We start from the raw sequence: 55627 nt of genomic DNA, 5'->3' as shown, positions 1-55627 counted from the left end.
GCCGGTCCCGGCCGAGCAGGCGCTGCCCGTGGCCGACGAGCCCGTGGCGGCGCAGCCGCAGTCCGTTCCGGCCGAGCCGACCGGGACGACGCCCGAGCCCGTCCCCGCCGAGGGGCGGCCCGAGCCCGCTCCGCAGCCCGAGGTCGCGGCGCCGGCCTCCGATGCCGCTCAGGCCGTCCCGTCCGTACCGCAGGAAGTCCCGTCCGTACCGCAGGAATCCGTACCGCCCCGGCCCGTCCCGCAGCCGGAACCCGTACAGCCCGCGCAGTCGATACAGGAGGAATCCGTGCTGTCCGTGCAGCCGGAGCCCACCGCCCACGCCGGGCCCGAAGCACCGCAGACCCCGCAGGCGCCCGCGCAGCCCGCGCAGGAAGCCGCACCCGCAGCCGACGTGCCCGAAGGCCCGCAGGTCATCGAGACGGCCGAGGTCCCCGAGCCCGCCGCGGCCCCGGCGACGCCCCCCGCCCCCGGTTACGACGACGCCGAGCGCGAGGCGGTCCTGCGCGTGATGCGCGAGCGCCGCGACATCCGCAACGGCTTCCGCAGCGACCCCATCCCGCACGAGGTCCTCCTCCGCGTCCTGGAGGCCGCGCACACGGCCCCGAGCGTCGGCCACTCCCAGCCCTGGGACTTCGTCGTCATCCGCTCTGCCGAGACGCGCCGCGCGATGCACGAACTGGCCTCCCGCCAGCGCGACGCCTACGCGAAGTCGCTGCCCAAGGCCCGGGCGAAGCAGTTCAAGGAACTGAAGATCGAGGCGATCCTCGACACCCCGGTCAACATCGTCGTCACCGCCGACCCGACCCGCGGCGGCCGCCACACCCTCGGCCGCCACACGCAGCCGCAGATGGCCCCGTACTCCTCGGCGCTCGCCGTCGAGAACCTCTGGCTCGCCGCGCGCGCCGAGGGCCTGGGCGTCGGCTGGGTCAGCTTCTTCGACGAGCGCGAGATGGTCCGGGCCCTCGGCCTCCCCGAGCACCTGGAGGTCGTGGCCTACCTGTGCGTCGGTTACGTCGACGAGTTCCCGGAGGAGCCCGAGCTGCTCCAGGCGGGCTGGTCCAAGCGCCGCCCGCTGTCCTGGGTCGTCCACGAGGAGACGTACGGCCGCCGGGCCCTGCCCGGTGAGGAGCCGCACGACCTGCTCCAGGAGACGGTCTCCAACATCCGCCCGCTGGACGCGAAGGCGCTCGGCGAGGCGTGGGAGCGGCAGAAGCGGATGACCAAGCCGGCCGGGGCACTCGGCATGCTGGAGATCATCTCCGCCCAGCTCAGCGGACTGGCCCGGGTCTGCCCGCCGCCCATCCCGGAACCGGCCGCCGTCGCGATCTTCGCGGGCGACCACGGGGTGCACGCCCAGGGCGTCACGGCCTGGCCGCAGGAGGTCACCTCCCAGATGGTGGCCAACTTCCTCGGCGGGGGAGCGGTCTGCAACGCGTTCGCCAACCAGGTCGGCGCGGAGGTCTGCGTGATCGACGTGGGCGTCGCGGGCGACCTCCCGGCCACCCCCGGCCTGCTGCCGCGCAAGGTCCGCGCGGGCACGGCCGACTTCACGACCGGCCCCGCGCTCTCCCGCGAGGACGTGCTGGCCGCGATCGAGGTGGGCATCGAGACGGCCCGCGACCTGGTGGCGGCGGGCAACAAGGCCCTGCTCACCGGTGAGATGGGCATCGCGAACACGACGGTCTCGGCCGCCCTGATCTGCGTCTACACCGGCCAGGACCCGGCCGAGGTCACGGGCCGGGGCACCGGCATCAACGACGAGATGCACGCCCGCAAGGTGGACGTGGTCCGCCGCGCCCTGGACCTCCACAAGCCGGAGCCCGCGGACCCCGTCGGCGTCCTCTCGGCCGTCGGCGGCCTGGAGCACGCGGCGCTGGTCGGGTTCATCCTGGGCGGCGCGTCCCTGCGCGTCCCGGTCCTGCTGGACGGCGTGAGCGCGGGCGCGGCGGCCCTGGTGGCGCGGGCGGTCGCCCCGGAGGCCCTGGCGGCGTGCATCGCGGGCCACCGCAGTGCGGAGCCGGGCCACGTGGCCGCGCTGAACAAGCTGGGCCTGCGCCCGCTGGTCGACCTGGACCTGCGCCTGGGCGAGGGCACGGGCGCGCTGCTGGCGCTGCCGGTGGTGCAGAGCGCGGCGCGGGCGATGCACGAGGTGGCGACGTTCGACTCGGCGGGGGTCACGGAGAAGTAGCCCGCGGGGGGCGTACCAGTCCGTCCGGCGTCCGAGGACGCGCGGCGGAGCCGGGCAGGGGGCGAGGGGCGCGGCCCGTCGTGAACAGCGCCCTCCACCGAGCCCCGCGGGTTCAGGTGAGGGGGCGGGGCCGCAGGCGACCGGAGTGCCGGGTGCGGGGCGCAGCACGGTCGCGCCGCGCCCCGCCCCGCCCGCCCCTCCGGGGCCCGAAGCGACCCCCCACCCCCCGCCCCGTAAAGTAAGCCCCGCACCTGCCGAACCCCTCCCCACCAGCGCCGCTCCACCGCCGCAGCGGCTCACCCGGCCCCGGCACCCCCTCCCCAGGCGGGGGCCCGCCAAGCCCCACCCTCCCGAGGAGCCGCACCCATGACCGCGCACGCCGCAGGCGACCCGCACCAGGCCGGAGCGACGCGGGGAGCCGAACCGCCCGCCTACCCCGTGGGCCTCCGCCTCTCCGGCCGCCGCACGATCGTCCTGGGCGGCGGCCAGGTGGCCCAGCGCCGCCTGCCCGCCCTCATAGCGGCCGGCGCGGACATCACCCTGATCTCGCCCTCCGCCACCCCCTCCGTCGAGGCCATGGCCGAAGCCGGCGAGATCACCTGGCAGCAGCGCCGCTACCAGGAGGGCGACCTCGCCGACGCCTGGTACGTCCTGATCTCCTCCAGCGACCCCGAGGCCAACGCCACCGCCTCCGCCGAGGCCGAACGCAACCGCACCTGGTGCGTCCGCTCCGACGACGCGGAGGCCGCCACCGCCTGGACCCCCGCCACCGGCCGCTGCGACGACGTCACCGTCGCCGTCCTCACCGGCCACGACCCGCGCCGCTCCGCCGCCCTGCGCGACGTGATCGTGGAGGGCCTGCGCGAGGGCACCCTCGCCGCCCCGCACCACCGCCCCCGCACCGCCGACGACGCCCCCCGCGTCCACCTGGTCGGCGGCGGGCCCGGCGACCCCGACCTGATCACCGTCCGGGGCCGCCGCCTCCTCGCCGAGGCCGACGTCGTCATCGCCGACCGCCTCGGCCCCCGCGACCTCCTGGACGAACTCCCGCCGCACGTCGAGGTCATCGACGCCGCGAAGATCCCGTACGGCCGCTTCATGGCCCAGGAAGCGATCAACCAGGCCCTGATCGACCACGCCAAGCAGGGCAGGACGGTGGTGCGCCTCAAGGGCGGCGACCCCTTCGTCTTCGGCCGGGGCATGGAAGAGGCGCAGGCCCTCGCCGCCGAAGGCATCCCCTGCACGGTCGTCCCCGGCATCTCCTCCACCATCAGCGTCCCCGGCGCGGCCGGCATCCCGGTCACCCACCGGGGCGTGGCCCACGAGTTCACCGTGGTCAGCGGCCACGTCGCCCCCGACGACCCGCGCTCCCTGGTCGACTGGGAGGCCCTGGCCCGCCTGCGCGGCACGCTCGTGCTCCTGATGGCCGTCGAGCGCATCGGCGCGATCGCCGACGCCCTGGTCGCGTACGGCCGCTCGCCCGAAACCCCGGTGGCGATCATCCAGGAGGGCACCATGGCGACCCAGCGCCGCGTCGACGCGACCCTGGCCACGGTCGGCACGACGGCCAAGGCCGAGAACGTCCGACCGCCCGCGGTCATCGTCATCGGCGACGTAGTCTCGGTGAACCCCCCGCAGTAACCGGGGGTAACGACCGCTTCCGCCCCCTTGGGCACCGCACCCACGACAAGGCAGTATCACCCTGTGGCCGATCTCCTCACCATCGACGACCCCGACGACCCGCGCCTGCGCGACTACACGGGCCTGACCGACGTCGAGCTGCGGCGCCGCCGCGAGCCCGCCGAGGGCCTGTTCATCGCGGAGGGCGAGAAGGTCATCCGCAGGGCCCGCCAGGCGGGTTACGAGATGCGCTCGATGCTGCTCTCCGCCAAGTGGGTCGACGTCATGCGCGACGTCATCGACGAGGTCCCGGCCCCGGTGTACGCGGTCAGCCCGGACCTCGCCGAGCAGGTCACCGGCTACCACGTGCACCGCGGCGCGCTCGCCTCCATGCAGCGCAAGCCGCTGCCCGGCGCGGCCGAACTCCTCACCACCGCCCGCCGCGTGGTCGTCATGGAGTCGGTCAACGACCACACCAACATCGGCGCGATCTTCCGCAGCGCCGCCGCCCTGGGCATGGACGCCGTACTGCTCTCCCCGGACTGCGCCGACCCGCTCTACCGGCGCTCCGTCAAGGTCTCGATGGGCGCGGTCTTCTCCGTACCGTACGCACGCCTGGAGTCCTGGCCCGGCGACCTGGAGACGGTCCGCGAGGCGGGCTTCACGCTCCTCGCCCTGACCCCCGCCGACAAGGCCCGCTCCCTGGACGACGTCGCCCCGCACACCATGGACCGGGTCGCCCTCATGCTCGGCGCGGAGGGCGACGGCCTGTCCCGCCGGGCCCTGGTCGCCGCCGACGAGTGGGTCCGCATCCCGATGGCCCACGGCGTGGACTCCCTGAACGTGGGCGCGGCCGCCGCCGTCTCCTTCTACGCGGTGACGACGGGCCGTCCCGCCTAGCCGGGCGCCGTACGACGACGGCGCTCCGCCGCACGGCGGAGCGTCGTCGTCACGCGGGCTTCGGCCCTACGCGGGGCACTCGTCCACCGTCGGCGGGCACCCGGCGCCGGCCGTGCCCGACACCACGATGCCCGCGCCCTTCGACTCCTTCGGCCCCTGACACCCCTGGGCCGCCGCGATGCCCAGCGCGACCAGCAGCGTCACCACCACGAACACGACCAGCCGCTGCCGCAGCAGCCGCGGATTCGCGGGACGCAGCTTCCCGCCCGAGGTGGGCCGGGCTCCCGGCCGCGTTCCCTTGCGGGCGGTCCCGGAGCGGGTGGTGTTCCGCGCGGCGCCCTGCTTGCCGGGCCCGGACGGCCGTCCGGTGCGACGCGGTCCTGACCCGCCCCGCGAGGGCGACTGGGCCGGGGGAGCGGAGGACCCGCGCGACGCCTGGCCGCCACCGCCCTCCGTCCGCTGCTGCGTGCTCCGCTGCGTGCGCTGGTCGGCGTACGCCTCCCGGTCGGCCCCGCGCTGTACGGGCGGACGCTTGTCGGAGCCGCCCGGGGCGGAGCCCCCCTGCGCCTCCCGGGCCGCGATCTCCTTCAGCCGCATCGAGAGCTGGAGGGTGCTGGGACGTTCCTCCTGCTCCTTCGCCAGGCAGGCCCGCACCAGCGGAGCCAGGGCGTCCGGCACGCCGTCCAGCAGGGGCTCCTCGTGCACCACCCGGTAGAGCATGACCTCGGAACTGCCCTGCCCGAACGGCGAATCGGCGGTCGCCGCGTACGCCAGCGTCGCCCCCAGCGCGAAGACGTCCGTCGCGGGTGTCACCGCGGCCCCGCGCACCTGTTCCGGGGCGAGGAACCCGGGCGAACCCACCGCCGTCCCCACATGCGTCAACGTGCTCGCGCCCGTCGCCCACGCGATGCCGAAGTCGATGATCCGGGGCCCCTTGGGCGACAGCAGGATGTTCGACGGCTTGAGGTCGCGGTGGACGACCCCGGCCTCGTGCACGGCCACCAGCCCCTCCGCGAGCGCCGCCCCGATCGCCGCGACCTCGGCGGCGACCAGCGAGCCCTCCTCGGCCACCCGGTCGTGCAGCGAGGGCCCGGGAACGTACTGGGTCGCGAACCACGGCCGGTCGGCGTCCAGATCGGCCGCCACCAGCCGGGCCGTGCAGCCGCCCCTGATCCTCCGCGCGGCGGACACCTCACGCGCGAAACGCGACCTGAATTCCTGATCCTCTGCCAGATCCGGCCGGATCACCTTCAGCGCGACCCGCTGGCCGCGCCGGTCCGAGCCCAGGTAGACCACACCCATGCCGCCCGCGCCGAGCCGCCGGTGAATCCGGAACGAGCCGACGACACGCGGGTCCTCGCGCCGGAGCCGCATCATCGCCATGTCCGTCCCCTACCTCCGGTGGGGCCTCCCCCACCCCACTTCCGACCGGTCCGTTCGACGTGGCACAGCTTACGTATCCCTGGCGCGGTGTGCTCATAGGCCACACCCGCCCGCACCGATCGATTGTCAGTGCCGGGTGCGAGACTTGAGGAGTGGTCAGGGAACGTGTGTTCCCATCTTCCTGACCCCTGCTCCTTCCCAACGGGCAACAGCAGAAGGGGGATTGGATCCATGAAGGGCGATCGAGTCGAGATAGTGGTGGACGCCGGAGACACCACCCGGACGTACGAAATGGTGGCCAGCAGGGCCGGCCGCAGGGTCGAGACGGCGGTCCGCAGGGGGGTGGTGGAAGTGAGTGAAGTCACCCGCAACGGCAGCGTCGTGCGCACGGCGCGCTTCATGGCCACCCGCGTGCTGGCCCTGGTCGAACAGCCGGTGCCGAGGGAAGACGCCTCGGAGCGGCCCGGCACGGCGGGCTGAGCCCGGGGGAGACCCCCGCGCGACCCCTCGGGGATGACCCCGAGACCTCCACCCGCCTCTCCACCCAGGGGAGTACGCCGTCACCCGGCGGCTCATCCTCCGGGAGGCCGTTCAATCGGTACGAGGGCATGACGACCCGGTGGGCGCCCGCCCCTAATCTTGAAATCAAGCGGTGGGTGCAGCACTCGTCCCCCGAGGTCAGACGCCCGCCGCTTACCAAGACGACAGGGAGAGGACCATGGCGGACACGGCATCGAGGACGATGATTCGCTCGCACGCGATCCGCGTCCGCGGACGCCGTGCCCTCGCCGCCTCCGGCGGCCGCCCCACCGGCCCGCGCCACCCTCTGGTGGCAACGGCCATGGTCCTTCCCCTGGCGGCCCTGCTCCTCTTCCTCTTCGGAGGCTGGGAAGCGGTGGCCACACAAGCGTCGTCCGTGGGCATGTTGCTGGGGCGCTGAGCGGCGCCCCCGACCCGGAAGAGCGGTCCGGGTCGGGACAACACCAAGCCCATCAGCCCCGTGGGGACGGGGGTGCGGCGGACGGCTGAGTTTGCCCGGACAGCTGGGGAGCTGTCCGGGCAAACGCGTTTCCAACGCGGGGCGCGGGACGCGGGGTGCGGGTGGGTCGAGGCGTTGGTACGTGCGGGTGCGTCGTGGCTGGTCGCGCAGTTCCCCGCGCCCCTGACGGCATGCCCTCCGGGCAGCCGTTCCCGTCCCCTTGGGGGAGGGCGGGCAAGGAGGGACGGCCCCTCCCGCTTCCGGCCCGCCCGGACGCCCCCGGCCTAGGCTCCGTAGGACCATGTCCCTACACGCCCCCGCCCCCGAACCCCTCGCCGACCGCCCCGACGGCACCGTCGTCCGCCACGGCCCCCTCGTCCTCAAGACCCACGCCCCCGACTCCGACCCCACCGCCCTCGCCACCCGCATCGGCATCGCCGCCCACCCCCTCCTCTCCGGCATCCTGCTGCCCCCGCTCCCCACCCCCGACGGAGCCGCCCCCGCCCACCCCGGCCGGCCCCTCTCCGCCTGGCCCTACGGCACCCCCGTCGCCCCGGACGACCCCGACGCCGCCCCCTGGGCGGAGACCGCAGCCCTCCTCGCCCGCCTGCACCGCACCGACCCCGCGGCCCTTCCCGCCGGCCTCCCGCCCATGCGCGGCCCCGCCAAGGCCGCCCGCGCCGTCGCCCGCATGCGTGCCGCCGCCCCCGACGCCCCCCGCGCCGTCCTCCAGGCCTGGCACGGCCTCCCCGCCTGGGCCCGCGACGAAACCGGCCCGGCCCGCCCCCGCACCGCCCTCTGCCACGGCGACCTCCACCTCGGCCAGCTCGTCCGGCACCCCGCACCCGACGGCCCCTGGCACCTCATCGACGTCGACGACCTCGGTCTCGGCGACCCCGCCTGGGACCTGGCCCGCCCCGCCGCCTGGTACGCGGCGGGCCTCCTGCACCCCGACGACTGGCAGCGCTTCCTCGCCGCCTACCGCGCCGCGGGCGGCCCCGCCGTGCGCCCCGAGGGCGACCCCTGGCCCGAACTCGACGTCGCCGCCCGCGCCCTGACGGTCCAGACGGCCGCCCTCGCCCTCGCCAAGTCCGCTGCCGAGGCCCGCCCCCTCGACGAGGTCGAGCAGCTCATGATCGACTCCTGCGCCCGGATCGCCTCGCTCCCGCCGGAGGAGGACGCGGCCCCTCCGCCATAGGGTGAATCCGGCCCCACCGGGCATGCATCCCGGCGGCGCGGGAGACCCGTACCGGACGACCGACAACCGAGGAGCGAACCCCATGCACTGTCCCAAGTGCCACGCCCCCATGCACACCTTCAACCGCAACGGCGTCCAGATCGAGCAGTGCGCCAACTGCCGCGGCATCTTCCTGGACTACGGCGAGCTGGAGTCCCTGACCCGCCTGGAGGCCCAGTGGTCCCAGCAGGCCCCGCCGCCCGCCGGCCCGCCCCCGCAGGGCTACCCCGCCGCCCCCGCCCCCGCCTGGGGAGCCCCCCAGCACGGCGCGCCCTACGGCGGCCAGCACGGTCACCACGGCCACCACCGCCAGAAGGGCTTCGGCCGGATGCTCTTCTCCTCCTGACCCGGCCAGGCACACGAAGAAGCCCCCGGCCGAGAACGGCCGGGGGCTTCAACTGCTGTGCGCGATACTGGGATTGAACCAGTGACCTCTTCCGTGTCAGGGAAGCGCTCTCCCGCTGAGCTAATCGCGCGGGACGGTCCTCGCGGACCTGATCGTGCAACGTACTGCCTGGTGCTGCGTGCGCGATACTGGGATTGAACCAGTGACCTCTTCCGTGTCAGGGAAGCGCTCTCCCGCTGAGCTAATCGCGCGGGACGGTCCGAGCGGACCGTAACTGTTCAGTTGTGCTGCGTGCGCGATACTGGGATTGAACCAGTGACCTCTTCCGTGTCAGGGAAGCGCTCTCCCGCTGAGCTAATCGCGCTTGGAGGTGGAGACGGGATTTGAACCCGTGTAGACGGCTTTGCAGGCCGTTGCCTCGCCTCTCGGCCACTCCACCAGGAGTGCTAGTAAAGGGTATCGGGATGATTCCCCCACTATAGAGCGGACGACGAGACTCGAACTCGCGACATCCACCTTGGCAAGGTGGTGCTCTACCAACTGAGCTACGTCCGCTTGTCTGCTGCCGTTCCACTGGCGTGTCCCGGCGACGTGTTGAACTCTAGCGGATTCCCGGGCCAGCACAAAAACGCGTTTGTGCAGCGTGCTGCGGGTCCTCGCCGCCAGGAGAGGCGCGCACCCCCGCCCTAGACTCGACGACGTGTCCGACCTCCCCTCTTTGGCCCGCTTCGGCGGCCTCGTCGCCACCGATCTGCGCGACGTGACCAGCGATCCGGCCGCCCTCGACTCCTCCGGCTTCTGGGCCGTCGCGGCCGGCTTCGAAGGCCGTCTCGTCTGCGCCCGCTTCGGCGACGTCCGCACCGAGCCGGTCCCCGCCCCGGTGCCCGGCGCCTGGCGCGGCCCCGCCGCCACCGCGTGGACGTCCTCCCTGGACCGCGCCGCCTACACCGCGGGCGTCCGCCGCATCCGCGAGCACATCGCGAAGGGGGAGGTCTACCAGGCCAACCTGTGCCGCGTACTGAGCGCGCCGGTGGACCCCGCGGCGGACGTCGACGCCCTCACCGCCCTCCTCGCACGGGGCAACCCCGCTCCGTACGCAGGAACGATTCGGCTGCCCGCGCACGGGGTGGAGATCGCCACCGCGTCCCCCGAGCTCTACCTGCGCCGCGAGGGCCGCACGGTGGAGTCCGGGCCGATCAAGGGCACCGGGAAGACCGAGGCGGACCTCCTGGCGAAGGACCACGCCGAGAACGTGATGATCGTCGACCTGGTCCGCAACGACCTGGGGCGCGTCGCCGTCACCGGCTCCGTCACCGTCCCGCGGCTCTGCGAGGTCGAGCCGCACCCCGGCCTCGTCCACCTCGTCTCGACCGTACGGGCCGAACTGGCCGAGGAGCAGGGCTGGGGCGGACTGCTGCGCGCCACCTTCCCGCCCGGTTCCGTCACCGGCGCGCCCAAGGCCAGCGCACTGGAGATCATCCGGGCCCTGGAGTCCTCCCCGCGCGGCCCCTACTGCGGCGGCATCGGCTGGGTCGACGCCGACCGGGGGCTCGGGGAACTGGCCGTCGGCATCCGTACGTTCTGGATCGACCGCACCGCCCCCGGCGGACCGCTGCTGCGCTTCGGCACCGGAGCCGGCATCACCTGGGGCTCCGACCCCGAGCGGGAGTGGGCGGAGACCGAGCTGAAGGCGTCCCGGCTGCTCGCGGTAGCGTCGGGTGCCTACGAGGTCACCGCCCGTACGGAATGAGCGTCCGCGCCACGGACCGCGCGGGCACGACGAACAGCGAGAGGGAAGGCCGCGTCATGCAGATCTGGGTCAACGGGGGACTGGTCGACGCCGACTCGGCCCGCGTCTCCGTCCTCGACCACGGAATGACCGTGGGCGACGGCGTCTTCGAGACCATGAAGGCGGCCGACGGCACGGCCTTCGCCCTCACCCGCCACCTGGACCGGCTCACCGCCTCCGCCCGGGGCCTGGGCCTGCCCGACCCCGACCACGACGAGGTCCGCCGCGCCTGCGCCGCCGTCCTCGAGGCCAACCCGATGCCGCTGGGCCGGCTCCGGGTCACCTTCACGGCGGGCGTCTCGCCGCTCGGCTCCGACCGGGGCGAGCACGCCCCCACGCTGGTCGTCGCGCTCGGCGAGTCCACGCGACGCCCCGACACCACTGCCGTGGTCACCGTCCCCTGGACGCGCAACGAGCGCAGCGCGCTGACCGGGCTCAAGACCACCTCGTACGCCGAGAACGTCGTCGCCCTCGCCAGGGCGCGCCGCGCCGGGGCCTCGGAGGCACTGTTCGCGAACACGGTCGGGCAGCTCTGCGAGGGGACGGGGTCGAACGTCTTCGTCGTCCTGGACGGACAGCTCCTCACCCCGCCCGTCGCCTCCGGCTGCCTGGCCGGCATCACCCGCGCCCTCACCGTCGAGTGGACCGGCGCGCAGGAGGCCGACCTGCCCCTCGACGTGCTGGCACACGCCGACGAGGTCTTCCTGACCTCCACCCTGCGCGACGTGCAGGCCGTCCACCGCGTCGACGGACGCGACCTGCCGACGGCCCCCGGTCCGGTGACCGCCAAGGCGATGCGGGTCTTCGCGGAGCGCGCCGGGGACGACCTCGACCCGTAAGTCCGCCAAGTCCCGCCGCGAAACGTGATGACGGGCGGCCCCGGCAGGGGTACAACTCCGGTGATGACGACGACCCTGCGGCCGACCGGGCCGCTTCGGACCAGCGCCGACGGCGCGCGCTCGCGCCCCTACGAGGTGTGCGTGAACAGCCGCCCCGTCGGCACCGCCCGCATCGAGACCGTGCCCGAGTTCGGCCGCGCGGTCGGCCGGATCGCCTCGCTGCACATCGAGGCGGCGGACCGCCGCCGGGGCCGCGGCACGGTCGCCGCGCTCGCCGCCGAGGAAGTCCTGCGCGGCTGGGGCTGCGACCAGGTGATGATCACCGTCCCGGCGGAGGCGACGGAGGCCGCGCGCATGGCGGCCGCGCTCGGCTATGTCGAGCGCGGCCGCACCATGCTCAAGGACCTCCCCGCCGACCCCCCGCCGCTGCCCGCCGACGTCACCTTCCGCCCGGTCACGCGGGAGGAGTACGACGCCTGGCGCGTCAAGGACGCGGCGGACTTCGCCCGGAGCTGGACCGACCGCGGCCTGAGCCCCGAACAGGCGCGCGCCAAGGCCGAGGACAGCGAGCGCCGGTTCCTCCCGCAGGGGCCGGCCACCCCGCACACCTGGATCAGCCGCCTGGTCCGCGACGGCGAGCCGATCGGACTGCTCTGGCTCGGCCGTCACGAGGTGGAGCCGGGCGAGCACAGCGCCTTCGTGTACGCGGTCGAGGTCGACGAGGACCAGCGCGGCCGGGGGTACGGGCGGGCCCTGATGGCCCTGGCCGAGCGGATCGCGCTGCGGGCGGGCGAGCGACGCATCGGACTGCACGTCTTCGCGGGAAACACCCCGGCCCTGCGCCTGTACGAGTCCCTCGGCTACCGCACGACGGCCGTGAGCAGCTCCAAGCGGCTGCTCTAGGACGGCTCAGGCCCGCTGTCCGGCGAGCAGCCCGTCCGCGATCTCCTCGATGCGCTCCCGCAGGCCGCTCTGGTCCTTGCTGCCGTCGAGGAGCTGCCCGCCGATCTCGTACGTCGGCGTGCCCTTCGCCTTGATCGCCTTGCCCTCCGCCTGGTCGGCGTCGACGATCAGCGTGTGCCGACCGTCGATCAGCGCGGTGTCGAACTCCTCGGTGTCCAGGCCCAGTTCGCCCGCCACCTCGATCAGCACCGGCTTCCCGCGGCTGCCCAGCTCCTGGGTGCGGGCCAGCAGCGCCGTCACGTACTCCCAGCCCCTGCCCTGCTCGAAGGCCTCCTCGGCGGCCTGCGCCGCGTCGTACGCGTGGGCGTTCTTCTCCAGCGGGAAGTGCCGCAGCCGGACGTCCAGCCGGTCGCCGTAGCGGGCCCGCAGCGCGGCGAGGTCCGTGAGGGCGGTGTGGCAGTCGGGGCACTGGAGGTCGCACCAGACGTCGAGGACGACGGGGGAGTCGGGAGCGGCGGCGTCGAGGGGAGGTGTGTGGCTCATGGGGTCAGTCTCCCAGTCGTACGACCGCCTCCCCGACCGGGACCTGGGGAGGAGCCGCGCCCCGGAGATCTCCCTGAGACCGCCGCCGGGGATGGCCGCACCCGTGCGGCGCGGTGCAGGATGGAAGCGACCGTACTTTCCACCGCTGGAGGACCGATGCTGCTGGTTGAGACCGTCTGTTCCGCGGTGTCCGCCGCAGGCCTGGGCATCGCCGCGATCACGGCGTACCGGAAGCGCTTCCTCACCGCGACCCGGCTGGCCGCCTACTCGCTGGTGCCGGTCGGCCTGGTGATGATCGGAGCGGTGGGCTGGCTCTCCGACATCGTCTTCAAGCCGGTCGTCTGGGCGGGCCTCGGCGTGCTCGGCCTGGCCTGGCTGCTCTTCGTCACCACCCGCTTCGTCGAACGGCGCGGTGGCGGCACCCGCAAGGAGCGCAAGGCGGCCAGGGCGGCCCGGGGCGACGCCGTCGCCCCGGCGGCCAACGCCCCCTCGCTCGGTGCGGGACGCCCCGCGGGCGCGCCCGCCGCTGCCCCGGCACCGGCGCCCGCGCAGGCCAAGGGCAAGAAGGCCGACGACGACTTCTCCGACATCGAGGCGATCCTGAAGAAGCACGGGATCTGACCCCGTCCCGGGGAGTGCGCGGGGCGGTCGAACGCACACACCACGACCGCCCGATACGGTGAACTGCCGCCGATCGGGGGCGTGATGGTCATTCCGTAGCACCGGGCTGCGTCATCATCAGCCCGAGATGCTCCAGACCTCCCCCGACGAGACCCCGGCACCCGCGCCCGCCGAAGAGGCGCGCGGGTGCCTCTTCGCGCTCTCCCAGCCGCCGCTGATGATCTTCCTCGCGTTCATCGGCACGCTCCTGCTGATGGGAGCGGTCCATGACCTGTTCCTGGACTGAACCCGGGCGGGCCGCCGCCCGCAGCCGTCAGCCGGCCGCTTCCTTGCGCCGGGCCCGGTACGCCGCGACGTGCAGCCGGTTCCCGCAGGTGCGGCTGTCGCAGTAGCGCCGGGAGCGGTTGCGCGAGAGGTCCACGAACGCGTGCCGGCAGTCCGGCGCCTCGCAGCGCCGCAGCCGCTCCAGCTCCCCGGACACCAGGATGAACGACAGGGCCATCCCGCAGTCCGCCGCCAGGTGGTCCGCGATCGAGGCGCCGGGCGCGAAGTAGTGCACGTGCCAGTGGTAGCCGTCGTGGTCGGTGAGCCGGGGCGTGGTCCCGGCCGCGGCGACCAGCCGGTTGATGAGCTCGGCGGCCGCCCTGGGGTCGGACGCCCCGAAGACGTCCGCGAAGCGGGCCCGTACCTCCCGGACGGCACGGACGTCGTCCTCGGTGAGCTCGCCGACGTCGCTGACGTCGTGGCGCCGTGCGAAGTCGTGCAGCGCCTCGACGTCGGTGAGACGGTCCGTGGGCTCGCTCTCCGGCGCGGTGTTCACGAGGCCGACGACGACGTCGAGGGCTCGCCGGGTGTCGTGGGGAATCAGCACGCTTCGCTCCCTGGCCTGCGCGGGCCGTTGCCCGCCGATGCTCGCCGACTCTAGCCGCTCGTGCCCAGAGCGCTACGGACAGTGCCCCGTGCGCGGTGCCGCCCGGGAGGGGGACGGATGCGGCTGCGCCGCCGCCGCGGTGGGTTCCGCGACGACGGCGCAGCCGGCAGGGCTTATGAAGTTGTCCCTATGTGGTTGTCCGCTCCGCGCCGTCGCCCCGAGTCGGACGGCGAGGAGCGACTCTCGACCTGGCTCAGCTTTCGGCCAGGATGTGAGAGAGCTCCGTGTCGAGGTCGAAGTGCCGGTGTTCGGTGCCAGGTGGCACCGCGGCGTCCGTCCTCTTCAGGAACGACTCAAGCGCCCGCGCCGGGGCTTCGAGCAGGGCCTCGCCCTCCGGTGAGCTCAGGGCGATGCAGACGACGCCCTGACCGTGGCTCCGGGACGGCCAGACTCGGACGTCGCCGGTTCCGGTGGGCCGGTGCAGGCCCTCGGCGAGGAGATCACGGGCGAAGACCCACTCGACCGTCTCCTCGGCTCCGGTGTGGAAGGTGGCATGCACGGCATAGGGATCGGCCGTGTCGTACCGCAGGCCCGCGGGTACAGGCAGTGATGACTCGCTCGACACAACGAGGCGCAGGTGCAGCTCGCAGCTGACCGTGGTGTTCATAAGCGCCAGGGCCTTTCGCTCAGTGTGCGCTCGGGGATTCGCACGTCGGCGAAATCGACATGCCACCTCCAGGGCCGTTGTAAACCCTTATGAGTGTTTTGAGTCTCTTGACGTCGCTCGTACGGCCGAGTCCGGGCTTGACTCGTACGGCCATTCCGGTGAGGGCGGCCGGTCCGGTAAGTTGGCCCTCATGAACGCGGAGAGTGACGAGCGGGACGGGGGCGTCGCCGCGGCGACGACCGGTCCCGAAACGGGGGGCACCACCGACGGGCGCGAGCTCGGATCGCGTGCGCCGCAGTACATCCAGGAACGCAGGACGCTCCACCTCAGCTGGCAGGTCGGGGTCTTCGTCGTCGGCCTCGCGGTCGTGATCGCGGGCATCATCATGCTTCCGCTGCCCGGACCCGGCTGGGTGGTGATCTTCGGCGGCATGGCGATCTGGGCGACCGAGTTCGTCTGGGCGCAGCTCGTGATGCGCTGGACCAAGCGCAAGCTCACCGAGGCGGCCCAGAAGGCGCTCGACCCGAAGGTGCGCCGGCGGAACATCGTCCTGACCACGATCGGCCTGGTGATCATCGCCGTGCTGGTCGGGATCTACGTGTGGAAGTTCGGCCTGGTGATGCCGTGGAAGATCAACGAGTGACGACCGGCCGACCGGCCGGAAAGTGGTCGGGGGCACGCGCTGACATGCGGTAATGTTCTGTCTGTGCCCGGGCGATTAGCTCAGTGGGAGAGCACTTCGTTCACACCGAAGGGGTCACTGGTTCGAACCCAGTATCGCCCACCCGGGACCAGAGGCCCGAGAGACCGTACAGCGTCTCTCGGGCCTCTGGCGTTCCCCGGGCCCCTCCCGCGCGGGCCCGGGACACGTGCCTACGTGAGGCGGCCGATCCGCTCGCGCAGCCGACGGGCCTCGCGCAGCCGCTGCTCGTACGTCGCTCCCACCGCCAGCAGCAGCATCCCGGCCAGTGCCGGGGGCAGCCAGCGCGGCAGGACGCCGACCACCTGGACCGCGTACGGAGCCAGCTCGTGCAGCGAGACCAGGCTCAGCACGACCGCGCCGAGCAGCAGCGGGGCCCCGAGCCGGTACCGGGCGCCCAGCAGGGTCACCACCAGCGCGGCCACGCCCAGCAGCAGCGGGCGCTGCCAGTGCGCGTCCGCCCAGGCGGCGACCAGGCTCGGCACCAGGGTCATGGACAGGCCCGGGCCGTACGCGAGCCAGGAGGACGCCCGGGGGTCGCGGCGACGCCGCAGCACCCCCACCGCCAGCGCCAGGACGCTCGCGGGGACCGTGTACGCCTCCGGGGCGGCGATCTCCGAGGCCGCCAGCCGCGACCAGGTCGCCGCGACGAACAGGCCCCCGGCCGCCCAGCCCGCCGCCCGGCGCTCCTCCCGCACCGCCGTGCCGGCCGCGACCGCCCCGCACAGCGCCAGCACCAGGGACAGCGTCGGCAGGTGCCCGGCGGCCAGGACCAGGGGCACCAGCGCCGACACCGCGCCCGCGATCTCCATCGGCACGCTGCGCACCCGTACCGCGAGCAGCGCCACCAGGGCGGGTACCGCGAGGGCCAGGAGCGCCGTGTGCCGGGCGGGGAGGCCCAGGGCCGCCCCCGAGGCGCAGGCCAGGGCCGTCGCGTGCACGACGCAGGCGACGGCGCTCACGGACCGCACCGCGGGAGCCGTGGCGCGCAGGGCCGTGGCGAGCCACAGCAGGAGCAGCGCGCCGAGGACGGCGAAGGTGGCGCCGCGGCCCGCCAGCGCCAGGAGGGCGCTCGCGACGGAGACCACCGCGCCGGTCGCCAGCGCCGCGTGCGAGGCGGCGGCGGAGGAGGAGAACACCGCCGACGCGAGGGCGGCGGCCGTCACGACGACGAACAGGGCGAGCCCGGCGGCGTACGGCAGGTCCAGGGCGACCGGGACGAGCAGGAGCGCGCCGGCGGCCAGCAGGACGGCGCCGACGGCGGACGCGGGACGCGGGCGGCGGCGGTGGAACAGGGCCAGGGCGGCGGCCGAGGCCAGCAGGATCAGCGGGGCGGTCGACATCGCCTGCCAGGGCAGGTCCCACGCGTCGCCGCCGGCCGGGACCGCGCGGAAGCCCGCGGGCAGGCCCCGCCACGGGGCGGCCGGCCGGGACAGCGGGCCCGACAGCAGCGTCAGGGTCAGCGCGGGCAGCGTCGTCAGGACGGCGCCCGAGGTGACGGCGGCCGAGGACAGGGCCAGGCCGTGCCGTACCGGACGGGGCAGGCGTACGGATCGGGCGGCCACGGCCGGCAGCGCGAGGGCGCAGGCCAGGTACAGGGGGGCCGTCCAGGCGAGCGGCAGGGCCGGCCGCAGGAGACCACCGGCGGCGGCGACCGCGGCCAGACCCGCGGCCGCGGCGGACGCGGCCTGCGGGCGGCGCAGCGAGGCCGCCAGCGCGAGGACCCCGCCCGCGAGGAGCAGGGCGCAGGAGGGCGCCGCGTCGGCGGGCGAACCGGCGAGCGACGACAGGGACAGCGCGCCCAGCAGGGCGGCCGCGCCGGTCACCCAGGCGAGCCCGGCCGCCAGGACGCCGACAGCGCCGACGGGACGCGGCACCCCGACGGGGGCGGAGCCGGCGGTGCCCGGCCCCGCGGAGGGGGCTCCGGGGGCGGGGGGCGCGGGTGTGCCGCCCGCCGGGGCGGGGGTCTGGGGGGACGGCGGGGTGCCGGGGCGTGAGGGGGTGCTGGGGGCCGGGCTCCGTGAGAGGCGGCGGAGGGCGAGCGGGGTGTTCAGGGCGGCGGTCACCAGGAGGGCCCACAGGACGGGAAGCGCGGTGGCCGACTGGGACAGGGCCCAGAGCGGGAGCGGGAGTTGGGCGACCAGGAGGGCGGCGGGGAGCGGGGTGCGCAGGCGCGGCAGGAACACGCCGTACCCTCCCCACACCAGCGCGAGGACGGCGGAGGCCGCCGCCGTGTACGCCGTGCCGTCCGCGTCCGCGAAGGCCACCTGGCGCAGCGCGTACACGTCCAGCGTCGTCAGGACGAGACCGAGCACCGCCACCGCCTCCGCCGTCGCCACCAGGCCCCGGCGCACCAGCAGCGCCGGGACGGCGAGCGCCGCCGCCGTCACCAGGCCCAGCGCCGCGGACCGCCCGGCGATCCCCAACTGGCCCCAGCCGATCAGCGTGAACGCCAGCGCGGCGACCGCCAGCAGGACGCCGCCCAGGGCGAGCAGCACGTTCTGCGCGCTCGGACCGGGCTGCGTCGTCGCGACCGGCCCGGGCACGCCGGGTGCGGGCGGCGGTGCGGCCGGGGTGGCGAGGAGGTGCAGAAGCCAGGCCCGGCGGTGCAGCAACTGGGCGCGGCGCGCGTCGAGCCGCAGCAGCTCCTGGTCGAGCCGGCGCAGCTCCTCGGCCGGCGGGGGCGGCGGAACATTCGTCATGACGCGAGTGTGGAGCGCCCCGGGCGGCCCGTCATGGGTGCGGATACTCACGCACGTACTCAGGAGCCCGCGCGGCACGGGCCCGCGTGCACGGAGCGGGAGGCGCAGGCATGCCGCAGGGCAGACGGAGCAGACTGAGGCCATGGACTGGAGTCACTACCGCTTCTGCAGCATCTGGAAGGTGCCCGCCCCGCCCGCCGCCGTCTACGCCGTGCTGGAGAACGCCGAGGCCTATCCGCGCTGGTGGCCCCAGGTGCGCGAGGTGGACCGGGTGGACGAGCACAGCGGCACCGCCCGCTTCCGGTCCCTCCTCCCGTACGACCTGCTCGTCGGCGTGCACGAGGGGCGCGGCGGACTGGACGCCGGGCTCCTGGAGGTGCGCATGACCGGCGACCTGGAGGGCTGGATGCGCTGGACACTGCGCCCGCACGGCACGGGCACCGTCGTGCGGTACGAGCAGGAGGTCGACGTGAACAAACCGCTGCTGCGGCGGCTCGCCGTCCTCGGACGCCCCTTCTTCCTCGCCAACCACGCCCTGATGATGCGGTCCGGAAGACGCGGACTCGCCGCCGAGGCGACGGCCCGGCAGGCGGACGGGGACGCGGTTTGAACCGAACGCGGGAAGCGCTGTATGGTTCAACCCGTTCCCGGGCGATTAGCTCAGTGGGAGAGCACTTCGTTCACACCGAAGGGGTCACTGGTTCGAACCCAGTATCGCCCACCCGGGAAGAGCCGGTCCGTCACAGACGGACCGGCTTTCTTGTGTGCCGGTGCGGCGAGGGCGCCCGCCGGGGTGGTGCTGGCACCACCAGCGGTCCGGGGGCAGAAGCCCTGTTCCGCGCCGGGCGGACTTCCTAGCGTTGCCGGTACAGCAACCGCCGGACTGACAGCAGGAGATAGACCCGATGAACACCACCATGACCAAGACGATGCTCTGGATGCTGCTCGCGATCGCCGTCGCCGCGAACGCGTTCTTCAACTACCGGATGAACGGCACCCCGCAGATCCTGTGCAGCGTGGGCGCCGGGATCGTCGCCCTCGCCTCCATCGCCGGGCTGGTCGCCGTCAGGCGGGCCTCCTCCGACTGAGGCCGGTCAGGCCGCCTGGGCGCGTGCCTCGGGGCGCAGCGGCCACGCCGGGTCGACCGCCTCGTCCGAGCCGTTGCGGGCGAACCAGGCCTGGAGGCCGCGCGCCTGCGCCGCGTGCCACACCGCCTGGAGGCTGTGCAGCTCGGCGGGGGACAGGCGCTCCAGACGGGCGGCGAAACGCCGGCCCACGGCCCGTACCAGCTCCAGCGACGCCGTCGCGTCGGCCACCGCGTCGTGCGCCCCGGCCAGCTCCACACCGTAGTGCCCGCACAGGTCGGTGAGGGTGCGGCGGCCCTTGCGGTAGCGGTCCAGGTGCTTGTCCAGGACCCGGGGGTCCAGGACGTACAGCGGCCGCGCCTCCAGGTAGCGGCTCAGCGACGACGCCCGGTGCCGCCGCAACTCCCGGTCCAGCATGGTCAGATCGAACGGCGCGTTCATGATGACCAGCGGACGGCCCGCCGCGCACTGCTCGGCCAGCGCCCGCGCCATCTCCTCCATCACGGGCGCGGGCCACCGGCCGTTGCGCTGGAGGTGCTCGTCGGTCAGCCCGTGGATCTCGGTCGCCCCCACGGGCACCGGAACACCCGGGTTCACCAGCCACTTGGTGGCCCGGACGCGCGCGCCCGCCGCGTCCTGCACGACGAGGGCGGCCGAGACTATCCGGTCACCCTCCACGTCCACGCCCGTGGTCTCCGTGTCGAAGGCCGCCAGCGGCCCCTCGTACCAGCACGTCATGTCCCCAACTCCTCATGCTCCAACGGCAGACGGCCGACTCGCGGATCGGACCCCGGTGCGCTTTCTGCCCGAAGCGGTGATACCCGGGCCGTTTACGCCATAAGCCGTACGGAGACAACACAGGTGACGGGCGGCGAAGTTGCCGCCCCCTCCCGAACGCGCGTCTCCCGTCGGGGAGTTGCGCATCCGAGCAAGAGATCGGCACGGCCCGGAAGGCACACGTCAGCCATGGCGCTCACGCAGCCCGAACCGGGCGGGCTGCTGCCCGAGCGGACCACCCCGCTCAGAGGCGCGCTCGCCACTACCGCCTGCATGGAGACACTCCAGGTGGGCTATCTGCACGCCGTCGCGGCAGCCGCGGGGTGCTCGCTCTCCCAGCCGTTCCCGGACAACGGGATCGACTGGCACGTCAGCCACGGATCGCCCGTGCACACCGTCGACGACGAAGTGACCATCAAGGTCCAGCTCAAGTGCACCTACCAGATCGCCCCGCGCCCGCCGGGCGCCGCGTTCTCCTTCACCCTCGACAACGACCACCTGGTGAAGCTGGCGCGCACCCCCGTCTCGGTGCACAAGATCCTGGTCGTGATGCTCGTGCCGCGCAGCCGCGACGACTGGCTGAGCGCCGCGCACGACCGGCTCGACCTGCGGCACTGCTGCTACTGGATCAACCTGGCCGGACACCCGGTGACCGGCCGCCACCGGACCAACGTGCGGGTCCCCACCGTGCGGATATTCGACGACCGAGCCCTCTGCGAGATCATGAGCCGCGTCGGGGCGGGAGGGAGACCCTGATGCACCGCTACCGGCCCATCGACGACTCCGGACGACCACACCCCGGCGACCCCGGTGAATCCGCGGGAAGCTGGGACGGCGGAGGACCCGAGCCCGCCCAGGTCGACCCCGCCGTCCTCGGCGCCCTCCTGGCCCGGCACGGCTGGTGGCGGCGCGGGGGTGCCGCCGGCCGTTACGCGCGCTGGACACCGCCCGGGCCCTCCGCCGGGGGTGCGAGTCTGCTCGTACCGGAATCGAGGGCGTTCCCCGACAGCGAGGACCTGCTCGCGGAGGCGCTGTACGCCCTCCAGCGCTGCCCCGAGCCGTCCGCGCGCGAGGTCCTGGTGCAGCTCGCGGTGCCCAGCGACGAGATCCGCTGGCTGCGGGACGTGCCCGAGGACGTGACGGGGGCGGCGGCCTGGCCCGCGCAGGAGAAGCTGCGCTCGGCGGCCCGGCAGATGCTGCTCGCCGGGGCGCTCGCGGCGCGCGGGCGGGCCGGGTACTACGGGGCGCGGCACCGCAGGCAGGCCCAGGCCTCACTGGAGGGCGTGCTGGTCGGGGCGGGGACGGGCGGACGCGCGCTGACGGCGTTCGTGCCGGTCGCGGGCGGGCGGAGCACGGTCGTCCGCCTGCACCACGCGTTGCACGCGGCGCGCGAGGCCACGGACTACCAGCGGGCCACCGGCGGGATGGAGGCGTTCGACGCGGCCGTCGAGGCGGGCGTCAGCCACGAACTGACCGAGGCCGTGGTCGCGTTGGTGCAGGGCGCCGAGGGCGCGCGGATCGCGCTCGACTGGGCGCCCGCGGCCGGGCCGCCGCCCGGCTGCGCGGCGCGGCCCGAGGCGGTGGAGTTCTCGCCGGGAGACCTGCCGGCGCTCCGGTCGGCGGGGGCGCGCTACCTGCGGGACGAACCCTCGGTGCCGGTGCGGATCACTGGGGCGGTGGTACGGATGCGCAGGTCGGACCCGCGGGGCGGCGGAACGGTGCGGCTGCGGGTGCTGGCCGGGGCCGAGGTGCCGCACGTACGGCTCGTCCTGGACGAGGAGGCGTACCGGATCGCCGGGCACGCGCACCTGGTGGGGCTGCCGATCCAGGTCGGCGGGCGGCTGGAGCGCAGGGGCGGGTTCCGGCGGCTGACGGGGGCGGCCGGGGTGGCGCCCGTCCAGGTGGAGGAGGCGGAACGGGACCGTTTGATGAAGGCGCTGCACGAGAACCTGGACTTCTTCGAGGGGGCGTGCAGCGGGGAGGAGTGAGCGCTCCGGGAATACCGTTTCGCGAGGGAGGCCACCGGCTCGGTACGATTCGGGGGCGTGCCGCTTCCACAGGCGCGTACCCCCTCAGTCAGGAGAGACCGGTGTCAGACGTCCGTGTGATCATCCAACGCGATTCCGAGCGGGAAGAGCGCGTGGTGACGACGGGCACTACGGCAGCCGAGCTCTTCGCCGGCGAGCGCTCGATCGTCGCCGCCCGGGTCGCCGGTGAGCTGAAGGACCTCAGCTACGCGGTGCAGGACGGCGAGGAGGTCGAGCCCGTCGAGATCAGCTCCGAGGACGGCCTCAACATCCTGCGCCACTCCACCGCGCACGTCATGGCGCAGGCCGTGCAGGAGCTCTTCCCCGAGGCCAAGCTGGGCATCGGCCCGCCGGTCAAGGACGGGTTCTACTACGACTTCGACGTCGAGAAGCCCTTCACCCCGGAGGACCTCAAGGCGATCGAGAAGAAGATGCAGGAGATCCAGAAGCGGGGGCAGAAGTTCGCCCGTCGCGTCGTCTCCGACGAGGCGGCCCGCGAGGAGCTCGCCGACGAGCCGTACAAGCTGGAGCTCATCGGCATCAAGGGCTCCGCGTCCAGTGACGACGGCGCGGACGTGGAGGTGGGCGGCGGCGAGCTGACCATCTACGACAACCTCGACGCCAAGACCGGCGACCTGTGCTGGAAGGACCTCTGCCGGGGCCCGCACCTGCCGTCGACCCGCAACATCCCCGCCTTCAAGCTGATGCGCAACGCCGCCGCGTACTGGCGCGGCAGCGAGAAGAACCCGATGCTCCAGCGCATCTACGGCACCGCGTGGCCCTCGAAGGACGAGCTGAAGGCGTACCTGGAGTTCCTCGCCGAGGCCGAGAAGCGCGACCACCGCAAGCTCGGCAGCGAGCTGGACCTGTTCTCCATCCCGGAGCAGATCGGCTCCGGCCTCGCGGTCTTCCACCCCAAGGGCGGCATCATCCGCCGGGTCATGGAGGACTACTCGCGCCGCCGGCACGAGGAGGAGGGCTACGAGTTCGTCTACACCCCGCACGCGACGAAGGGGAAGCTCTTCGAGCAGTCGGGCCACCTGGACTGGTACGCCGACGGCATGTACCCGCCCATGCAGCTCGACGAGGGCACGGACTACTACCTCAAGCCCATGAACTGCCCGATGCACAACCTGATCTTCGACGCCCGGGGGCGTTCGTACCGCGAACTCCCGCTGCGGCTCTTCGAGTTCGGCACCGTGTACCGGTACGAGAAGTCGGGTGTCGTGCACGGTCTGACCCGTGCCCGGGGCTTCACCCAGGACGACGCGCACATCTACTGCACCAAGGAGCAGATGGCGGAGGAGCTCGACAAGACGCTCACCTTCGTCCTCGGGCTGCTGCGCGACTACGGTCTGACCGACTTCTACCTGGAGCTGTCCACCAAGGACCCGGAGAAGTTCGTCGGCTCGGACGAGATCTGGGAGGAGGCCACCGCGACGCTCCAGCAGGTCGCCGAGAAGCAGGGGCTGCCCCTGGTCCCGGACCCGGGCGGCGCGGCCTTCTACGGGCCGAAGATCTCCGTGCAGTGCAAGGACGCCATCGGCCGGACCTGGCAGATGTCGACCGTGCAGCTCGACTTCAACCTGCCGGAGCGCTTCAACCTGGAGTACACCGGCCCGGACGGGTCCAAGCAGCGCCCGGTCATGATCCACCGCGCGCTGTTCGGCTCGATCGAGCGGTTCTTCGCGGTGCTGCTGGAGCACTACGCGGGTGCGTTCCCGGCGTGGCTGGCGCCCGTGCAGGCGGTCGGCATCCCGATCGGCGACGCGCACATCCCGTACCTCCAGGAGTTCGCCGCCGAGGCGAAGAAGAAGGGGCTGCGGGTCGAGGTGGACGCCTCGTCCGACCGGATGCAGAAGAAGATCCGCAACCAGCAGAAGCAGAAGGTCCCGTTCATGATCATCGTCGGTGACGAGGACATGGCGGCCGGTACGGTCTCCTTCCGCCACCGCGACGGCTCGCAGGAGAACGGCATCCCGAAGGCCGACGCCCTCGCGAAGCTGCTCGACGTGGTGGAGCGCCGCGTCCAGGTCTGAGCGCGGGAGTGACGGATGAGGGCGGTTCCCTTCGGGGGCCGCCCTCTCTGCCGTCTCCCCAGGTCGTACGCCTATGCTTTCCGCATGACGAGTGAGCCGGAGCAGCAGAGTGGACCGGTGGGTGAGCCGGACGGGTTCGGGCGGCTGTGGACGCCCCACCGGATCGCGTACATCCAGGGTGAGAACAAGCCGACCGGGCCCGGGTCCGACGACGGCTGCCCCTTCTGCGAGGCGCCCAGGCACAGCGACGAGGACTCGCTGATCGTGGCGCGCGGCACCACCGTCTTCGCGATCATGAACCTGTATCCGTACAACGGCGGACACCTCATGGTCATGCCCTACCGGCACGTCGCCGACTACACGGAGCTGGACGACGCCGAGACCGCCGAGCTGGCGCTGTTCACCAAGAAGGCGATGACCGCGCTGCGCAAGGCGTCCGGGGCGCACGGGTTCAACATCGGGCTCAACCAGGGCTCCGCCGCCGGTGCCGGGATCGCCGCCCACCTGCACCAGCACGTGGTGCCCCGCTGGGGCGGGGACACCAACTTCATGCCGGTCGTCGGGCACACCAAGGTGCTGCCGCAGCTCCTCGCGGACACCCGCAAGATGCTCGCCGACGTGTGGCCGGAGAGCGTGTAGCGCTCAGGCGTCGTACAGGTCGGCCTTGCGCGGGGCCGGGTCCTGGACCAGGCCGCTGAGCATGGACGAGCGCCCGTTGAAGCGTTCGGTGTCGACTCCGTGGTCCTCCAGGACCTTGATCGCGGCCGTGTGCACGACCCGCAGGACGGGGGTCGCCGCGCGCATCGCGTCGTCCGCCATGAAGCGGTGCCGCCAGGGCTTCTCCGCCCACACGTGCCGCAGGCCGAACGGCTCGGGCAGCGTGAGTTTGCCGCCGAGGAAGTCCAGGACGTTGGGGAACCAGGTGAACGGGGCCCGCACGCTGAGCCGCACCACGTCGTTGGTCCCCATCAGCGGGAGCTGGCGGGTCTTGGTCTCCCAGAACTTGACCGTCTTGCCGACCGTGACCGTCTTGGCCGCGGGCTTCGTGGTGAACAGGGGGTGCACCGGGCCCAGCGCGTGACCGGTGACCTCGATGCGCAGGGTGTGGTGCAGGACGGTCACCGTGATGAGCATGGTGATGACCAACTGGCCGTCCCACAGCGTGAACTGGACGCCCAGGTAGTGCCGGTTGCCGGCGCCGAACTGCTGTTCGTTGCAGATGCGCTGTATCTCGTGGGTCTTGATCAGGTACTGGTCGACGTCCTGCCCGTCGGGGCGGCTGACCTCGCCGGCGTTCTCGCCGACCGGGGCGACGATCCAGTGCTTGACCGAGGGGGTGGGGAAGCCGCCGGTGTGCAGCGGGCCGCGCTCCAGCATGCGGAGCTGGTCGTGGATGGCGCGGATCACGTCCCAGCTCCGGAAGCCGTGGATCTCCTTGGTGGGGTCCGCGCTGTGGAGTTCCTCGGCGAGCTGCCAGCTTCCCCAGCGGGTGCCCATGCCGAGTATCCCCTTGGGGCCCGCGTAGAAGACCGAGTTGGACTGCTGCTCGGCGGTGAGCCGGGCGAGTCCCTGGCGGAGTTCCTCGGCCTGGCTCTGGCCGGGGTCGCGGGGGACCGCCTCGGGGATCTTGGGTCCGGCGCCGCCGCCTCCGGACAGGAGGGAGGCCCAGCGTTCACGCAGGTCCTTGGCGGTGGTCTCGCAGACCTGCTTGGCCCAGAGCCAGCCGATCACCGGGGCGACCACCATGGCGCGCAGGTAGATGCCGAGGAGGCCGTCGAAGGGCAGCTTGATCAGAAAGATCACCACGAGGCCGCCGACCGCCACGAGGAGGGCCGTGCCGAGTGCGCCGGACTTCTTGTCCTTGGCGCCCGCGATGGTGCGGCGCAGTTGGAAGACCGCGAGCCAGAGGAGGAGGCCGGGCAGGAAGAGCAGGCCGAAGACGGCCATGATGACGGTGAGCTTGGTGTCGCGGGCCTTGCGGATGTTGGTGGCGGCGAGGCAGTGCTCCACGACGGTCTGCGGCTCGGTGCCGAAGGACTGGATGAGGGCCTTGCGGGCGCCGCCGAGCATCCGCACCCGTACCGCGCGCGAGAACGCCTCGCCGAGGTCGGGTTCGAAGAGGGAGAGCCTGCCCTTGCTGACGCCGGACTTGTGCCACTCGTTGTTCGCGTCCAGCAGGACGGTCACCGAGCTGTCCCGGTACGCGGCCGAGGCGAGCGCGTTGGTCGCCGCGGTCTGTCCGGCCGCACCCTGGAGCGGCACCTGTGCACCGGGTGAGAAGTCGAATCCCGAGTCCGCCACTACCGCCCCCATCGACCGTCCGCGTCCGTGGAGCCCTGTGCTCTCCACGCCGTTCCCGCACTGCGGCGTTGTTCCCAACGGCCGCCCCCCGCACACCTGCTGAGCTGGGGTCACAGCGTATCGACGCGAGGTCCCTCTCGTCATGGGAGCGCGGAATGCCGCCCACCGCAAGGGAATTGGGTGGGCAGCATTGCCGCAAAACGGTCAACTAGCCGCCTTTTTGGTCCTGTTCGCGGAATTTGCCCGCGATCTGAGATGGCATGGGTTCGTGTCGTGCGTACGTGCGGTGGAAGCTCCCGGTGCCGTGGGAGAGGGACCTGAGGTCGACGGCGTACCGGCCGATCTCGATCTCGGGCACCTCGGCCCGCACCAGGGTGCGGCCGCGGCCCGCCTGTTCGGTGCCGACGACCCGGCCGCGCCTGCCGGACAGGTCGCTCATCACCGGGCCCACGTAGCCGTCGGGGACCAGGACGGTCACGGCGGCGACCGGTTCCAGGAGGTCGATGCGGGCGCCGGCGGCGGCCTCCCGCAGGGCGAGGGCGCCCGCGGTCTGGAAGGCGGCATCGGAGGAGTCCACGGAGTGGGCCCTGCCGTCCCGCAGCGTGATCCGTACGTCGACGAGCGGACAGCCGCTTGCCAGGCCCCGGGCGGCCTGGGCGCGTACCCCCTTCTCGACGGAGGGGATGAACTGGCGGGGCACCGCGCCGCCGACCGCCTTGTCGACGAACTCGACGCCGGTGCCGGGCGGCAGCGGCTCCACCTCGATCTCGCAGATGGCGTACTGGCCGTGGCCGCCGGACTGCTTGACGTGCCGCCCGCGCCCGGTGGTCCGCTCGCCGAAGGTCTCGCGCAGGGACACCTTGTGCCCCACGGCGTCGACCCGGACGCCGTACCGGGTGCGCAGCCGTTCCAGGGCGACGTCGCGGTGGGCCTCGCCCAGGCACCACAGGACGAGCTGGCGGGTGGCCCGGTTCTGCTCCAGGCGCATGGTCGGGTCCTCGGCGACCAGGCGGGCCAGGCCCTGCGAGAGCCGGTCCTCGTCGGCCTTGCTGTGCGCCTGGACGGCGAGCGGGAGCAGCGGGTCCGGCAGCTGCCACGCCTCCATGAGCAGCGGGTTGTCCCTGGCGGAGAGGGTGTCGCCGGTCTCGGCGCGGGTGAGCTTGGCCACGCAGACCAGGTCGCCGGCGACGGCGTGGGTCAGGGGGCGCTGCTGTTTGCCGAAGGGGGAGGAGAGCGCGCCGACGCGTTCGTCGACGTCGTGGTCGGGGTGGCCCCGGTCGGCGAGGCCGTGCCCGGAGACGTGGACGGTCTCGTCGGGGCGCAGCGTGCCGGAGAAGACCCGGACCAGGGAGATCCGGCCGACGTAGGGGTCGGAGGCGGTCTTGACCACCTCGGCGACCAGCGGGCCCGCCGGGTCGCAGGCCAGCGGGGGCGCGGGGGCGCCCTGCGGGGTGGTGACGGCGGGCAGCTCGTGTTCGGCGGGGGTCGGGAAGCCGCCGGTGACCAGCTCCAGGATCTCGACCGTGCCCAGGCCCTGGCGGCTGCCCTCGGGGGCGGGCGCGGCGGCCAGGACGGGGTGGAAGGCGCCGCGGGCGACGGCCCGTTCGAGGTCGTCGACCAGGGTCTTGCGTTCGATGTCCTCGCCGTCGAGGTAGCGGTCCATCAGGGACTCGTCCTCGCTCTCGGCGATGATGCCCTCGATCAGCCGGTTGCGGGCCGCTTCGATGCGGGGGAGCTGGGCGGGGTCGGGGGCCAGCTCCTCGCGCCGGCCCGAGGAGTAGTCGTAGATCCGCTGCGAGAGCAGTCCCAGGAGTCCGGCGACGGGGGCGTGTCCGTCCGGTCCGTGGTCGCCGTACAGGGGCAGGTACAGCGGGAGCACGGCGTCGGGGTCGTCGTCGCCGAAGGCCGCGGCGCAGAGGTCGGTCATGGACTCGAAGTCGGCGCGGGCGGCCTCCAGATGGGTCACCACGATGGCGCGCGGCATGCCGACGGCGGCGCACTCCTCCCACACCGCGCGGGTCGCGCCGTCCACGCCGTCGGACGCCGAGACGACGAAGAGGGCCGCGTCCGCGGCCCGCAGACCGGCCCGCAGCTCCCCGACGAAGTCGGCGTAGCCGGGGGTGTCGATCAGGTTGACCTTGATGCCGTCCCATTCCACGGGGACGACGGAGAGCTGTACGGAACGCTGCCTGCGGTGCTCCATCTCGTCGTGGTCGGAGACGGTGGTCCCGTCCTCGACGCGGCCCGCCCGGTTCACCGCCCCCGCGGCGAGGGCCAGGGCCTCCACCAGGGTGGTCTTGCCCGATCCGCTGTGGCCGACCAGCACCACGTTCCGTACGGACGCGGGGTGGTCGGCCGTCGGAGCCCTGCCGGCGGCTCCGGGGTGTGCGCTCGTGTGAGTCCTGTCGCCCATGGTGTCCGGCCTCCCGAGGAGAAGTGCACGGTGAAGGGCGCGGGCAGGGGGCGGCCGCAGTGGCGTGGCGGCACCGGTGACGCCCGCGGTCATTCGAGCTTTCCACTCGGGTCACCGGGCGTCCATACCCCGGTCCGGTGCGCGTCGGCCGCCGCCCGGGGAGCCGGGGGTGCGGCCATCTGTCGTAGGGACACGGCGGTCGGCGGGTGCCCGGCGGTGCGGCCGGGCGGTCGTGGCTACGATGGGCCAGCCGGTGGCCATAGGGGCCGCTCGGCGATCCGACCCCTCGGGAAGGCCATGCTGAACAAGTACGCGCGTGCATTCTTCACGCGTGTCCTCACACCGTTCGCCGCATTTCTGCTCCGCCGCGGAGTCAGTCCGGATGCGGTCACCCTCGTCGGCACTGCCGGGGTGATGGCGGGTGCGCTGGTCTTCTTCCCCCGCGGGGAGTTCTTCTGGGGCACCATCGTCATCACCCTCTTCGTCTTCTCCGACCTCGTCGACGGCAACATGGCCCGGCAGGCCGGGGTGTCCAGCCGGTGGGGCGCGTTCCTCGACTCCACGCTGGACCGGGTGGCCGACGCCGGCATCTTCGGCGGGCTCGCCCTCTGGTACGCGGGCGGCGGCGACGACAACGTGCTGTGCGCGGTGGCCATCTTCTGCCTGGCGAGCGGCCAGGTCGTGTCGTACACGAAGGCCCGCGGCGAGGCGATCGGCCTTCCGGTCGCCGTCAACGGGCTCGTCGAGCGGGCGGAACGGCTGGTCATCACGCTGGTCGCCGCCGGTGTGGCGGGGCTGCACGCGTTCGGGCTGCCCGGCGTGGACGTCCTGCTGCCGATCGCGCTGTGGGTCGTCGCCGTGGGCTCCCTGGTGACGCTGGGGCAGCGGGTGGTGACGGTGCGCCGGGAGTCCGCCGAGGCGGACGCGGCGACGGGCAACGGGGCGGCCTCGTGAGCGCCCCGGAACGCGTGACGCCCAAGGACCGGCTGGTCGACGGGTTGTACGGGCTCGGCTGGGCCGGCGTGAAGAAGCTCCCCGAGCCGGTCGCCGTGCGGCTCGGCCGCACCATCGCCGACCAGGCCTGGAAGCGCCGCGGCAAGAGCGTGCTGCGCCTGGAGTCCAACCTGGCCCGGGTCGTCCCCGACGCGAGCGCGGCCCGGCTGCGGGCGCTGTCCCGGGCGGGCATGCGCTCGTACATGCGCTACTGGATGGAGTCCTTCCGGCTGCCCTCCTGGACGCCGGAGCGGATCGCCGCCCAGGTGCGCATCGAGGACGCGCACCGCATCACCGACGCCCTGGAGAGCGGCCGGGGCGTGGTGCTCGCGCTGCCGCACATGGGGAACTGGGACCTGGCCGGGGTCTGGGTGACCAGTCATCTCGGCCAGCCGTTCACGACGGTGGCCGAGCGGCTGAAACCGGAGTCGCTGTACGACAGGTTCGTGGCGTACCGCGAGAGCCTGGGCATGGAGGTCGTCCCGCACACCGGCGGCTCCGCCTTCGGGAGGCTGGCCCGCAGGCTGCGCGGCGGGGGTCTGGTCTGCCTGGTCGCCGACCGGGACCTCTCCGCCTCGGGCGTCGAGGTCAAGTACTTCGGCGAGACCGCGAAGATGCCGGCCGGGCCCGCGATACTCGCGCAGCAGACGGGGGCGCTGCTGCTGCCGGCGACGCTCTGGTACGACGGGCCGAAGACGATGCGGGGGCGGGTGCACCCGCCGGTCGACGTGCCCGAGACGGGTACGCGGAGCGAGAAGACGTCCGCGATGACCCAGGCGCTGGCCGACGCCTTCGCCACCGGGATCGCCGAGCACCCGGAGGACTGGCACATGCTGCAGCGGCTGTGGACCGCGGATCTGGAGCCCCGGGAGACCGGGCGGGAGGGCCAGGAGTGAAGGTCGGGATCGTCTGCCCGTACTCGTGGGACGTGCCGGGCGGCGTCCAGTTCCACATCCGGGACCTCGCCGAGCATCTGATCGGGCTGGGGCACGAGATCTCCGTGCTGGCCCCGGCGGATGACGACACCCCGCTGCCGCCGTACGTGGTCTCGGCGGGGCGGGCGGTTCCGGTTCCGTACAACGGATCGGTGGCGCGGCTGAGTTTCGGGTTCCTGTCGGCGGCGCGGGTGCGCAAGTGGCTGCACGACGGGGCCTTCGACGTGGTGCACATCCACGAGCCGGCCGCGCCGTCGCTGGGGCTGCTGACCTGCTGGGCGGCGCAGGGGCCGATCGTGGCGACCTTCCACACGTCGACGGCGCGCTCGCGGGTCATGCTCGCCGCGTACCCGATCCTCCAGCCCGCGCTGGAGAAGATCAGCGCGCGGATCGCGGTGAGCGAGTACGCGCGGCGGACGCTGGTGGAGCACCTGGGGGGCGACGCGGTCACCATCCCCAACGGGGTCGACGTCGACTTCTTCGCCGAGGCGGAGCCCAAGGCGGAGTGGCAGGGCGGGACGCTCGGCTTCATCGGGCGGATCGACGAGCCGCGCAAGGGGCTGCCGGTGCTGATGCGGGCGCTGCCCCGGATCCTCGCGGAGCGGCCCGGCACCCGGCTGCTGGTCGCGGGGCGCGGGGACGAGAAGGAGGCGGTGGCCTCGCTGCCCGAGGAGATGCGCTCGCGGGTGGAGTTCCTCGGCATGGTCAGCGACGAGGACAAGGCGCGGCTGCTGCGCAGTGTCGACGTGTACGTCGCGCCCAACACCGGCGGCGAGAGCTTCGGGATCATCCTGGTCGAGGCGATGTCGGCCGGGGCGCCGGTGCTGGCCAGCGACCTGGACGCGTTCGCGCAGGTCCTCGACCAGGGGACGGCCGGCGACCTGTTCGCCAACGAGGACGCGGACGCGCTCGCGGACGCGGCGGTGCGGCTGCTGGGGGACGCCTCGCGGCGGGCCGGGCTGAGCGAGCGGGGGGCGGCGCACGTGCGGCGCTTCGACTGGTCGACGGTGGCGGCGGACATCCTGTCCGTGTACGAGACGGTCACGGACGGCGCGAACGCGGTGGCGGCGGACGACGCGGCGGAACGGGGCGGCCTGCGGGCCCGCGCCCGCGCCCGCATGGCCCGGGACTAGGCGGGCGGCGGGGCAGGGGCTGCGCCTCCCCTGCCCCGCGGCGGTTCACGGCGTGAGGTGGGGCCACACGTCCCGGTCTGCGGTCCCGCTCCACACGGGGTCCGCGTGTCCGTGGCCGGGGACGACCCGGAAGGTCACCCGCCGGTTGCCCCCGGCGCGGATCAGCTCCGCGCCGTGCGGCTCGTCGCCGCGGCCCAGGGCCGCGTTCACCCAGACGACCTCCGTGCGGATGCCGGACCAGTCGAAGGGGTACGTCGTGGTGTCCCCCGCCCAGATCGCCGCGAGGTCGCGCAGCAGCGCGTGGGGGACCAGGCCGCTGCCGAGGGCCTGCGTGGCCGCGCCCCAGGTGGTGAGCGGGGTGTGGGTGAGGGAGAAGCGGTCGTCGAGCGGCGTCGCGCCGAAGGCGAAGGCGCCCGCGCTGTGACCCTGCCGGTAGATCCAGTCGGTGTCGCCGGGCAGCGAACTGGTGCGCGTCAGCGCGAAGTGGGCGAGGGCGGCGTTGGTGAAGCGGGTGGCCGGGTCCGGCGGCCGGGGGACGGACGAGGCGCCGTCCGGATCGGTCAGGGCGCGCGAGACCAGCCCCTGCAACCCGGTGTCCCCGTACAGGACCCCCGCGTCGATCCGGGCCTGGATCACGTCCCGCGTCCGTGCCGCGCGGGCCTGCCGCTCCCCGGTGTACGGGCCCGTCGTGTCGATCGCCACCACCCTGCGCAGCCGCGCCGAACCGTCCGTCGAGGCCAGGTCCAGGGCGAGGGCGGCGCCCGCCGAGTGGCCGACGAGCCGGTACGGCAGGCGCAGGGCGCCGTCGACGGCGGCGATCACCGCGGCCGCGTCGGCCTTGTGCGCTGCCTGGCCCCAGGAGGCCGTGAGGTCGGCCGGCTGCGCGAGGTCCTCGCGGGGGCTGATGCCGACGACCAGGAGGTCCTGGGCGCGGAGGTGGTGGGCGAGGTTGCGGGCGCGGGGGGTGAAGAAGTTCGCGGCGAAGTTGAGGCCGCCGCCGGGGAGGAGGTGGGCGATGCCCCGCGGGGGCCGGCGGGTGTCCGCGAGGACGTCGACGCCGAGGGGGACGGGGGAGCCGGGGAGGGTGAGGCGGAGGTGCGTCCAGCCGTCGCCGTGGGAGGCGCGGGCGGGGTCGGCGCCCAGGGCGCGGGCGACGCGGTGTGCGGGGGTGTCGGCAGCGGCGGCCGCAGCGGCGGCAGGGGGGACGGCGCGGGCGGTGGCGGCGGGCAGGGCGCTCGACGCCACCGCGGCCGCGCCCGTCGTCAGCAGGGTCCGTCGGTCCATTGGGCGGTTCCCTCCGGAAGTCCTCGTGCGTGCCGCGCCCGTGCGACGCGGCGGAACCGCAGTCTCGCGGAAGGGGGGAGGGGTTCCAAGGGGGTGCGGGGCCGGACGCGTCCGGTACCGGGTGCGGTCCGGCCCCGGCCGGACCGGGCAGGGGGCCCGGGTCCTTCCGGGAGTCGCGCGTCCGGCCTCCGGGCCGTTCGCCGGTAGCCTTGCGGGCCGTGACCACCCTCATCTGGATCGTCGTCGCCCTGTTCGCGATCGGCCTCTACCTCAGTTGGACCGCCGGGCGGCTGGACCGCCTGCACGCCCGTATCGACGCCTCCCGCGCCGCCCTCGACGCCCAGCTCCTGCGGCGGGCCTCCGTGGCGCAGGAGCTGGCCACCTCCGGGGTGCTCGACCCCGCCTCGTCGATCGTCCTGTACCAGGCCGCGCACGACGCCCGGCAGGCCGAGGAGGAGCACCGGGAGGTCGCCGAGAGCGAGCTCAGCCAGGCGCTGCGGGCCGTGTTCGGGGAGACCGAGCAGGTGGAGGCGCTGAAGCTGGCCCCGGGCGGGGAGGAGGCCGCCGGGGAGCTGGCGGCCGCCGTGCGCCGGGTGCCGATGGCCAGGCGGTTCCACAACGACTCCGTACGAGCGGCCCGCGCGCTGCGGCGGCACCGGACGGTGCGGTGGTTCCGGCTGGCCGGGCACGCCCCGTTCCCCCTGGCCTTCGAAATGGACGACGAGGCCCCGGTGGCCCTGGCCGACCGCCCCGGAACGTAGCGCCGAATCCACTCCGTACGGCGAAAACGATCCACCGCCTCCCCATTGGCCCTTGCAGTGGACTGGTTGCAGGGCGTTTCCTTCGGCTGTGCGGGCAGCGTGCGGCACCCGACGGCCCGCCCGCACCGCAGAAGCGTCTGTCTTTCGTCATCGAGCGAGGTCGAACATGTCCAGCACCCCCACCCCCCAGTCCCCGGCCACCGGCACCGACCGCGTCAAGCGCGGCATGGCCGAGCAGCTCAAGGGCGGCGTGATCATGGACGTCGTCAACGCCGAGCAGGCGAAGATCGCCGAGGACGCGGGCGCCGTCGCCGTCATGGCGCTGGAGCGGGTCCCGGCCGACATCCGCAAGGACGGCGGCGTGGCCCGCATGTCCGACCCGAACATGATCGAAGAGATCATCGAGGCCGTGTCCATCCCGGTCATGGCGAAGTCGCGGATCGGCCACTTCGTCGAGGCCCAGGTCCTCCAGTCGCTCGGCGTCGACTACATCGACGAGTCCGAGGTCCTCACCCCGGCCGACGAGGTCAACCACTCCGACAAGTGGGCCTTCACGACCCCCTTCGTGTGCGGCGCCACCAACCTCGGCGAGGCCCTGCGCCGCATCGCCGAGGGCGCGGCCATGATCCGCTCCAAGGGCGAGGCGGGCACCGGCAACGTCGTCGAGGCCGTCCGCCACCTGCGCCAGATCAAGAACGAGATCGCCAAGCTGCGCGGCTTCGACAACAACGAGCTGTTCGCCGCCGCCAAGGAGCTCCGCGCCCCGTACGAGCTGGTCAAGGAGGTCGCCGAGCTCGGCAAGCTCCCCGTGGTGCTGTTCTCCGCCGGCGGTGTGGCCACCCCCGCCGACGCCGCGCTGATGCGCCAGCTCGGCGCCGAGGGCGTCTTCGTCGGCTCCGGCATCTTCAAGTCCGGCGACCCGGCCAAGCGTGCCGCCGCCATCGTCCGCGCCACCACCTTCTTCGACGACCCGAAGATCATCGCGGACGCCTCCCGCAACCTCGGCGAGGCCATGGTCGGCATCAACTGCGACACCCTCCCCGAGTCCGAGCGCTACGCCAACCGGGGCTGGTAACAGCCATGACCAGCAACCCCGTTGTCGGCGTCCTGGCTCTCCAGGGCGACGTACGGGAGCACCTGATCGCCCTGGCCGTGGCCGACGCCACGGCCCGGGAGGTCCGGCGCCCCGAGGAACTGGCCGAGGTCGACGGGCTGGTGATCCCGGGCGGCGAGTCCACCACCATCTCCAAACTGGCGTCCCTCTTCGGACTCCTGGAGCCGCTGCGGGAGCGCATCGCCGCCGGGATGCCCGTGTACGGCACCTGCGCGGGGATGATCCTGCTCGCGGACAAGATCCTCGACCCGAGGTCGGGCCAGGAGACGCTCGGCGGCATCGACATGATCGTGCGCCGCAACGCCTTCGGCCGGCAGAACGAGTCCTTCGAGACCACCGTCGACGTCACCGGCGTCGAAGGCGGCCCGGTCGAGGGCGTCTTCATCCGCGCGCCGTGGGTGGAGTCGGTCGGCGCGCAGGTCGAGGTGCTCGCCGAGCACGGCGACCACATCGTGGCCGTACGGCAGGACAACGCGCTCGCGACGTCCTTCCACCCGGAGCTCACCGGCGACCACCGGATGCACGCGATGTTCGTCGAGATGGTGCGCGCTGCCGCCTGAGCGCGGTCATCGGCGGGGATCCCGGTAGGATCTCTGCCGAACGCAGCAGAATTGGTTACGCGAAGGAGACAGGCAGATGTCCGGCCACTCTAAATGGGCTACGACGAAGCACAAGAAGGCCGTGATTGACGCCAAGCGCGGCAAGCTCTTCGCGAAGATGATCAAGAACATCGAGGTCGCGGCGCGCACCGGCGGCGCCGACCCGGCGGGCAACCCGACCCTTTTCGACGCCATCCAGAAGGCCAAGAAGAGCTCGGTTCCCAACAAGAACATCGACTCCGCCGTCAAGCGCGGCGCCGGCCTCGAAGCCGGTGGCGCCGACTACGAGACGATCATGTACGAGGGCTACGGCCCGAACGGTGTCGCGGTGCTCATCGAGTGCCTCACCGACAACCGCAACCGCGCCGCGTCCGACGTGCGTGTCGCCATGACCCGCAACGGCGGCTCCATGGCCGACCCGGGCTCCGTGTCGTACCTCTTCCACCGCAAGGGCGTCGTCATCGTCCCCAAGGGCGAGCTCACCGAGGACGACGTGCTGGGCGCGGTCCTGGACGCCGGCGCCGAGGAGGTCAACGACCTCGGCGACACCTTCGAGGTGCTCAGCGAGGCCACCGACCTGGTCGCGGTCCGCACCGCGCTCCAGGAGGCGGGCGTCGACTACGACTCCGCCGACGCCACCTTCGTCCCGACCATGCAGGTCGAGCTGGAGGAGGAGGGCGCGCGCAAGATCTTCAAGCTGATCGACGCGCTGGAGGACAGCGACGACGTGCAGAACGTTTTCGCCAACTTCGACGTCAGCGACAAGGTCATGGCGGCGATCGACGGCGAGTAGCCGCCAGTTGCCGGTACGACGACGGGCCGACGGGAGAGCTTCCCGTCGGCCCGTCGCGTTGCCGGGCCTGATTGTCAGTGCGAGCCGATAGCCTGCACAAACAGGTGAGCGAAGGAGGGGGCGTTGTGCGCGTACTGGGCGTGGACCCGGGGCTGACCCGGTGCGGTGTCGGTGTCGTCGAAGGCGTCGCCGGCCGTCCGCTGACCATGTGCGGAGTGGGCGTCGTGCGCACGCCCCCCGAGGCCGAACTGGGGCTGCGGCTGGTCGCCATCGAGCAGGGCATCGAGCAGTGGCTCGACGACTACCGCCCCGAAGTCCTCGCCGTGGAACGCGTCTTCAGCCAGCACAACGTCAGTACGGTCATGGGCACCGCCCAGGCGAGCGCCGTGGCCATGCTGTGCGCCTCCCGGCGCGGCATCCCCGTCGCCCTGCACACCCCCAGCGAGGTCAAGGCCGCCGTCAGCGGCAGCGGCCGGGCCGACAAGGCGCAGGTCGGAGCCATGGTGACCCGGCTGCTGCGGCTCGACGCGCCCCCGAAGCCCGCCGACGCGGCCGACGCCCTCGCCCTCGCCATCTGCCACATCTGGCGGGCCCCCGCGCAGAACCGGCTCCAGCAGGCCATGGCCGCGCACCGGACCCGCACCGCTCCCGCCCGTACCCCAAGCGCCGTCAGGAAAGGCCGCACCTCATGATCGCCTTCGTCAGTGGCCCGGTGGCCGCCCTCGCCCCCACCACCGCGGTGATCGAGGTCGGCGGCGTCGGCATGGCCGTCCAGTGCACCCCCGACACCCTGTCCACCCTGCGCGTCGGACAGGACGCCAAGCTCGCCACCTCCCTCGTCGTGCGCGAGGACTCCCTCACCCTCTACGGCTTCGCCGACGACGACGAACGCCAGGTCTTCGAGCTCCTCCAGACCGCCAGCGGCGTCGGCCCCCGCCTCGCCCAGGCCATGCTCGCCGTGCACCGCCCCGACGCGCTGCGCCTCGCCGTGACCACCGGCGACGAGAAGGCGCTCACCGCCGTCCCCGGCATCGGGAAGAAGGGCGCGCAGAAGCTCCTGCTGGAGCTGAAGGACCGGCTCGGCGAACCGCTCGGCACCGGCGGGCACCTCGGCGCCCAGCGCGTCGCCCCGGGCCCCGCCCCCTGGACCGAGCAGCTCAGCGCCGCCCTCATCGGCCTGGGCTACGCCTCCCGGGAGGCCGAGGAAGCGGTCGCCGCCGTCACCCCGCAGGCCGAGGCCGCCCTCGCCGAGGGCGCCCAGCCGCCCGTGCCGCAGCTGCTGCGGGCCGCCCTGCAGACCCTCAACCGCGCCCGCTGACCCGCACGGTCCCCTCCGTACCGCACCCGACCCGAGAGCGATCCGCACATGAACTGGGACGAGACCGGACCCGACACCGCCGCCGACCCGAGGCTGGTCGACTCCGCGGCCGACGGCGAGGACCAGGCGGTCGAGGCCGCGCTGCGGCCCAAGGACCTGGAGGAGTTCGTCGGCCAGGAGAAGGTGCGCGAGCAGCTCGACCTGGTGCTGCGCGCGGCCCGCGCCCGCGGCGCCACCGCCGACCACGTCCTGCTCTCCGGCGCCCCCGGCCTCGGCAAGACCACCCTCTCGATGATCATCGCCGCCGAGATGGGCGCCCCGATCCGCATCACCAGCGGGCCCGCCATCCAGCACGCGGGCGACCTCGCCGCGATCCTCTCCTCCCTCCAGGAGGGCGAGGTCCTCTTCCTCGACGAGATCCACCGGATGTCCCGCCCGGCGGAGGAGATGCTCTACATGGCGATGGAGGACTTCCGGGTCGACGTCATCGTCGGCAAGGGCCCCGGCGCCACCGCCATCCCCCTGGAACTGCCGCCCTTCACCCTGGTCGGCGCGACCACCAGGGCCGGGCTGCTGCCGCCGCCGCTGCGCGACCGCTTCGGCTTCACCGGGCACATGGAGTTCTACGAGCCCGCCGAGCTGGAGCGCGTCATCCACCGCTCGGCCCGCCTGCTCGACGTCGAGATCGCCGCCGACGGGGCCGCCGAGATCGCCGGCCGTTCCCGCGGCACCCCCCGCATCGCCAACCGCCTGCTGCGCCGGGTCCGCGACTACGCGCAGGTCAAGACCGACGGCGGGATCATCGGCAAGGACATCGCGAACGCCGCCCTGAAGGTGTACGAAGTGGACCCGCGCGGCCTGGACCGGCTCGACCGCGCCGTCCTCGGCGCACTCCTCAAGCTCTTCGGCGGCGGCCCCGTCGGCCTGTCCACCCTGGCCGTCGCCGTGGGGGAGGAGCGCGAGACCGTCGAGGAGGTGGCCGAGCCGTTCCTCGTACGGGAGGGTCTGCTGGCCAGAACACCGCGCGGACGGGTGGCCACGCCCGCCGCCTGGGCACACCTGGGACTGGTGCCGCCGCAGCAGGCCGGCGGGAAAGGCGGACAACCGGGTCTCTTCGGGGCGTGACGGCGCGGAAGCTCGCACCCCCAGGAACCCCGGTGCGATGCTGGACGTTGTTCCGGGTACGCGGACTCGCTTAGACTCCGCCGATGCCGACCTTCCCGTCGGCATGCCCACCCCCGTATATACAGGCCGCTCTCGACGCGGTCGTGCGAAGGAAGTTCCGTCCCGTGAGTCTCATGACCTTCCTCCCCTTCATCGTGCTCATCGGGGCCATGTTCCTGATGACGCGGTCCGCCAAGAAGAAGCAGCAGGCCGCTGCGCAGATGCGCAACGAAATGCAGCCCGGCACCGGCGTGCGCACCATCGGCGGCATGTACGCCACGGTCAAGGAGGTTCACGACGACACGGTCCTTCTTGAGGTCGCCCCGGGCGTCCACGCCGTCTACGCGAAGAACGCCATCGGCGCCGTCCTCGCGGACGACGAGTACAACCGCATCGTGCACGGCGAGCAGGCCGCGGCCGACCTCACGTCCGACGCGCCCGTCGTTCCGGACGACGCCTCGTCGCTGACCGGTGCCGACGACGACGCCGACGTGGCGCGCATCGACCTCGGCAAGAAGCCCGAGTCCGCCGAGGAGGCCACGCCGGCCGCCGACGCCGAGCCGAAGAGCAAGAAGACCGACGGCGAGGGCGACGCGAAGTAGCCACCTCCGCGGACAGCGGCGTACCCCACCGGGCGCGTCGCGGTCCGCGGATCGTGCATACCTCTGCGGGGGCAGGCCCCCACAACACTTCGTGGCCGCATCGACGCACATCCCGGCGCGTGCGGTTGGACAGGGAGAAACGAGAAGGTGGCAGCACCGAAGAAGGGCCGCAAGGCCTCGGGGGCCCCGGGCAGGCCGGGGCGCGCCCTGGCTCTGATGACGATCGTCATCCTCGCCCTCGTGGGCGGGATGTTCGCGTCCGGGCACACCACCCCCCGCCTGGGCATCGACCTTGCCGGCGGTACGAGCATCACGCTCAAGGCGCAGAACGAGCCGGGCCAGCCCAACGCGATCAACAAGACGAACATGGACACCGCCGTCGCCATCATGGAGCGGCGCGTGAACGGCATGGGTGTCTCCGAGTCCGAGGTGCAGACCCAGGGCACGGACAACATCATCGTCAACATCCCCAAGGGCACGAACTCCAAGCAGGCCCGCGAGCAGGTCGGCACCACCGCCAAGCTCTACTTCCGGCCCGTGCTGGCGGTCACCAACGGCACGCCGCTGCCCGACCCGGGGAAGACGCCCAAGCCGGACCCGACGTCCACGGGCAAGCCGGACCAGGCGAAGGACCCCAAGGACAAGGGCACGGACAAGGACGGCAAGGACGGCAAGACCGCCACGCCGACCCCCGACCCGACCAAGACCGCGCAGGGCCGTGCCGTCACCGACGCGCTGAAGGCCCCGACGCCGACTCCCACCCCGACCGGCGGCGCGACCAAGAGCCCGGACCCCCAGAAGACCCCGCCCGCGCCGGACCCGGCCACCGCGAAGCTGGAGAAGGCGTTCGCCGCCCTCGACTGCACCAAGCCCGACCAGCGTGAGAAGGCCGGCGACGGCTTCAAGCCGAACGAGGCGACGATCGGCTGCGGCAAGGCCATCACCGGCAAGGTCTGGGACGGCAAGAGCTGGGAGAAGTACCTCCTGGGCCCGGCCGAGCTGGAGGGCACCGACGTCAAGAAGGCGGCCGGCACCTTCGACACCCAGCGCGCGCTGTGGAAGGTCGACATGGAGTTCACCAAGGGTGGCTCCGACAAGTTCGCCAAGACCACCGGCAAGCTGATGAAGCAGCAGGACCCGATGAACCGGTTCGGCATCGTCCTGGACGGCAACGTCGTCTCGGCGCCCTCGGTCTCCACGGTCCTCAGCGGCAACGCCGAGATCACCGGCAGCTTCACCCAGGAGTCCGCGCAGGAGCTCGGCAACATCCTCTCCTACGGCTCCCTGCCGCTGACCTTCAAGGAAGAGACCGTCACCACGGTCACCCCGGCGCTCGGCAGCGACCAGCTGGAGGCCGGCCTCATCGCCGGCGCCATCGGTCTGGCCCTCGTCGTCGTCTACCTGGTGCTGTACTACCGCGGCCTGTCCTTCGTCGCGCTCCTCAGCCTCCTGGTCTCCGGCATCCTGACCTACACGATCATGGCCCTGCTCGGCCCGGCCATCGGCTTCGCGCTGAACCTGCCCGCCGTCTGCGGCGCCATCGTCGCCATCGGCATCACCGCCGACTCGTTCATCGTGTACTTCGAACGCATCCGGGACGAGATCCGCGACGGCCGCACCCTGCGCCCCGCCGTCGAGCGGGCCTGGCCGCGCGCCCGGCGCACCATCCTGGTGTCCGACTTCGTGTCGCTGCTGTCCGCCGTGGTGCTCTACATCGTCACCGTCGGCAAGGTGCAGGGCTTCGCGTTCACGCTGGGCCTGACCACCCTGCTCGACGTCGTCGTGGTGTTCCTCTTCACCAAGCCGCTGATGACGCTGCTCGCCGCCAAGACGCAGTTCTTCGGCAACGGCCACAAGTGGTCCGGTCTCGACCCGAAGCGGCTCGGCGTACAGCCCCCGCTGCGCCGCACGCGCCGTCCCGTCGTTCCCACCGAACCGAAGGAGGCGTGAGATGTCGCGACTCGGCAGCATCGGCGCCCGGCTGTACCGCGGCGAGGTCGGTTACGACTTCGTCGGGAAGCGGATGATCTGGTACGGGATCTCCGTACTGATCACCATCGTCGCCATCGCGGGGCTCGCCATCAAGGGCCTCAACATGGGCATCGAGTTCCAGGGCGGCGCGCTCTTCACCACGCCCCCCACCTCGGTCTCCGTCGAGCGGGCGAAGGAGGACGCCGAGAAGGCGTCCGGCCACGACGCCATCGTGCAGAAGCTCGGCAACGACACCCTGCGCATCCAGGTCGGCGGCCTCGACACCAAGACCGCGGCCCCGGTCACCGAGAAGCTCGCGCAGGACCTCGGCGTCCCCAGCGAGAAGATCAACACCGAGCTGGTCGGCCCCAGTTGGGGTGAGCAGATCGCCAACAAGGCATGGACCGGCCTCGGGGTCTTCATGATCCTGGTGGTGATCTACCTGGCCATCGCCTTCGAGTGGCGGATGGCCGTCGCCGCCCTCATCGCCCTGGTCCACGACCTCACGATCACCGTGGGCATCTACGCCCTGGTGGGCTTCGAGGTCACCCCGGGCACCGTGATCGGTCTGCTGACCATCCTCGGTTACTCCCTCTACGACACCGTCGTCGTCTTCGACGGTCTCAAGGAGGGCGCGAAGGACATCACCAAGCAGTCCCGCTTCACCTACAGCGAGATCGCCAACCGCAGCCTCAACGGCACCCTGGTGCGCTCCATCAACACCACGGTCGTCGCGCTGCTGCCGGTCGCCGGCCTGCTGTTCATCGGCGGCGGCGTGCTGGGCGCGGGCATGCTCAACGACATCTCGCTGTCGCTGTTCGTCGGCCTCGCGGCCGGTGCGTACTCCTCCATCTTCATCGCCACTCCGCTGGTCGCCGACCTGAAGGAGCGCGACCCGCAGATGAAGGCCCTGAAGAAGCGCATCCTCGCCAAGCGGGCCTCCGAGGCCAAGAACGGGACCGCGGACGACGAGACGCAGGACGCCGTCCCGGCCGGGGCCGCGCCCGTGGTCGCCCCCCGGCCCGGCCGTGGCCGCCCCGCCTCGGGGAAGCGCCGATGACGGACCTCGACACCACCCGCGAGCTGCTGCTCAGCCGCATCCGGGACGTACGGGACTACCCGAAGCCCGGCGTCGTCTTCAAGGACATCACGCCGCTGCTCGCCGACCCGGAGGCCTTCTCGGCCCTCACCGAAGCCCTCGCGGAACTGTGCGCGCGGCACGGCGCCACGAAGATCGTCGGCCTGGAGGCGCGCGGCTTCATCCTGGCCGCCCCGGTCGCCGTCCGCGCGGGACTGGGCTTCGTCCCGGTCCGCAAGGCCGGCAAGCTGCCCGGCGCGACGCTCTCGCAGACGTACGAGCTGGAGTACGGCAGCGCCGAGATAGAGGTGCACGCCGAGGACCTGGCGGCCGGCGACCGCGTCATGGTCATCGACGACGTGCTGGCCACCGGCGGCACCGCCGGGGCCGCGCTGGAGCTGATCCGGCGGGCCGGGGCCGAGGTGGCCGGTGTCGCCGTCCTGATGGAGATCGGCTTCCTGGGCGGCCGTGCCCGGCTGGAGCCCGAGCTGCACGGGGCGCCGCTGGACGCCCTGATCGCGATCTGAGCACACCCCGCACGCGATGAGGCGGGCCCCCCTCGACCGGGGGCCCGCCTTTCTCCGTACCGCCCTGCCCGTCCTGCCCGCTGTTCGACTCCCCGCCCAGGAGGAACGGGGGCCCGAGGGTCGATACCATGGGCCTTCCGGACCCGACCGGGAGAGAACCCGAACCGGGCCGCCCCACCCGGGGGAGCCCCGGAGCCCAGGCCCGTACGAGGAGCGCCCTTGCCTGACGAGGCCCAGCCAGTCGCCACCCCGCAGCCGGACGAGGCCGCGGCGGGCGCCACGCCCCCGACGCCGCCGGCCGACAGGCCCCAGCCGCCCGTCGCCCCCGGGAGCGCCGACGGCCCCGCCCCCGCACCGGCCCCGGCCGTGCGCCCCGCGGCCCCCGCCGGCCCCACGGCCCGCACCGGAGGCTCCTCCAACCGCGTACGCGCCCGCCTGGCCCGCCTCGGCGTCCAGCGCCAGTCCCCGTACAACCCGGTCCTGGAGCCGCTGCTGCGGATAGTGCGCAGCAACGACCCCAAGATCGAGACGGCGACGCTGCGCACCATCGAGCGCGCCTACCAGGTCGCCGAGCGCTGGCACCGCGGCCAGAAGCGCAAGAGCGGCGATCCGTACATCACGCACCCGCTCGCCGTGACGACGATCCTCGCCGAGCTGGGCATGGACCCGGCGACCCTGATGGCCGGGCTGCTGCACGACACCGTCGAGGACACCGAGTACGGCCTGGACACCCTGCGCCGCGACTTCGGCGACCAGGTGGCGCTGCTGGTCGACGGCGTCACCAAGCTGGACAAGGTCAAGTTCGGGGAGGCCGCGCAGGCCGAGACCGTGCGCAAGATGGTCGTCGCCATGGCCAAGGACCCCCGTGTCCTGGTCATCAAGCTCGCCGACCGCCTGCACAACATGCGCACCATGCGCTACCTCAAGCGCGAGAAGCAGGAGAAGAAGGCGCGCGAGACCCTGGAGATCTACGCGCCGCTCGCCCACCGGCTGGGCATGAACACCATCAAGTGGGAGCTGGAGGACCTCGCCTTCGCGATCCTCTACCCCAAGATGTACGACGAGATCGTGCGCCTGGTCGCCGAGCGCGCCCCCAAGCGCGACGAGTACCTCGCCATAGTGACCGACGAGGTGCAGTCCGACCTGCGGGCCGCGCGCATCAAGGCGACCGTCACCGGGCGGCCCAAGCACTACTACAGCGTCTACCAGAAGATGATCGTGCGGGGCCGGGACTTCGCCGAGATCTACGACCTGGTGGGCATCCGCGTACTGGTCGACACGGTGCGGGACTGCTACGCGGCCCTGGGCACCGTGCACGCGCGCTGGAACCCGGTTCCGGGGCGCTTCAAGGACTACATCGCGATGCCCAAGTTCAACATGTACCAGTCGTTGCACACGACGGTCATCGGGCCCAACGGCAAGCCGGTCGAGCTCCAGATCCGCACCTTCGACATGCACCGCCGCGCCGAGTACGGCATCGCCGCGCACTGGAAGTACAAGCAGGAGGCCGTCGCCGGGGCCTCCAAGGTCCGCACCGACGTGCCCCGGCACAAGGACGACGCCGTCAACGACATGGCGTGGCTGCGGCAGTTGCTGGACTGGCAGAAGGAGACCGAGGACCCCAGCGAGTTCCTGGAGTCCCTGCGCTTCGACCTGTCCCGCAACGAGGTCTTCGTCTTCACGCCCAAGGGCGACGTCATCGCGCTCCCGGCGGGCGCCACCCCCGTCGACTTCTCGTACGCGGTGCACACCGAGGTCGGGCACCGGACGATAGGGGCGCGGGTCAACGGGCGGCTGGTCCCGCTCGAATCGACCCTGGACAACGGCGACCTGGTCGAGGTCTTCACCTCCAAGGCCGACGGGGCGGGCCCCTCGCGGGACTGGCTGGGCTTCGTCAAGTCGCCGCGCGCCCGCAACAAGATCCGGGCGTGGTTCTCCAAGGAGCGCCGGGACGAGGCCATCGAGCAGGGCAAGGACGCCATCGCGCGCGCCATGCGCAAGCAGAACCTGCCGATCCAGCGCATCCTGACCGGCGACTCGCTGGTCACCCTCGCGCACGAGATGCGCTACCCGGACATCTCCTCCCTCTACGCGGCGATCGGCGAGAGCCACGTCACCGCGCAGTCCGTCGTGCAGAAGCTCGTGCAGTCGCTCGGCGGCGAGGACGCGGCCAACGAGGACATCGCGGAGAGCTCACCGCCCTCGCAGAGCCGCAGCAAGCGCCGCGCCAACGCCGACCCGGGCGTCGTCGTCAAGGGCACGGACGACGTGTGGGTCAAGCTGGCCCGCTGCTGCACGCCGGTGCCCGGCGATCCGATCATCGGCTTCGTGACGCGCGGCAGCGGGGTCTCCGTGCACCGCGCCGACTGCGTGAACGTCGACTCGTTGTCGCAGCAGCCCGAGCGGATCCTCGAAGTGGAGTGGGCGCCCACCCAGTCCTCGGTCTTCCTGGTCGCCATCCAGGTCGAGGCCCTGGACCGGTCCCGGCTGCTCTCGGACGTCACCCGGGTCCTGTCCGACCAGCACGTCAACATCCTCTCCGCGGCCGTCCAGACCTCCCGCGACCGGGTGGCCACCTCCCGCTTCACCTTCGAGATGGGCGACCCGAAGCACCTCGGACACGTCCTGAAGGCGGTCAGGGGAGTGGAGGGCGTGTACGACGTGTACCGCGTGACCTCGGCACGCAGGCCGTAAGCACCGCGAGACGCGGCAGGGGCCCCCGGCGCGATGCCGGGGGCCCCTGCCGCGTACGGACCGCGGGACGGCTCAGCCGCCGAACTCCTCCAGGCCCTTCATGGCCTGGTCGAGCAGGGCCTGACGGCCCTCCAGCTCACGCGCCAGCTTGTCGGCCTTGGCGTTGTTGCCGGCGGAGCGCGCCGTGTCGATCTGCTTCTGGAGCTTCTCGACCGCGTCCTGGAGCTGACCGGTCAGACCCGCGGCACGCGCACGCGCCTCCGGGTTGGTCCGCTTCCACTCGTTCTCCTCCTGCTCCTGGAGGGCGCGCTCGACGGCCTGCATCCGGCCCTCGACCTTCGGGCGGGCGTCACGCGGTACGTGGCCGATGGCCTCCCAGCGCTCGTTCAGGGCCCGGAACGCGGCGCGCGCGCTCTTGAGGTCCTTGACCGGCACCAGCTTCTCGGCCTCGGCGGCGAGCTCCTCCTTGAGCTTGAGGTTCTCGCCCTGCTCCGCGTCCCGCTCGGCGAAGGTCTCGCCGCGGGCGGCGAAGAAGACGTCCTGGGCGCCGCGGAAGCGGTTCCACAGGTCGTCCTCGAACTCGCGCTGGGCGCGGCCCGCCGCCTTCCACTCCGTCATCAGGTCGCGGTAGCGCGCCGCCGTGCCGGCCCAGTCGGTCGACTTCGACAGCGACTCGGCCTCGGCGACCAGCTTCTCCTTGGCCTTGCGGGCCTCCTCGCGCTGCGCGTCCAGCGAGGCGAAGTGCGCCTTGCGGCGCTTGGAGAACGCCGAGCGGGCGTGCGAGAAGCGGTGCCAGAGCTCGTCGTCCGCCTTGCGGTCCAGGCGGGGCAGGCCCTTCCAGATGTCCACCAGGGCGCGCAGCCGCTCACCGGCCGACCGCCACTGGTCGCTCTGCGCCAGCTCCTCGGCCTCGGCGACCAGCTTCTCCTTGGCGCCCTTGGCCTCGTCGGCCTGCTTGGCCTTCTCCGCCCTGCGCTCCTCGCGGCGCTTCTCGACCGTCGTGACCAGTGCGTCCAGGCGCTTGGTCAGCGCCGCCAGGTCGCCGACCGCGTGATGCTCGTCGACCTGCGTGCGCAGGTGGTCGATCGCGGTCTGGGCGTCCTTGGCCGACAGGTCGGTGGTCTTCACCCGGCGCTCAAGAAGCCCGATCTCGACGACCAAGCCCTCGTACTTGCGCTCGAAGTAGGCCAGCGCCTCCTCGGGAGAGCCCGCCTGCCAGGAACCGACGACCTTCTCACCGTCGGCCGTACGCACGTACACGGTGCCCGTCTCGTCGACACGGCCCCACGGGTCGCTGCTCACAGCGCCTCCTCCACATGATGCCCGCCGAGGCTCGTGAGCCCCCGGGCATCGTCCACACGTTTTTCAACGTCCACAGTCTGATCAGTCTGCTCGCCGGGCCGAAAGACGCCCTGCACACCGCCAACATAGGCGACGTGCGGGGCGGCTGTCCGCATCCCGCCCATCTGGGTTTGCCGACGGGTCTACTTGGTCACGGTCGCCCTGTCGACGACCACGGTGGCGTTCGGGGCCCCGTCGCCGGTACCGGCCGACTCACCCGCACCAGCGATCTTCTCCAGCACGTCCCGGCCCGCCCTGACGGTGCCGAAGGGGGTGTAGTTCGGCGCCAGCTCGCTGTCCTTGTAGACCAGGAAGAACTGGCTGCCGCCGGTGCCGGGGCCCTTGTTGGCCATCGCGACGGTGCCCGCCGGGTAGGTGCCGCCCTTGATCCTCGGGTCCTTCAGGTTCTCGTCGGGCAGCTTGTAGCCGGGGGTGCCGGTGCCCGCCGCGGTCGGGTCGCCGCACTGCAGGACGTAGACGCCCCGGGTGGTCAGGCGGTGGCACCTGGTGTGGTCGAAGTAGCCCTTGTCCGCCAGGAACTTGAAGGAGTTCACCGTGCGCGGGGCGTTCTTCGCGTCCAGGTCCAGCTCGATGTCGCCGCACGTGGTGGTGAGCTTCATCCGGTACGCCGCCGACGTGTCGACGTCGAGCTCCGGCTCCTTGGGGAAGGAGAGCTTCGCCGGTTCGCCCGGGGCGGGCTTGGCGCACGGGTCGGGCTTCTTCCCGGGGGCCGGGGCGTCGGCGACGTCGGCCGCGCCCTTGTCCTCGCCGTCGAAGAGACCCGTGGCGAACGCCGTCGCCCCGGCCGCCACCACCACGGCCACCGCCGCGGCGACGACAGCGGTGCGCCGCCGGGCCCTGCGCCGTCTCTCGGCACGCCGCTGCTGCTGGCGCTCGAACTTCTCCCTGGCGAGCTGCCGCCGCCGCTGATCGCTGCTGACCACCGGGTCTTCTCCTCGTACGTGTCGACTGACGCCGGACATGAGTCCGGCCGGGCCCGAGCCAGCCCGTACCGTATACGGGTTGCCTGTGGGACGAGGAGCGCCGGTAGGCTCTTTGTCTGTTGCGTACGCAATAGATGAAGCGTTGGACGACCACGAAGAGGACCATCGTGCTGATTGCCGGGTTCCCCGCCGGAGCCTGGGGGACCAACTGCTACCTGGTCGCCCCCGCCGCGGGCGAGGAGTGCGTCATCGTCGACCCCGGCCACCAGGCCGCCCAGGGGGTCGAGGAGACGCTGAGGAAGCATCGGCTGAAGCCCGTCGCCGTCGTGCTCACCCACGGCCACATCGACCACGTCGCCTCCGTCGTCCCCGTGTGCGGCGCGAAGAACGTGCCCGCCTGGATCCACCCCGAGGACCGCTTCATGATGAGCGACCCGGAGAAGGCCCTTGGCCGCTCCCTGGGCGCCCAGCTGATGGGCGAGCTGACCGTGGGGGAGCCGGACGACGTCAGGGAGCTGCACGACGGCACCGAGCTGAAGCTCGCCGGTCTGGACCTGACCGTGTCGCACGCGCCCGGCCATACGAAGGGGTCGGTGACCTTCGGGCTGCCCGAGGCGGCGGACATCCCGCCGATCCTCTTCTCGGGCGACCTGCTGTTCGCCGGCTCCGTCGGACGCACCGACTTTCCCGGCGGCTCCCACGCCGATCTCCTGAAGTCGCTGGCCCGCGTGTGCCTGCCGCTTGAGGACTCGACCGTGGTGCTGTCCGGGCACGGCCCCCAGACGACCATCGGCCAGGAGCGCGCGACCAACCCGTACCTGCGGGGACTGGACGACGCGCCCGCCCCTCGACGAGGAATGTGAACCCCCTCCCGTGAGCACCTTCAAGGCCCCCAAGGGCACGTACGACCTGCTTCCGCCCGTCTCCGCGACCTACCTCGCGGTGCGCGAGGCCATCGCCGCGCCGCTGAGGAACTCCGGCTACGGCTACATCGAGACCCCCGGCTTCGAGAACGTCGAGCTGTTCGCGCGCGGTGTCGGCGAGTCCACCGACATCGTCACCAAGGAGATGTACACCCTCACCACCAAGGGCGGCGACGAGCTCGCCCTGCGCCCCGAGGGCACCGCCTCCGTGCTGCGCGCCGCCCTGGAGGCCAACCTCCACAAGGTCGGCAACCTGCCCGTCAAGCTCTGGTACTCCGGCTCGTACTACCGCTACGAGCGCCCGCAGAAGGGCCGCTACCGCCACTTCTCGCAGGTCGGCGCGGAGGCCATCGGCGCCGAGGACCCCGCCCTCGACGCCGAGATGATCATCCTGGCCGACCAGGCGTACCGCACGCTCGGGCTCCGGAACTTCCGCATCCTGCTCAACTCGCTCGGCGACAAGGAGTGCCGCCCCGTCTACCGGGAGGCCCTCCAGTCCTTCCTGCGCGGTCTCGACCTCGACGAGGACACGGTCCGCCGCGCCGAGATCAACCCGCTGCGCGTCCTCGACGACAAGCGCCCGGACGTGCAGCGGCAGCTCGTCGGCGCCCCGGTGCTGCGCGACTACCTGTGCGACGCGTGCAAGGCGTACCACGAGGAGGTCCGCGCCCTGGTCACGGCGGCGGGCGTCGCCTTCGAGGACGACGAGAAGCTGGTCCGCGGCCTGGACTACTACACCCGCACCACCTTCGAGTTCGTCCACGACGGCCTCGGCTCGCAGTCCGCGGTGGGCGGCGGCGGCCGCTACGACGGCCTGTCCGAGATGATCGGCGGCCCGGCGCTCCCCTCCGTCGGCTGGGCGCTCGGCGTCGACCGCACGGTCCTCGCCCTGGAGGCCGAGGGCATCGTCCTCGACATCCCCGCCGCGACCTCGGTGTACGCGGTGCCGCTCGGCGAGGAGGCCCGCCGGGTGCTCTTCGCCAAGGTCGTCGAGCTGCGGAAGGCGGGGGTCGCGACCGACTTCTCCTTCACCGGGCGCGGACTGAAGTCGGCCATGAAGAACGCCCACCGCAGCGGCGCCCGCTACGTCGTCGTCGCCGGGGAGCGCGACCTCGCCGAGGGCCAGGTCCAGGTCAAGGACATGGAGTCCGGCGAGCAGGAGCCGGTCGCGCTGGACGCGGTCGTCGCGGAGCTCCGCCGCCGCCTGGGCTGACCGCGGCCGGAAAGGGGCCCGGAATCATTGATTCCGGGCCCCTTCCCGTGCGCGCCCCGTCCGCCCGTCGGGCGTACGTCCGAACCGACGCCCGCGGCCTGCCCCTGTCGGCCGTGCCTCAGGGCCCCTTATCTCCTTCCGACAGCCTCCGCCCCCGCCCGTGCGGCAGAATGAGCGGGACCCACGGGGCCTGCGCGGGCCCCGGCAGCGACGGAACGGCGATCATGACGACGACAGCGGTTGACGACGTGTCAGAGGGCGCGTCTGCGGAGACGGACGAGCGCGACGGGGCCGGCCGCATCGGCGCGGGACGGGCCTTCGCCTGGATGCTGGTCATCACGGGAGCGGCCGGGCTGCTCGCCGCCTGGGTGATCACGATCGACAAGATCAAGCTGCTGGAGGACCCGGACTTCGTCCCCGGGTGCAGCCTGAACCCCGTCGTCGCCTGCGGCAACATCATGAAGAGCGACCAGGCCGCCTTCTTCGGGTTCCCCAACCCGATGCTCGGCCTCGTCACCTACGGCATGGTCGTCGCCATCGGCGTCGCCCTGCTCGCCGGGGCCCGCTTCAAGCGCTGGTACTGGCTCGGGCTGAACGCCGGAACCCTCTTCGGCGTCGCCTTCTGCACCTACCTCCAGTACCAGTCGCTCTACACCATCCGCTCGCTGTGCCTGTGGTGCTGCCTGGCCTGGGTCGCGACGATCTTCATGTTCTGCTACGTCACCGTGCACAACCTGAAGCACCGGATCCTCCCGGCCCCGCGCGCCCTGCGCAACGGGCTCGTGGAGTTCCACTGGGTCGTGCCGGTGCTGTGGATCGGGGTCATCGGAATCCTGATCCTCACGAACTGGTGGAGCTTCTGGACCAGCTGAGTCCCCTCCGCCGGGGGCGCTGTCAGTGGTCTCGCCTAGGCTTCTGGGCGTGGAGCCCGATCTTTTCACCGCAGCCGCGGAAGAACGCCAGGCGAGCGACCCGTCCGCCAGCCCCCTGGCCGTACGGATGCGCCCGCGCACCCTCGACGAGGTCTTCGGGCAGAAGCACCTGCTCAAGCCGGGCTCCCCGCTGCGCCGCCTGGTGGGGGAGGGCAGCGGCGGACCCGCCGGGGCGTCGTCGGTGATCCTCTGGGGGCCGCCCGGCATCGGCAAGACGACACTGGCGTACGTGGTGAGCCAGGCGACCCAGAAGCGCTTCGTCGAACTGTCCGCGATCACGGCGGGGGTCAAGGAGGTGCGGGCCGTCATCGAGGGCGCCCGGCGCGCCTCCGGCGGGTACGGCAAGGAGACCGTCCTCTTCCTCGACGAGATCCACCGCTTCAGCAAGGCCCAGCAGGACTCCCTGCTGCCCGCCGTGGAGAACCGCTGGGTCACCCTGATCGCGGCGACCACCGAGAACCCGTACTTCTCGATCATCTCGCCGCTGCTCTCCCGCTCCCTGCTCCTCACCCTCGAATCCCTCACCGACGACGACCTGCGCGGCCTGCTGCACCGGGCGCTCACCGAGGAGCGCGGACTCGGCGGCGCGGTCACCCTGCCCCAGGACGCCGAGGACCACATCCTGCGGATCTCCGGCGGTGACGCCCGACGCGCCCTGACCGCCCTGGAGGCGGCCGCCGGGGCGGCGATCGCCAAGGGCGAGCAGGAGATCACCCTGGAGACGGTCGAGGAGGCCGTCGACCGGGCGGCCGTGCGCTACGACCGCGACGGCGACCAGCACTACGACGTCGCCAGCGCCCTCATCAAGTCCATCCGGGGCTCCGACGTCGACGCCGCCCTGCACTACCTGGCACGGATGATCGAGGCGGGGGAGGACCCCCGCTTCATCGCCCGCCGGCTCATGATCTCCGCCAGTGAGGACATCGGCCTCGCCGACCCCACCGCCCTGCCCACCGCGGTCGCCGCCGCCCAGGCCGTCGCCATGATCGGTTTCCCCGAGGCCGCCCTCACCCTCAGCCACGCCACCATCGCGCTCGCGCTCGCCCCCAAGTCCAACGCCGCCACCCTCGCCATCCAGGCCGCCCGGGCGGACGTGCGCAACGGCCTCGCCGGAGCCGTCCCCGCGCACCTGCGCGACGGGCACTACAAGGGCGCCGCCGAACTCGGACACGCCCAGGGGTACGTCTACCCGCACGACGTCCCCGGCGGCATCGCCGCCCAGCAGTACGCCCCGGACGAGGTCAAGGACAAGGAGTACTACCGGCCCACCCGCTACGGCGCCGAGGCCCGGTACGCGGACGTGGTCGAGAAGGTGCGCGAGCGGCTCCACGGCCCGGAGCGGCCTCCCGCCAAGGGGTGAGCACGACGGGCGGGAGCGTGTCCGCGCGGTTACGCTGCGAAGCATGGCCCGACGAACGGCGGTACTCCTCGTCAGCCTGGCGGTGGCCACCTCCTGCCACCGGGCCGAGACCCCTCCCGAGCGGCCCTCGCCCGTACCGCTCATCCGCCACGGCTTCCCGCCGGACGCCGACCGCGCCCGCCGCCAGCTCGACGGGCTCACCGTCGCCCGGGCCGGGGACGGGGAGGCGTACCAGCGGGTCGCCTTCGGCGAGACCTGGACGGACGAGACCGACGCCCCCGGCGGGCGCAACGGCTGCGACACCCGGGACGACGTCCTGCACCGGGACCTCGCCGCCGCCGAGCCGGGCGGCCCCGAGGACTGCGTCCCCCGCTCCGGGGTGCTCCACGACCCGTACACCGGCAGGGTGCTCCCGTACTCCCCCCGCACGGCCTCCCGGATCGAGACCGACCATGTCGTCGCGCTCGGGGCCGCCTGGCGGGCCGGGGCCTGGGCCTGGACGCCGGAACAGCGGCTCACGTACGCCAACGACCTCGACGTCCTGCTCGCGGTCGACGGGCAGGCGAACCACGACAAGAACAGCAGGACCCCCGACCAGTGGAAGCCCCGCCGCGCCTACTGGTGCGAGTACGGCCGCCGCTGGACCGGCATCAAGAGCAAGTACGCGCTGACGGTGACCCCGTCCGAGAAGGCCGCGCTGCACGAGATGCTGGGCACGTGCCCCTGAGGGGGGCCGGTCCGCACCATCGCGCCCGACCCCGTACAATCGACCGGAGCGCTGCGTCCCGTGTCCGGTCCCGTACCGGCATCACCAGAACGGGACATGCAGCCGGAGCCCCCTTCGGGGGTGTTCCAGGAGCGTCGCGCACCGTTGATGGTGTCGCGGGCAGCCCACCACCCCAAGGGCCTCGGGGCCCCGGCCGGTAGGTGGGCCACTCGCGTGCTGCACATAGTGCCCAGACCAGGGAGCGGCTGCCCGTCCGGCGACGGAGGGGTTTCCCAGGCTGCGGATGCGACCTCCCTTAACCCTGGTGAAGCCGTATTCCACACAGATAGAGAGGTTGGTTCGTGCCGAACCAGTCCCGCCCCAAGGTCAAGAAGAGCCGTGCGCTCGGCATCGCGCTGACGCCGAAGGCCGTCAAGTACTTCGAGTCGCGCCCCTACCCGCCGGGCGAGCACGGCCGTGGCCGCAAGCAGAACTCGGACTACAAGGTCCGTCTGCTGGAGAAGCAGCGTCTGCGCGCCCAGTACGACATCAGCGAGCGCCAGATGGCGCGCGCCTACGACCGCGCCAAGAAGGCCGAGGGCAAGACGGGTGAGGCGCTGGTCGTCGAGCTCGAGCGTCGCCTCGACGCCCTGGTCCTGCGTTCGGGCATCGCCCGCACCATCTACCAGGCCCGCCAGATGGTCGTCCACGGCCACATCGAGGTCAACGGCGGCAAGGTCGACAAGCCGTCGTTCCGCGTCCGTCCCGACGACGTCGTGATGGTCCGCGAGCGCAGCCGCGAGAAGGTCCCCTTCCAGGTCGCCCGCGAGGGTGGCTACGACACCGAGGGTGAGACCCCGCGCTACCTCCAGGTGAACCTGAAGGCCCTGGCCTTCCGCCTGGACCGCGACCCGAACCGCAAGGAAATCCCGGTCATCTGCGACGAGCAGCTGGTCGTCGAGTACTACGCCCGCTGATTTCGGCGTCGTCCTCCCGCACACGCGTGCACTGCCCGTCGTCTTCCCGCTCCCTCACCGGAGCGGGGAGCGGCGGGTTTGCGCGTTGTGGGGGCCGCCCGGCGGGGCACGGGTTATCCGGTACGGAGCCGTGGCCCCGGCGCGATAGGCTCGCGGGACGACCTTTCACAACCACAATCTCTTGACCAACAGGGAGCGCATCGTGTCCGGTGGAGAGGTGGCCGGGATCCTGGTGGCCGTCTTCTGGGCGATCCTCGTCTCCTTCCTGGCCCTGGTGCTGGTGAGGCTGGCGCAGACGCTCAAGGCGACGACCCGGATGGTGGCCGACGTGACGGACCAGGCGGTCCCGCTGCTGGCCGACGCCTCCGCGACCGTCCGCTCGGCGCAGACACAGCTGGACCGGGTCGACGCGATCGCCTCCGACGTCCAGGAAGTCACCTCGAACGCCTCGGCGCTCTCCACCACCGTCGCCTCCACCTTCGGCGGCCCCCTGGTCAAGGTCGCCGCCTTCGGGTACGGCGTCCGCCGGGCGATCGGCCTCCGCAAGTCGCCGGAGCCGCCGGCTCCGGAACGCACCGTGATCGTCGGCCGGACGCTGCCGACAGCGCGCCGCCGGGCCCGGGGATCGCGCGGAAACAAGAACTGAGGCCGCGATGTTCCGCCGTACATTCTGGTTCACCGCAGGCGCCGCAGCCGGCGTGTGGGCCACCCAGAAGGTCAACCGCAAGATCAAGGCGCTGAGCCCCGAGAGCCTCGCCGCGCAGGCCGCCGACAAGGCGGTCGAGGCGGGCCACCGGCTCAAGGACTTCGCGCTCGACGTCCGGGCCGGGATGGTCCAGCGCGAGGCCGAACTGGGCGACGCGCTCGGCCTCGACGCGGCGCCCGAGGACGCGCGAGAGCTTCCCCCGCAGCGGTACGCCGTTGCCCTCGACAACCCCAGGACCCCGTATCCCCACGGGAGTTCGCACAACCGGAATGAGGACCACTGATGGAGTCGGCAGAAATTCGTCGCCGCTGGCTGAGCTTCTTCGAGGAGCGCGGTCACACCGTTGTCCCTTCGGCGTCGCTCATCGCGGACGACCCGACTCTGCTCCTGGTCCCGGCGGGCATGGTGCCCTTCAAGCCGTACTTCCTGGGTGAGGTCAAGGCCCCCTGGGACCGCGCCACCAGCGTCCAGAAGTGCGTCCGCACCCCGGACATCGAAGAGGTCGGCAAGACCACCCGGCACGGCACGTTCTTCCAGATGTGCGGCAACTTCTCCTTCGGGGACTACTTCAAGGAAGGGGCCATCCGCTTCGCCTGGGAGATCCTGACGAAGTCCGTCGACGACGGCGG

Annotated in this window: 54 protein-coding genes and 7 tRNA genes (2 of these 61 cut by a window edge); 45 read left to right on the top strand and 16 right to left on the bottom strand. The window is 72.6% G+C overall.

What is annotated here, in order from left to right; all coding sequences use genetic code 11:
• The 3 genes from cobT to ACIP93_RS20320 all read left to right on the top strand — a co-directional run.
• Nucleotides 1–2188: the 3' portion of a nicotinate-nucleotide--dimethylbenzimidazole phosphoribosyltransferase gene (gene cobT, locus ACIP93_RS20330; protein WP_401760757.1), read on the top strand. Its footprint begins 2105 nt before the window's first position; 2188 of the gene's 4293 nt are visible here — the last part of the coding sequence; its start codon lies off the left edge, out of view; it ends in the stop codon at nt 2186–2188.
• 366 nt (nt 2189–2554) lie between these two features.
• A complete protein-coding gene (gene cobA, locus ACIP93_RS20325; protein WP_380837871.1) occupies nt 2555–3829 on the top strand; it encodes a uroporphyrinogen-III C-methyltransferase in 1275 nt (424 codons plus the stop codon).
• Between the two features lie 63 nt (nt 3830–3892).
• Nucleotides 3893–4708, top strand: coding sequence for a TrmH family RNA methyltransferase (locus tag ACIP93_RS20320; protein WP_401760755.1), 816 nt, complete (start codon nt 3893–3895; stop codon nt 4706–4708).
• A 66-nt stretch (nt 4709–4774) separates the two neighbouring features.
• Here ACIP93_RS20320 and ACIP93_RS20315 read toward each other — a convergent pair whose 3' ends face one another.
• Nucleotides 4775–6091, bottom strand: coding sequence for a serine/threonine-protein kinase (locus ACIP93_RS20315; RefSeq protein ID WP_401760753.1), 1317 nt, complete (start codon nt 6089–6091; stop codon nt 4775–4777).
• 231 nt (nt 6092–6322) lie between these two features.
• Between ACIP93_RS20315 and ACIP93_RS20310 the strand changes: the two genes are divergently transcribed.
• From ACIP93_RS20310 to ACIP93_RS20295, 4 genes are all read left to right on the top strand, one after another.
• Entirely contained in the window at nt 6323–6571 is a 249-nt protein-coding gene (locus ACIP93_RS20310; RefSeq protein WP_345224850.1) for a hypothetical protein, read from the top strand.
• A 238-nt stretch (nt 6572–6809) separates the two neighbouring features.
• A complete protein-coding gene (locus tag ACIP93_RS20305) occupies nt 6810–7031 on the top strand; it encodes a hypothetical protein (RefSeq protein WP_345224851.1) in 222 nt (73 codons plus the stop codon).
• Nucleotides 7032–7371: 340 nt separating this feature from the next.
• The gene (locus ACIP93_RS20300; RefSeq protein WP_401760751.1) at nt 7372–8268 is read left to right on the top strand and encodes a phosphotransferase family protein; all 897 of its coding nucleotides are present in this window, start codon (nt 7372–7374) and stop codon (nt 8266–8268) included.
• 82 nt (nt 8269–8350) lie between these two features.
• Nucleotides 8351–8653, top strand: coding sequence for a zf-TFIIB domain-containing protein (locus ACIP93_RS20295; protein WP_345224853.1), 303 nt, complete (start codon nt 8351–8353; stop codon nt 8651–8653).
• Between the two features lie 58 nt (nt 8654–8711).
• Here ACIP93_RS20295 and ACIP93_RS20290 read toward each other — a convergent pair.
• The 5 genes from ACIP93_RS20290 to ACIP93_RS20270 form a co-directional block, all read right to left on the bottom strand.
• Nucleotides 8712–8783, bottom strand: a tRNA-Val gene (locus ACIP93_RS20290).
• 49 nt (nt 8784–8832) lie between these two features.
• A tRNA-Val gene (locus ACIP93_RS20285) sits at nt 8833–8904 on the bottom strand.
• Nucleotides 8905–8945: 41 nt separating this feature from the next.
• Nucleotides 8946–9017 (bottom strand) — tRNA-Val (locus tag ACIP93_RS20280).
• Between the two features lies 1 nt (nt 9018).
• Nucleotides 9019–9092, bottom strand: a tRNA-Cys gene (locus ACIP93_RS20275).
• Nucleotides 9093–9135: 43 nt separating this feature from the next.
• A tRNA-Gly gene (locus ACIP93_RS20270) sits at nt 9136–9208 on the bottom strand.
• Between the two features lie 145 nt (nt 9209–9353).
• On the opposite strand from ACIP93_RS20270, the gene ACIP93_RS20265 reads away from it, so the two are divergent.
• The 3 genes from ACIP93_RS20265 (at nt 9354) to ACIP93_RS20255 (ending at nt 12184) form a co-directional block, all read left to right on the top strand.
• Entirely contained in the window at nt 9354–10403 is a 1050-nt protein-coding gene (locus ACIP93_RS20265) for a chorismate-binding protein (RefSeq protein ID WP_345224856.1), read from the top strand.
• A 56-nt stretch (nt 10404–10459) separates the two neighbouring features.
• On the top strand, nt 10460–11281 hold the full coding sequence (locus tag ACIP93_RS20260) for an aminotransferase class IV (RefSeq protein WP_401760750.1): 822 nt from the start codon (nt 10460–10462) through the stop codon (nt 11279–11281).
• Between the two features lie 63 nt (nt 11282–11344).
• The gene (locus ACIP93_RS20255) at nt 11345–12184 is read left to right on the top strand and encodes a GNAT family N-acetyltransferase (protein WP_401760748.1); all 840 of its coding nucleotides are present in this window, start codon (nt 11345–11347) and stop codon (nt 12182–12184) included.
• Between the two features lie 6 nt (nt 12185–12190).
• On the opposite strand, the gene ACIP93_RS20250 is transcribed toward ACIP93_RS20255, so the two are convergent.
• Entirely contained in the window at nt 12191–12727 is a 537-nt protein-coding gene (locus ACIP93_RS20250) for a DsbA family protein (RefSeq protein WP_401760746.1), read from the bottom strand.
• Between the two features lie 156 nt (nt 12728–12883).
• Here ACIP93_RS20250 and ACIP93_RS20245 point away from each other — a divergent pair, with 156 nt between their 5' ends.
• Complete coding sequence (locus ACIP93_RS20245; RefSeq protein ID WP_401760745.1) at nt 12884–13348, top strand: hypothetical protein; 465 nt, start codon at nt 12884–12886, stop codon at nt 13346–13348.
• A 127-nt stretch (nt 13349–13475) separates the two neighbouring features.
• Nucleotides 13476–13634: a hypothetical protein gene (locus ACIP93_RS20240; RefSeq protein WP_189827397.1), complete on the top strand. Its 159-nt coding sequence runs from the start codon at nt 13476–13478 to the stop codon at nt 13632–13634.
• A 27-nt stretch (nt 13635–13661) separates the two neighbouring features.
• Here ACIP93_RS20240 and ACIP93_RS20235 read toward each other — a convergent pair whose 3' ends face one another.
• Together ACIP93_RS20235 and ACIP93_RS20230 are read right to left on the bottom strand one after the other, a co-directional pair.
• Nucleotides 13662–14219, bottom strand: coding sequence for a CGNR zinc finger domain-containing protein (locus tag ACIP93_RS20235; protein ID WP_345224863.1), 558 nt, complete (start codon nt 14217–14219; stop codon nt 13662–13664).
• Between the two features lie 253 nt (nt 14220–14472).
• Nucleotides 14473–14886 (bottom strand): SsgA family sporulation/cell division regulator, encoded by a 414-nt coding sequence (locus ACIP93_RS20230; protein WP_003959770.1) that lies wholly within the window; start codon nt 14884–14886, stop codon nt 14473–14475.
• A gap of 190 nt (nt 14887–15076) precedes the next feature.
• Between ACIP93_RS20230 and ACIP93_RS20225 the strand changes: the two genes are divergently transcribed.
• Both ACIP93_RS20225 and ACIP93_RS20220 read left to right on the top strand, forming a co-directional pair.
• Nucleotides 15077–15529: a TIGR02611 family protein gene (locus ACIP93_RS20225; protein ID WP_345224865.1), complete on the top strand. Its 453-nt coding sequence runs from the start codon at nt 15077–15079 to the stop codon at nt 15527–15529.
• A gap of 69 nt (nt 15530–15598) precedes the next feature.
• Nucleotides 15599–15670 (top strand) — tRNA-Val (locus ACIP93_RS20220).
• An 89-nt stretch (nt 15671–15759) separates the two neighbouring features.
• Here the strand turns inward: ACIP93_RS20220 and ACIP93_RS20215 are convergent.
• The gene (locus ACIP93_RS20215) at nt 15760–18288 is read right to left on the bottom strand and encodes an SCO7613 C-terminal domain-containing membrane protein (RefSeq protein WP_401760742.1); all 2529 of its coding nucleotides are present in this window, start codon (nt 18286–18288) and stop codon (nt 15760–15762) included.
• A gap of 142 nt (nt 18289–18430) precedes the next feature.
• On the opposite strand from ACIP93_RS20215, the gene ACIP93_RS20210 reads away from it, so the two are divergent.
• The 3 genes from ACIP93_RS20210 (at nt 18431) to ACIP93_RS20200 (ending at nt 19376) form a co-directional block, all read left to right on the top strand.
• Nucleotides 18431–18898 carry an SRPBCC family protein gene (locus tag ACIP93_RS20210; RefSeq protein WP_401760741.1) on the top strand — a complete coding sequence of 156 codons (468 nt, stop codon included), beginning with the start codon at nt 18431–18433 and terminating at the stop codon, nt 18896–18898.
• Between the two features lie 39 nt (nt 18899–18937).
• Nucleotides 18938–19009, top strand: a tRNA-Val gene (locus tag ACIP93_RS20205).
• 184 nt (nt 19010–19193) lie between these two features.
• Complete coding sequence (locus tag ACIP93_RS20200) at nt 19194–19376, top strand: hypothetical protein (protein ID WP_345224871.1); 183 nt, start codon at nt 19194–19196, stop codon at nt 19374–19376.
• A 6-nt stretch (nt 19377–19382) separates the two neighbouring features.
• On the opposite strand, the gene ACIP93_RS20195 is transcribed toward ACIP93_RS20200, so the two are convergent.
• The gene (locus ACIP93_RS20195; RefSeq protein ID WP_345224873.1) at nt 19383–20111 is read right to left on the bottom strand and encodes a 3'-5' exonuclease; all 729 of its coding nucleotides are present in this window, start codon (nt 20109–20111) and stop codon (nt 19383–19385) included.
• Between the two features lie 228 nt (nt 20112–20339).
• Between ACIP93_RS20195 and ACIP93_RS20190 the strand changes: the two genes are divergently transcribed.
• The 4 genes from ACIP93_RS20190 (at nt 20340) to ACIP93_RS20175 (ending at nt 24855) form a co-directional block, all read left to right on the top strand.
• Complete coding sequence (locus ACIP93_RS20190; protein ID WP_401760738.1) at nt 20340–20906, top strand: DUF4365 domain-containing protein; 567 nt, start codon at nt 20340–20342, stop codon at nt 20904–20906.
• A complete protein-coding gene (locus tag ACIP93_RS20185; protein WP_345224876.1) occupies nt 20906–22138 on the top strand; it encodes a hypothetical protein in 1233 nt (410 codons plus the stop codon). The genes ACIP93_RS20190 and ACIP93_RS20185 overlap by 1 nt, the downstream gene beginning before the upstream one ends.
• 101 nt (nt 22139–22239) lie before the next feature.
• A complete protein-coding gene (gene thrS, locus ACIP93_RS20180) occupies nt 22240–24216 on the top strand; it encodes a threonine--tRNA ligase (protein WP_401760736.1) in 1977 nt (658 codons plus the stop codon).
• An 84-nt stretch (nt 24217–24300) separates the two neighbouring features.
• Nucleotides 24301–24855: an HIT family protein gene (locus ACIP93_RS20175; protein WP_401760734.1), complete on the top strand. Its 555-nt coding sequence runs from the start codon at nt 24301–24303 to the stop codon at nt 24853–24855.
• Between the two features lie 3 nt (nt 24856–24858).
• Here the strand turns inward: ACIP93_RS20175 and ACIP93_RS20170 are convergent, their stop codons facing one another.
• Together ACIP93_RS20170 and ACIP93_RS20165 are read right to left on the bottom strand one after the other, a co-directional pair.
• Nucleotides 24859–26529, bottom strand: coding sequence for a hypothetical protein (locus tag ACIP93_RS20170; protein ID WP_401760732.1), 1671 nt, complete (start codon nt 26527–26529; stop codon nt 24859–24861).
• A 196-nt stretch (nt 26530–26725) separates the two neighbouring features.
• Nucleotides 26726–28930 carry an elongation factor G-like protein EF-G2 gene (locus ACIP93_RS20165; protein WP_401760730.1) on the bottom strand — a complete coding sequence of 735 codons (2205 nt, stop codon included), beginning with the start codon at nt 28928–28930 and terminating at the stop codon, nt 26726–26728.
• A gap of 297 nt (nt 28931–29227) precedes the next feature.
• On the opposite strand from ACIP93_RS20165, the gene pgsA reads away from it, so the two are divergent.
• The 3 genes from pgsA to ACIP93_RS20150 are packed head-to-tail and all read left to right on the top strand — an operon-like array spanning nt 29228 to nt 31991.
• Nucleotides 29228–29884, top strand: a complete 657-nt coding sequence (pgsA, locus tag ACIP93_RS20160) for a phosphatidylinositol phosphate synthase (protein WP_345224887.1) — start codon at nt 29228–29230, stop codon at nt 29882–29884.
• A complete protein-coding gene (locus tag ACIP93_RS20155) occupies nt 29881–30819 on the top strand; it encodes a phosphatidylinositol mannoside acyltransferase (protein ID WP_345224890.1) in 939 nt (312 codons plus the stop codon). The genes pgsA and ACIP93_RS20155 overlap by 4 nt, the downstream gene beginning before the upstream one ends.
• Nucleotides 30816–31991 (top strand): glycosyltransferase family 4 protein, encoded by a 1176-nt coding sequence (locus tag ACIP93_RS20150; protein ID WP_401760728.1) that lies wholly within the window; start codon nt 30816–30818, stop codon nt 31989–31991. The genes ACIP93_RS20155 and ACIP93_RS20150 overlap by 4 nt, the downstream gene beginning before the upstream one ends.
• Nucleotides 31992–32036: 45 nt before the next feature.
• Here ACIP93_RS20150 and ACIP93_RS20145 read toward each other — a convergent pair whose 3' ends face one another.
• Entirely contained in the window at nt 32037–33275 is a 1239-nt protein-coding gene (locus ACIP93_RS20145) for a thioesterase domain-containing protein (protein WP_401760726.1), read from the bottom strand.
• 218 nt (nt 33276–33493) lie between these two features.
• Here ACIP93_RS20145 and ACIP93_RS20140 point away from each other — a divergent pair, with 218 nt between their 5' ends.
• The 12 genes from ACIP93_RS20140 to ACIP93_RS20085 all read left to right on the top strand — a co-directional run bounded on the left by ACIP93_RS20140 (nt 33494) and on the right by ACIP93_RS20085 (nt 45896).
• Nucleotides 33494–34036, top strand: coding sequence for a hypothetical protein (locus tag ACIP93_RS20140; RefSeq protein ID WP_380837874.1), 543 nt, complete (start codon nt 33494–33496; stop codon nt 34034–34036).
• A 166-nt stretch (nt 34037–34202) separates the two neighbouring features.
• Nucleotides 34203–35111 (top strand): pyridoxal 5'-phosphate synthase lyase subunit PdxS, encoded by a 909-nt coding sequence (gene pdxS / locus ACIP93_RS20135; RefSeq protein WP_189827381.1) that lies wholly within the window; start codon nt 34203–34205, stop codon nt 35109–35111.
• A gap of 5 nt (nt 35112–35116) precedes the next feature.
• A complete protein-coding gene (pdxT, locus tag ACIP93_RS20130; RefSeq protein ID WP_345224898.1) occupies nt 35117–35710 on the top strand; it encodes a pyridoxal 5'-phosphate synthase glutaminase subunit PdxT in 594 nt (197 codons plus the stop codon).
• A 76-nt stretch (nt 35711–35786) separates the two neighbouring features.
• A complete protein-coding gene (locus tag ACIP93_RS20125; RefSeq protein WP_345224900.1) occupies nt 35787–36542 on the top strand; it encodes a YebC/PmpR family DNA-binding transcriptional regulator in 756 nt (251 codons plus the stop codon).
• Between the two features lie 125 nt (nt 36543–36667).
• A complete protein-coding gene (gene ruvC / locus ACIP93_RS20120) occupies nt 36668–37234 on the top strand; it encodes a crossover junction endodeoxyribonuclease RuvC (protein WP_401760723.1) in 567 nt (188 codons plus the stop codon).
• The gene (gene ruvA / locus ACIP93_RS20115; RefSeq protein ID WP_345224904.1) at nt 37231–37860 is read left to right on the top strand and encodes a Holliday junction branch migration protein RuvA; all 630 of its coding nucleotides are present in this window, start codon (nt 37231–37233) and stop codon (nt 37858–37860) included. The genes ruvC and ruvA overlap by 4 nt, the downstream gene beginning before the upstream one ends.
• A 48-nt stretch (nt 37861–37908) precedes the next feature.
• Nucleotides 37909–38985, top strand: coding sequence for a Holliday junction branch migration DNA helicase RuvB (gene ruvB / locus ACIP93_RS20110; protein WP_345224906.1), 1077 nt, complete (start codon nt 37909–37911; stop codon nt 38983–38985).
• Between the two features lie 164 nt (nt 38986–39149).
• Nucleotides 39150–39626: a preprotein translocase subunit YajC gene (gene yajC / locus ACIP93_RS20105; protein ID WP_345224909.1), complete on the top strand. Its 477-nt coding sequence runs from the start codon at nt 39150–39152 to the stop codon at nt 39624–39626.
• 147 nt (nt 39627–39773) lie between these two features.
• Nucleotides 39774–41576: a protein translocase subunit SecD gene (gene secD / locus ACIP93_RS20100; protein ID WP_401760721.1), complete on the top strand. Its 1803-nt coding sequence runs from the start codon at nt 39774–39776 to the stop codon at nt 41574–41576.
• 1 nt (nt 41577) lies between these two features.
• Nucleotides 41578–42657 carry a protein translocase subunit SecF gene (gene secF / locus ACIP93_RS20095; protein ID WP_401760719.1) on the top strand — a complete coding sequence of 360 codons (1080 nt, stop codon included), beginning with the start codon at nt 41578–41580 and terminating at the stop codon, nt 42655–42657.
• Nucleotides 42654–43202 (top strand): adenine phosphoribosyltransferase, encoded by a 549-nt coding sequence (locus ACIP93_RS20090; protein WP_345224915.1) that lies wholly within the window; start codon nt 42654–42656, stop codon nt 43200–43202. The genes secF and ACIP93_RS20090 overlap by 4 nt, the downstream gene beginning before the upstream one ends.
• Nucleotides 43203–43421: 219 nt before the next feature.
• Nucleotides 43422–45896: a bifunctional (p)ppGpp synthetase/guanosine-3',5'-bis(diphosphate) 3'-pyrophosphohydrolase gene (locus tag ACIP93_RS20085; RefSeq protein WP_345224917.1), complete on the top strand. Its 2475-nt coding sequence runs from the start codon at nt 43422–43424 to the stop codon at nt 45894–45896.
• 72 nt (nt 45897–45968) lie between these two features.
• Here ACIP93_RS20085 and ACIP93_RS20080 read toward each other — a convergent pair whose 3' ends face one another.
• Both ACIP93_RS20080 and ACIP93_RS20075 read right to left on the bottom strand, forming a co-directional pair.
• Nucleotides 45969–47198, bottom strand: a complete 1230-nt coding sequence (locus ACIP93_RS20080; RefSeq protein ID WP_345224919.1) for a DUF349 domain-containing protein — start codon at nt 47196–47198, stop codon at nt 45969–45971.
• Between the two features lie 182 nt (nt 47199–47380).
• Nucleotides 47381–48181 (bottom strand): peptidylprolyl isomerase, encoded by an 801-nt coding sequence (locus ACIP93_RS20075; RefSeq protein ID WP_401760716.1) that lies wholly within the window; start codon nt 48179–48181, stop codon nt 47381–47383.
• A gap of 167 nt (nt 48182–48348) precedes the next feature.
• Between ACIP93_RS20075 and ACIP93_RS20070 the strand changes: the two genes are divergently transcribed.
• The 9 genes from ACIP93_RS20070 to alaS form a co-directional block, all read left to right on the top strand.
• Nucleotides 48349–49044 (top strand): MBL fold metallo-hydrolase, encoded by a 696-nt coding sequence (locus ACIP93_RS20070; RefSeq protein WP_345224923.1) that lies wholly within the window; start codon nt 48349–48351, stop codon nt 49042–49044.
• A gap of 10 nt (nt 49045–49054) precedes the next feature.
• Nucleotides 49055–50317: a histidine--tRNA ligase gene (gene hisS, locus ACIP93_RS20065; protein WP_401760714.1), complete on the top strand. Its 1263-nt coding sequence runs from the start codon at nt 49055–49057 to the stop codon at nt 50315–50317.
• Nucleotides 50318–50541: 224 nt separating this feature from the next.
• The gene (locus tag ACIP93_RS20060) at nt 50542–51189 is read left to right on the top strand and encodes a vitamin K epoxide reductase family protein (RefSeq protein WP_345224927.1); all 648 of its coding nucleotides are present in this window, start codon (nt 50542–50544) and stop codon (nt 51187–51189) included.
• Between the two features lie 49 nt (nt 51190–51238).
• Nucleotides 51239–52609, top strand: coding sequence for a replication-associated recombination protein A (locus ACIP93_RS20055; RefSeq protein ID WP_345224929.1), 1371 nt, complete (start codon nt 51239–51241; stop codon nt 52607–52609).
• Nucleotides 52610–52652: 43 nt separating this feature from the next.
• Nucleotides 52653–53336: a DUF1524 domain-containing protein gene (locus ACIP93_RS20050; RefSeq protein WP_401760712.1), complete on the top strand. Its 684-nt coding sequence runs from the start codon at nt 52653–52655 to the stop codon at nt 53334–53336.
• A gap of 341 nt (nt 53337–53677) precedes the next feature.
• Nucleotides 53678–54292, top strand: a complete 615-nt coding sequence (gene rpsD / locus ACIP93_RS20045; RefSeq protein ID WP_345224933.1) for a 30S ribosomal protein S4 — start codon at nt 53678–53680, stop codon at nt 54290–54292.
• Nucleotides 54293–54494: 202 nt separating this feature from the next.
• The gene (locus tag ACIP93_RS20040; protein WP_345224935.1) at nt 54495–54938 is read left to right on the top strand and encodes a DUF948 domain-containing protein; all 444 of its coding nucleotides are present in this window, start codon (nt 54495–54497) and stop codon (nt 54936–54938) included.
• Nucleotides 54939–54945: 7 nt separating this feature from the next.
• A complete protein-coding gene (locus tag ACIP93_RS20035) occupies nt 54946–55281 on the top strand; it encodes a DUF6167 family protein (protein WP_345224937.1) in 336 nt (111 codons plus the stop codon).
• On the top strand, nt 55281–55627 hold the 5' portion of the coding sequence (alaS, locus tag ACIP93_RS20030) for an alanine--tRNA ligase (protein ID WP_345224939.1). Its footprint extends 2323 nt past the window's final position; 347 of the gene's 2670 nt are visible here — the first part of the coding sequence; its start codon is at nt 55281–55283; the stop codon falls past the right edge of the window. Before ACIP93_RS20035 ends, alaS begins: the two co-directional genes overlap by 1 nt.

It is taken from the genome of Streptomyces sp. NPDC088745 (assembly GCF_044751045.1).
Classification (GTDB): domain Bacteria; phylum Actinomycetota; class Actinomycetes; order Streptomycetales; family Streptomycetaceae; genus Streptomyces; species Streptomyces cremeus.
The sequence above is the reverse complement of the archived record's forward strand: the minus strand, read 5'-3'. Positions and strand labels throughout refer to the sequence as shown.

Coding starts and splice junctions, on each gene's coding strand:
- cobA (WP_380837871.1), top strand. CDS start 2,555: ATGACCGCGCACGCCGCAGGCGACCCGCACCAGGCCGGAGCGACGCGG.
- ACIP93_RS20315 (WP_401760753.1), bottom strand. CDS start 6,091: ATGGCGATGATGCGGCTCCGGCGCGAGGACCCGCGTGTCGTCGGCTCG.
- ACIP93_RS20310 (WP_345224850.1), top strand. CDS start 6,323: ATGAAGGGCGATCGAGTCGAGATAGTGGTGGACGCCGGAGACACCACC.
- ACIP93_RS20305 (WP_345224851.1), top strand. CDS start 6,810: ATGGCGGACACGGCATCGAGGACGATGATTCGCTCGCACGCGATCCGC.
- ACIP93_RS20300 (WP_401760751.1), top strand. CDS start 7,372: ATGTCCCTACACGCCCCCGCCCCCGAACCCCTCGCCGACCGCCCCGAC.
- ACIP93_RS20295 (WP_345224853.1), top strand. CDS start 8,351: ATGCACTGTCCCAAGTGCCACGCCCCCATGCACACCTTCAACCGCAAC.
- ACIP93_RS20260 (WP_401760750.1), top strand. CDS start 10,460: ATGCAGATCTGGGTCAACGGGGGACTGGTCGACGCCGACTCGGCCCGC.
- ACIP93_RS20255 (WP_401760748.1), top strand. CDS start 11,345: ATGACGACGACCCTGCGGCCGACCGGGCCGCTTCGGACCAGCGCCGAC.
- ACIP93_RS20250 (WP_401760746.1), bottom strand. CDS start 12,727: ATGAGCCACACACCTCCCCTCGACGCCGCCGCTCCCGACTCCCCCGTC.
- ACIP93_RS20245 (WP_401760745.1), top strand. CDS start 12,884: ATGCTGCTGGTTGAGACCGTCTGTTCCGCGGTGTCCGCCGCAGGCCTG.
- ACIP93_RS20240 (WP_189827397.1), top strand. CDS start 13,476: ATGCTCCAGACCTCCCCCGACGAGACCCCGGCACCCGCGCCCGCCGAA.
- ACIP93_RS20230 (WP_003959770.1), bottom strand. CDS start 14,886: ATGAACACCACGGTCAGCTGCGAGCTGCACCTGCGCCTCGTTGTGTCG.
- ACIP93_RS20225 (WP_345224865.1), top strand. CDS start 15,077: ATGAACGCGGAGAGTGACGAGCGGGACGGGGGCGTCGCCGCGGCGACG.
- ACIP93_RS20215 (WP_401760742.1), bottom strand. CDS start 18,288: ATGACGAATGTTCCGCCGCCCCCGCCGGCCGAGGAGCTGCGCCGGCTC.
- ACIP93_RS20210 (WP_401760741.1), top strand. CDS start 18,431: ATGGACTGGAGTCACTACCGCTTCTGCAGCATCTGGAAGGTGCCCGCC.
- ACIP93_RS20200 (WP_345224871.1), top strand. CDS start 19,194: ATGAACACCACCATGACCAAGACGATGCTCTGGATGCTGCTCGCGATC.
- ACIP93_RS20195 (WP_345224873.1), bottom strand. CDS start 20,111: ATGACGTGCTGGTACGAGGGGCCGCTGGCGGCCTTCGACACGGAGACC.
- ACIP93_RS20190 (WP_401760738.1), top strand. CDS start 20,340: ATGGCGCTCACGCAGCCCGAACCGGGCGGGCTGCTGCCCGAGCGGACC.
- ACIP93_RS20185 (WP_345224876.1), top strand. CDS start 20,906: ATGCACCGCTACCGGCCCATCGACGACTCCGGACGACCACACCCCGGC.
- ACIP93_RS20175 (WP_401760734.1), top strand. CDS start 24,301: ATGACGAGTGAGCCGGAGCAGCAGAGTGGACCGGTGGGTGAGCCGGAC.
- ACIP93_RS20170 (WP_401760732.1), bottom strand. CDS start 26,529: ATGGGGGCGGTAGTGGCGGACTCGGGATTCGACTTCTCACCCGGTGCA.
- ACIP93_RS20165 (WP_401760730.1), bottom strand. CDS start 28,930: ATGGGCGACAGGACTCACACGAGCGCACACCCCGGAGCCGCCGGCAGG.
- pgsA (WP_345224887.1), top strand. CDS start 29,228: ATGCTGAACAAGTACGCGCGTGCATTCTTCACGCGTGTCCTCACACCG.
- ACIP93_RS20145 (WP_401760726.1), bottom strand. CDS start 33,275: ATGGACCGACGGACCCTGCTGACGACGGGCGCGGCCGCGGTGGCGTCG.
- pdxS (WP_189827381.1), top strand. CDS start 34,203: ATGTCCAGCACCCCCACCCCCCAGTCCCCGGCCACCGGCACCGACCGC.
- pdxT (WP_345224898.1), top strand. CDS start 35,117: ATGACCAGCAACCCCGTTGTCGGCGTCCTGGCTCTCCAGGGCGACGTA.
- ACIP93_RS20125 (WP_345224900.1), top strand. CDS start 35,787: ATGTCCGGCCACTCTAAATGGGCTACGACGAAGCACAAGAAGGCCGTG.
- ruvA (WP_345224904.1), top strand. CDS start 37,231: ATGATCGCCTTCGTCAGTGGCCCGGTGGCCGCCCTCGCCCCCACCACC.
- ruvB (WP_345224906.1), top strand. CDS start 37,909: ATGAACTGGGACGAGACCGGACCCGACACCGCCGCCGACCCGAGGCTG.
- secF (WP_401760719.1), top strand. CDS start 41,578: ATGTCGCGACTCGGCAGCATCGGCGCCCGGCTGTACCGCGGCGAGGTC.
- ACIP93_RS20090 (WP_345224915.1), top strand. CDS start 42,654: ATGACGGACCTCGACACCACCCGCGAGCTGCTGCTCAGCCGCATCCGG.
- ACIP93_RS20060 (WP_345224927.1), top strand. CDS start 50,542: ATGACGACGACAGCGGTTGACGACGTGTCAGAGGGCGCGTCTGCGGAG.
- ACIP93_RS20050 (WP_401760712.1), top strand. CDS start 52,653: ATGGCCCGACGAACGGCGGTACTCCTCGTCAGCCTGGCGGTGGCCACC.
- ACIP93_RS20035 (WP_345224937.1), top strand. CDS start 54,946: ATGTTCCGCCGTACATTCTGGTTCACCGCAGGCGCCGCAGCCGGCGTG.